The organism is Micrococcus sp. Mcc89 (genome assembly GCF_024519795.1).
Classification (GTDB): domain Bacteria; phylum Actinomycetota; class Actinomycetes; order Actinomycetales; family Micrococcaceae; genus Micrococcus; species Micrococcus luteus.
Genome location: NZ_JALJRI010000027.1, coordinates 1 through 57,211, shown reverse-complemented (window position 1 = coordinate 57,211; position 57,211 = coordinate 1). Strand labels below are relative to the sequence as shown.

The following is a 57,211-nucleotide window of genomic DNA, read 5'->3' as shown; positions in this document are numbered from 1 at the left end:
GGCCCACGAGCGCGTTGAGGTTGGCGCCGTCGATGTACACCTGGCCGCCCGCGGCGTGCACCGTGGCGCAGACCTCCTTGACGTCGGCGTCGTAGACGCCGTGCGTGGAGGGGTAGGTGATCATGATGGCCGCGATGCGGCCCTCGTTCGCCGCGATCTTGGCGTCCAGGTCGGCGGCGTCGATCGTGCCGTCGTCGGCGGTGGCGACGACGACGACCTTCAGCCCCGCCAGCACGGCCGAGGCCGCGTTGGTGCCGTGGGCGGAGGCCGGGATCAGGCAGATGTCCCGCTCACCCTCACCGCGGGCCAGGTGGTACTGGCGGATGGCCCACAGGCCCGCGAACTCGCCCTGCGAGCCGGCGTTCGGGGCCACCGAGACGCCCGCGTAGCCGGTGATCTCGGCGAGCTTGGCCTCCAGATCCGCGATCAGGAACCGCCAGCCCTCGGTCTGGTGGTCGGGCGCGAACGGGTGGATGGAGCAGAACTCGGGCCAGGAGATGGCCTCCATCTCCGCGGTGGCATTGAGCTTCATGGTGCACGAGCCCAGCGGGATCATGGTGCGGTCCAGCGCCAGGTCGTAGCCGGAGAGGCGGCGCAGGTAGCGCAGCATCTTCGTCTCCGAGTGGTGGGTGTTGAACACCGGGTGCATCATGAACGCGGAGGAGCGGCGCAGCGACTCCGGCACGGCCGGGGTGGCCACGGCGCCCTCGTGCGCAGAGGCCGGCAGGGAGCCCGCGTCCAGGCCGAACGCCGTCAGGACGGCCACGAGGTCGGCGTCGACGGTGGTCTCATCGGCTGCGATCCGCAGGGTGTCCGCGTCCACCAGGCGCAGGTTCACGCCGTTCTCCTCGGCGGCCTGCAGGACCTGCTCGGCCCGGCCGGGCACGCGGACGGTGATCGTGTCGAAGAAGTGCTCCTCGGCGACCTCGACGCCACCGGCCCGCAGCGCCTCCGCCAGGCGGACGGCCTGGGCGTGGGCGTGGCGGGCGATGCGGGCGATGCCCTGGGGGCCGTGGTAGACGGCGTACATCGAGGCGACGATCGCGAGCAGCGCCTGGGCGGTGCAGATGTTGGAGGTGGCCTTCTCGCGCCGGATGTGCTGTTCGCGCGTCTGGAGGGCGAGGCGGTAGGCGGGCTTGCCGGCGTCGTCGTGGGAGACGCCCACGAGGCGGCCCGGCATGCTGCGCTGCAGGCCCTCCTTCACGGCCATGTAGGCGGCGTGGGGGCCGCCGAAGAACAGGGGCACGCCGAAGCGCTGCGTGGAGCCGACGGCGATGTCCGCGCCCTGTTCCCCGGGCGGGGTGATCAGGGCGAGGGAGAGGATGTCCGCCGCGACGGTCACGAGGGCGCCGGCCTCCTTGGCCTGCGCGATGACGGCGGCGTGGTCGTGGATGCGGCCGGAGTCGCCGGGCTGCTGCAGCACGACGCCGCACAGGCCCTTCTCCTCGACCTCGGCGCGGACGTCCTCCGGGATGCCTGCGGAGAGGTCGGCCACGCGCACGTCGATGCCCACGGCCTCGGCACGCAGGCGCACCACGGAGAGGGTCTGCGGGAAGAGGTCCGCGTCGAGGAGGGTGACGCCGTCGGTCCTGCGACGGTTGGCGCGGTGCATGAGGAGCACGGCCTCGGCGGCGGCGGAGGCCTCGTCCAGCAGAGAGGCGTTGGCGATGTCCAGGCCGGTGAGGTCCTGGACCATCGTCTGGTAGTTCAGGAGGGCTTCGAGGCGGCCCTGGGAGATCTCCGGCTGGTACGGCGTGTAGGCCGTGTACCAGGCCGGGTTCTCCAGCACCTTGCGGAGGATGACGCCCGGGGTGACGGTGTCCGAGAAGCCCTGCCCGATCATCTGGGTCTTCATGACGTTGCGGCCGGCGATCTCGCGCAGCTGCTCCAGGACCGCGGACTCGGTCAGCGGGGCGGGCAGCTCGAGGGGCTTCGGCTGGCGGATGCCGGCGGGGACGGCGGTGTCCACGAGGGCCTCGAGCGAGTCGTAGCCCAGGGTCTGCAGCATGTGCTCGACGTCCGCGGGGCGCGGGCCGATGTGGCGGGCCACGAAGGGGGCCGAGGCGGTGTCCTTGGGCTCGACGCGCTCGTGGGGCAGCGCGGTCGTGCTCTCGGTGGTCTGGGGGCTGGTCACGGGGTACCTCCGGGGGGATCCTGCCGTGGTCACGGCGTGGCTCTGCTCCTCCCCGCTCTGTCATGGACCTGAGAGTTTCCGACGCCCGGGTGGGCGGCTTGCACCGTCGGTGGTCTCGGTCCGGACGCGGGCGCGGCGGAGTGAGACGCTTTCCAGAGCGCCTGACCCCACGCGGTACGGATGCCTGAGAGATTCCCGGGGAGGGTTTGCTCCTTCGGCGGCCTGCTCACGCGGCCGGCCGGGGCAGGACGCGCGCCGACGCTCTCCCGCGCGGGGCATGCGGCGTGCCGCCAGTATCCCACACGTGTACGCCGCGTCACAGGGCCGCCGGGAGGGGCCGGACGGGGCGTGTCGAAGGCTTTCGTTGATGAAACGGCGGCGTGTCGAAGCGCTTTCGTTCAGGAAACGGGTGACGGGAGGAATGGCTCAGTCGCATGCCGTCGGCTCACGACAGTCGGTAAGGGACGTCATTCGGCGGCGCGCCTCATCGCCGGGCCTCAATCCCACAGCCCGGCAAGCCCGCCCAGCTGGTAAACCGCGAGCCCGATGACGACAAGACAGACAAGCCCTCCCAGGGCGTTGGCCAGTGGGCCGTTCCGATGCGAACCCATCAGCCGACGACTGTTCATCACGACCATCAGGAATACGGCCACGATGGGCAAGAGAAGCCCGTTCGCCGCCTGTGCGATGACGATGACCTCCGTGGGATTCGTGCCCGTCAGGGCAATGACGGCGCCGATCGCAAGGACTGCGCCCCACACGATGCGAGCAGGGACGCTGCGCAGATCGGTGTCCTGGCCCAGTGTACCGGCAATCGCGTACGCCGCGCCGAGCGGGCCGGCTACGGCGGACGTGAACCCGGCCGCGAACATGCCCGCCGCGAAGACCCAGCCAGCCGCGTCCCCGAGGAGGGGCTCCAGGGCGGACGCGAGGTCCCGACCGGTCTCGGCCTGCATGCCCTTGACGTACATCCCGCCGAACGCCGTCGCCATCACGGCCAGAGTGATTACACCTCCGACGGAGATCGACACCGCCGTGTCCGTCCTCGCCGCTCGGAGAGATTCCCGCGAATCCAGACCCGGCCCCCATTTCTCCTGCACCAAACTCGCGTGCAGGAAGAGGTTGTAAGGGACCACGGTGGTCCCGATCAGTGCGACCGCCAGCAACGCCGTGCCTGGTGGTAGCCGGGGAATGAACATGCCCATCAAGAGGTCGCCGATCGGAGGCTGAACTAGGACAGCTGTGACGATGAACAGCAGCCCCAATAACCCGACCATGACGGTCAGCACCCGCTCGATCAGTTTGTAGCTGCCCGTCCAGAGCAGAACGCCGATCGTGAGGACGATCCCGATGACGACCACGGGCTGGCTGAGTCCGGTCACACTAGTCAAGGCGAGGGCGGTGCCGACTGTGTCACCGCCGGCGTAGGACGCCCCTCCGATGCCGATCGCCGCGACGACGAGGATCGCCATGACAAGTCGTGCCGGCACCGAGGAGAACACCTCGCGCAGAGCGTGTCCCAGACTCATGCGGGTCGCGAGGCCCAGCCGTCCCGACATCTCCTGCAAGACGATGGTGGCCAAAATTGAGAAGACGACAGCCCAGGCCAGGACGAATCCCTGCTCGGCACCGGTAACGATGGAGGTTGTGATGGTCCCCGGCCCGATGAAGGACGCGGCGATGATTAGCCCCGGACCGAAACGACTAGGCCTCTCGTCTTGGGGCAACACCTCATTGGAGAACCGGCCATCCCTCGCCTGCGTTGCCATCGCGTCTCCTCCATCTCCGGGCCGCATGGGTCAAGATGAAGCGTATACCAGGTGTGATACACATCATAGTGGACCTGGACTATTTCATCCCATATGAGCCCTCACGTGTTGCCCCTCACAGTCTGAGACGGGCATCCTACGATGGAGCCAGGGCTACGGCCCCTTGCCCGACCCACAGAGCTCGCCGAAAGGAACGCCATGTACACCCGCAGCCGGAACGACGTCGAGAAGGTCGAGTGGGGCGGAGGCACCTCCGAACGCCTCATCACCGCGAAGGACGAGATGGGTTTCGCCGTCGCCCACACGATCGTGCGCGCCGGATCGTCCTCGAAGCTCCAGTACCGCAACCACCAGGAGGCCTGTTACTGCATCGCGGGCAACGGCTCCGTGGTGGAGCCGGACGGCACCGTCCACGAGATCACGCCGGGTGTCATCTACGTCCTGCCGGACCACGAGCCGCACGACCTGCGCGGCGGCACCGAGGACATGCACCTGATCTCGGTGTTCAACCCCGCCATCACCGGCGACGAGAAGCACACCCTGTCGGAGGACGGCTACTCCAGCTACTGAGCCCGGGCACGGTGACGGGAGGCGTCGACGACGGCGCCTCCCGCGTCGGCGCCGACGGCGGCGTCCGGTCGTAGGGTGGCGGGGTGCTCAACCTGTGCGCCCCCGAGCGCACCGTGCGCCGCAGCACCCACCTGGCGCTGGTGCTGACCGCGATCGCGGGGATCCTCAACTCCGTGGGCTTCGTCGCCGTGGCCACGTACACGTCCCACATGACGGGGATCGTGGCGTCCATGGCGGACGCGGCGGTCCTCCACGCCCCGGGTCTGGTCGGCACGGGCCTGCTCGCGCTGGCCATGTTCATCCTGGGCGCGGTCGTCTGCGCGCTGGTGTTCAACTGGGGCCGGGTCAACGGCCTCCGGTCGCGGTACGCCAACATCCTCCTGCTCGAGGGCGTCGGCATGCTGGTGTTCGGCCTGCTCGCCGAGCACGTCCGCGATGCGCACCGGCCGCTGGTCGTGGTGGCCGTGCTGTGCTTCACCATGGGCCTGCAGAACGCCTTGATCACCCGCATCGGGGCGTGGCCGATCCGCACGACGCACGTGACGGGCATGGTCACGGACATCGGCGTCGAGCTCGGCAAGATCCTGTACCGCAACGGCCCCGGGGCCGCGGCCCCCGTCGTCGGGGAACCGCGGCGCGTGGGACTGCTGGCGCTGCTCGTGGCCCTGTTCTTCCTGGGCGGGGTGGCGGGCGCGGCCGGCTACCTCTGGCTGGGCTTCGAGGTGGTCATCCCGGTGGCCGGCGTGCTGCTGCTCATCGCCCACCGCCCGCTGATCCAGGACCTGCAGGACGCGTGGCTCACACGAAGGCCGAGACGCCCGTGAGGGCACGCCCCACGATCAGGGTGTTCATGCCGTAGGAGCCCTCGTAGGAGTAGATGGCCTCCACGTCCCCCATGATCTTGGCGATCTCGTGCTCCGTGAGCAGGCCGTTGCCGCCAAGGGCGTCGCGGGCGAGCGCCGCCGAGGACCGGGCCAGCCGGGTCGAGGTGGCCTTGGCCATCGCCGCGTGCATCATCTCCATCCGCCCCTCCTGCCGCAGGGTGTCCACCTGGAGCATCATCCCGGCGGAGGCGGCCAGGTTGCCGGCGACCTCGGCGATCTGGGCCTGGATGAGCTGGAACGCGGCCAGTGGGCGGCCGAACTGCTCCCGCCGCAGCGCGTAGGAGCGCAGCACGTCCAGCACGCCCATCTGCGCGCCGACGCCCTGCCAGCCGACCCACATGCGCGAGTCGCGCAGCAGGGCGCGGGTGGCGGCGAAGGTGGTGGCGCCGGGCAGGATCGCGTCCGTGGGCAGGCGCACGTCCAGGGTGATGTCCGCGTTCTGCATGATCCGCAGGCCCATCTTCCCGCTGATTTTGGTGGCCTCGTAGCCGGGGGTGTCGGTGGGCACCACGAAGCCCTTGATCTCGCCGTCGGCGGTGTCGCGCGCCCAGACGAGCGCGACGTCGGCGATCGTGCCGGCCCCGATCCAGCGCTTGGCACCGCGGATGACCCACTCGTCGCCGTCGCGGGTGGCGGTGGTGGCGAGGCCGCCGGCGATGTCCGAGCCGTGGTCCGGCTCGGTGAGGCAGAACGCGCCCAGGGCGTCGAAGGATTCGAGGCGCCCCTGCCACGTGGCCTTCTGCCGCTCCGAGCCCAGGCCGGCGATCATGCCGAGGTTGAGCTCGTTGTGGATGCCCACGAGGGCGGACAGGGACAGGTCCACGCGGGCGATCTCCGCGTGCACGAGCTGCTGGAACAGCGAGGACGAGCCGTCCAGGACGAGGCGCCCCAGACCCAGCTCGGCCAGGCCCGGCAGCAGGTCGAACGCGAACTCCTCGGCGTCCCAGTACCGGGTCAGGTGCGGCCGCACGCGGGTCTGGAGGTGGTCCTCGATCGCGTCGAGCCGGGCACGCTCGGCCGGCTCGAGGCGGTCCCGCAGGCGCAGCAGGTCCACGTGGGGCAGGCCGGGGGTGACGGCGGGCGCGCCGGAGGCGGGGACGGGGCGGTCGGCGATGGCGGTCATGGCTCTCCTTCGGGGGCGGTCCGACGACGGCGGGCGGTTTCGCCGCGAATCCGACTGTAGGACTTCCAACTATCCAGGTCTGCCAGTAGTGTTCCAGATCACAGGCCCCCGGCCAAGGATCCGTTCAGCAGCCATCCCGAGGAGGGACCCATGACCGTCCAGGACCCCACCGCCGTCGCCGCCCCGTCACCGACGGAGGTGTTCCGCGCGGCCCGCGACCTGCTGGTCGAGTGCCAGACCGACTATGAGCGCGCCCGCGCCGAGTTCGAGTGGCCCCGCTTCGAGCACTTCAACTTCGGCTTCGACTGGTTCGACCGCCTGGCCCAGGACCCGGCCCGCGCGGACGTGCCGGCGCTGATCATCGCCGAGGACGACGGGCGCAGCACCGAGCGCACCTTCGCCGAGCTCTCCGCGGCCTCCAGCCGGGTGGCGAACTGGCTCTCCGCGCAGGGCCTGCGCCGCGGCGACCGCCTCATCCTGATGCTGAACAACCAGGTGGAGCTGTGGGAGTTCATGCTCGCCTGCATCAAGCTGCGGGTGGTCATGGTGCCCACCACCACGCAGATGACCTCCGGGGACCTCGAGGACCGCGTGACGCGCGCCGGCGCCGCGTGGGCCGTGGCCGGCGCCGAGGACCTGGCCAAGTTCGCCGGCGTCGGCGAGGGCCTGCGCCTGGTGCACGTGCCGGGCGTCTTCGCGGAGGGCCCGGCGCGCCGCGCCCCCGAGGTCGCCGGCCACACCGTGCTCTCCTACGACGACGCCGCCGACGCCGCCACCGAGCTGGCCCCGGCCGAGCCGACCCCCGCGGACGAGACACTGCTCTTCTACTTCACCTCGGGCACCACCTCGAAGCCGAAGCTCGTGGAGCACACCCACACCTCGTACCCGGTCGGCCACCTCACGACGCTCTACTGGATCGGTCTGGAGCCGGGCGACGTGCACCTCAACGTGGCCTCCCCCGGCTGGGCCAAGCACGCGTGGTCCAACTTCTTCGCCCCGTGGATCGCGGAGGCCACGATCTTCGTGCACAACGCCCGCAAGTTCGACCCCGTAGCCCTGATGGCCAACATGGAGCGCTACGGCGTCACGAGCTTCTGCGCCCCGCCCACCGTGTGGCGCATGCTCATCAAGGCGGACCTGGCGCAGCTGACGACCCCACCGACCAAGACCATCTCCGCGGGCGAGCCGCTCAACGCCGAGGTGATCGACCAGGTGCACCAGGCGTGGGGCACCACGATCCGCGACGGCTTCGGCATGACCGAGACCACCCTGCAGGTCGCCAACACCCCCGGCCAGAAGGTCGTCATCGGCTCGATGGGCCGCCCGCTGCCCGGCATGGACGTCACCCTGATCGACCCGCTCACGGGCCAGGAGGCCGAGGAGGGCGAGATCTGCCTGCGCCTCGACCCGCGTCCGGCGGGCCTGCTGAAGTCCTACTACGGCAACCAGGAGAAGACGGACGAGGTGTTCCGCGACGGCGTCTTCCACACCGGCGACATCGCCCGCCGCGACGAGAACGGCGTGCTGACCTATGTGGGCCGCGCGGACGACGTCTTCAAGTCCTCGGACTACAAGGTGTCCCCGTTCGAGCTGGAGTCGGTGCTGGTCAAGCACCCGGCCGTGATGGAGGGCGCGATCGTCCCCACCCCGGACGAGCTGCGCCTGGCCGTGCCGAAGGCCTTCGTCACCCTCGCCCCGGGCCACGAGCCCACCGCGGAGACCGCCCGGGCGATCCTGCAGTTCACGCTCACCCAGCTGCCCCCGTACAAGCGCATCCGCCGCATCGAGTTCCTCGAGCTGCCGAAGACCATCTCGGGCAAGATCCGCCGCGTGGAGCTGCGCAAGGCCGAGGTCGAGCGCGCCCAGACGGGCGCCGCCCCGGACGGCTACGGCACCGAGTTCCGCGAGGAGGACCTGGAGCTGCAGCGCTGACCGGCCGTTCCCCGCCACCGCCCCGTCCGTGGCCGGCGGTGGCGGGGGACCCCCGGTGCGCCGCTAGTCTGGAGCGCCATGAAGAAGCCACCCCTCGCCCAGGACCCCATCCGGGAGGCCGCCCGGAACTGGGAGCGTCACGGATGGGGTGACGTCGCCCGCCCGATGGCCGCCATCACCTCGATCATGCGGGCCCAGCAGATCCTGCTGGGTCGGGCGCAGGCCGCGCTCAAGCCCTACGGGCTCACCTTCGCGCGGTACGAGATGCTGGCGCTGCTGAACTTCTCGCGCGAGAAGCGGATGCGGATGTCCAAGGCGTCCGCGCTCCTGCAGGTCCACCCCACCTCGGTGACCAATGCGGTGGACCGGCTCGAGGCCGCCGGGCTGGTGGAGCGCACACCCCACGAGTCGGACCGCCGCGCGCTCGTGCTCGCCCTCACGGACGAGGGCCGGCGCGTCGCCGTCGCCGCCACGGAGACGCTCAACGCCGAGGTCTTCGGCCGCTCCGGCTTCGACCCGGCGGACGTGGACACCCTCATCGACGTCCTCGGCCGGTTCCGCGCCGAGGCCGGCGACTTCGAGGCCGACGGCCTCGACGCCTGAGCGCCCCGACGGCGGAGCACACCTCCGCCTGCCCCGCTCCCCGGCCTCCGGACCGTCCGGCTCAGCGGGGCTCGAGGCGCACGGCGCCGTCGAGCCGGATGACCTCGCCGTTCAGGAACGGGTTGGACACGATCTGCTCGACGAGCAGCGCGTAGTCCTCGGGCCGGCCGAGGCGGGCCGGATGCGGGGTCTTGGTGGACAGCGCCTCGCGGGCAGCCTCGGGCAGGCCGGCCATCATGGGCGTCTCCATCAGGCCGGGGGCGATCGTGACCACGCGGATCTGCGAGGAGGCGAGCTCGCGGGCCGCGGGCAGGGTCAGCGCGACCACGGCGCCCTTGGAGGCGGAGTACGCGATCTGGCCGATCTGCCCGTCGTAGGCCGCCACGGACGCGGTGTTGACGATGACGCCGCGGTCCTCGCCGAGCGGCTCCTGCGCCTTCATCACGGCGGCGGCCTGGGCCATCATCGCCACGGTGCCGACCGCGTTGATCGCCAGGACCCGGCTCAGCACCTCGGCGGACAGCGGCCCGTCGCGACCCACGAGCTTGCCCGGCGTCGCCACGCCGGCGCAGTTGACCAGCACCCGCAGCGGCCCGGCCTCCAGCGCGGCGGCCACGGCCTCCCGGGCGGTGTCCTCGGCGGTGACGTCGCCCGTCACGAAGCGCGCATGGGGGCCGAGGGCGGCCACGGCGTCCGCACGGACGGTCTCGCCCTCGCGGTCCGGCAGGTCCACCACCACGACGGCGGCGCCCGCGTCCGCCAGGCGGCGGGCGGTGGCGTGGCCGAGGCCCGAGGCCCCGCCGGTGACGATCGCGCTCTGGTTCGACAGGTCCATGGACGGACCCTCCCTTCCTCCTCGGGATACCCCCCGAGTTCGATAGTTGCATGTCCTACGTTCTCATCCTAGATTAGCGGATGAGTAACCCAGATCACATGCACGGCCGGGCCCGCCACGCCCGTCGTGGGCGGCGCCGAACGACGTCCGCCCTTCCGCCTGGACCCGCGAGGAGCCCCCATGTCCGAGAAGACCGCGCCCACCGAGACCGCCCCCGTGATCCCCCACTTCGTGCACGGCGAGCGGCGCGAGGGCGCCTCCGGCCGGCACAGCGACGTCTACCACCCGGCCACGGGCAGCGTGGCGGGCCGCGTGCCGCTGGCCTCCGCCGAGGAGATCGACGCCGCCCTGGCCTCCGCCGAGGAGGGCTTCGCCGCGTGGTCGACGCTGAATCCGCAGCGCCGCGGCCGCATCCTGCTGCGCTGGGTCGACCTGATCAACGAGAACATGGACGAGCTGGCCACCGTGCTCGCCCAGGAGCACGGCAAGACCGTCCCGGACGCCAAGGGCGACATCCAGCGCGGCATCGAGGTCGTGGAGTTCGCCGCGGGCGCCCCGCACCTGCTCAAGGGTGAGTTCACCGCCGACGCGGGCACCGGCATCGACGTGCACTCCATCCGCCAGCCGCTCGGCGTGGCCGTGGGCATCACGCCCTTCAACTTCCCGGCGATGATCCCGCTGTGGAAGGCCGGCATCGCCCTGGCGGCGGGCAACGCCTTCGTCCTCAAGCCCTCCGAGCGCGACCCCTCCGTGCCGGTGCGCCTGGCCGAGCTGGCCCTGGAGGCAGGCATGCCCGCCGGCGCCCTCAACGTGGTGCACGGCGACAAGACCGCCGTGGACGCGCTCATCGAGGACCCGCGCGTCAAGGCCGTCGGGTTCGTCGGCTCCACCCCGATCGCGCAGTCCATCTACGCGCACGCCGCCCGCATGGGCAAGCGCGCCCAGTGCTTCGGCGGGGCCAAGAACCACGCCGTGATCATGCCGGACGCGGACCTCGAGATGGCCGCCGACGCCCTGGTCGGCGCCGCCTTCGGCTCCGCCGGCGAGCGCTGCATGGCGATCTCCGTGGCCGTCCCGGTCGGCGAGGAGACCGCCGACCGCCTGATCGCGCTGCTCCGCGAGCGCATGGAGGACCTCACGGTCGGCCCGTCGCTCGAGGCGTCCTCGGACTTCGGCCCCGTCGTCTCGAGGGACGCGAAGGAGCGCATCGAGGGCTACATCGCGGCCGGCGTCGAGGCGGGCGCCGACCTGGTCGAGGACGGCCGGGGCGTCGTCGTCGAGGGCCACGAGGACGGCTTCTACGTGGGCGCCACCCTGTTCGACCGCGTGACCCCGGAGATGAGCATCTACCGCGAGGAGATCTTCGGCCCGGTGCTCTCCGTGGTCCGCGCGAAGGACTACGAGGAGGCGCTCACGCTCGTGAACGAGCACGAGTTCGGCAACGGCGTGGCCATCTTCACCCGCGACGGCGACGCGGCCCGCGACTTCTCCACCCGCGTGGACACCGGCATGGTCGGCGTGAACGTGCCGATCCCCGTGCCGATCGCCTACTACACCTTCGGCGGCTGGAAGGCCTCCGGCTTCGGCGACCTGAACCAGCACGGCACGGACGGGCTGAAGTTCTACACCAAGACGAAGACCGTCACCACGCGCTGGCCCTCCGGCGTGCGCGAGGGCGCCAGCTTCGTGATGCCGGCCGGCTCGTGACCGCCCCGCAGCCCGTCCCGACCAGGAGGACCCCATGACCACCGTTCTGTTCCTCGGCCTCGGCCACATGGGCGGCCCCATGGCCGCCAACCTCGCCGCCGCGGGCCACCGCGTGCTCGGCTTCGACCTCGTCCCCGAGGCCCTCGAGAAGGCCCGTGCGGCCGGCGTCGAGACCGTCACGGACACGGCCGCGGCGGCCGCGGAGGCCGACGTCGTGCTGACCATGCTCCCCCACGGACGCCTGGTGCTGGACGTCTACCGGGGGGAGGACGGCGACGGCGGCCTGCTCGCCGCCGCCCGCCCCGGCACCGTGTTCCTGGACTGCTCGACCATCGACGTCGCCGAGGCCCGCGAGGCGGCCGCGGCGGCGGAGGCGGCGGGCATGCGGGCGGCCGACGCGCCGGTCTCGGGCGGCCAGGTGGGCGCCGAGGCCGGCACCCTCGCCTTCATGGTGGGCGCCTCGGACGAGGTGTACGCCGAGGTGCTGCCGCTGCTCGAGGTCATGGGCGCCCGGATCGTGCACTGCGGGGCCGCCGGCCTGGGCCAGGCCGCGAAGATCTGCAACAACATGGTGCTGGGGGTCACGCAGATCGCCGTCGCCGAGGCCTTCGTCCTGGGCGAGCGCCTGGGCCTGCGGCACCAGGCCCTGTACGACGTGATGAGCAAGGCCTCCGGGCAGTGCTGGTCCCTGACCACCAACTGCCCGGTGCCCGGCCCCGTCCCCGGCTCCCCCGCGAACCGGGACTTCCAGCCCGGCTTCGCCGGCGCCCTGATGGCCAAGGACCTCGGGCTCGCGCTCGCGGCCCTGGACGAGCAGGGCGTGGCGGCCGACCTGGGCCGCCTCGCGCAGGCCAAGTACGCCGAGTACGCCGCCGGAGAAGGCGCCGCCCGCGACTTTTCCGGCATCATCGAGGACATCCGAGCATCACACACGGACAGGAGCGAGGCATGAGCGAGCAGACCACCCCGGACGGCGCCGAGTCGCCGATCGTCGTCGAGCGGCAGGGCCGGGTCGGCCACATCCGCCTGAACCGGCCGAAGGCCCTGAACGCGCTGAACGAGGCGACGATGCGCGCCGTCGTCGCGGCGGTGCAGGAGCTGGACACCGACCCGGAGATCGGGGCGATCCTGCTCTCCGGCTCCCCCAAGGCGTTCGCCGCCGGTGCGGACATCAAGGAGATGGCCACCAAGGAGTTCTCCGAGATGTACGCGGCCGACTGGTTCGCCGGCTGGGACGGGCTCACCCGTGCCCGCACCCCCATCGTCGCGTGCGTGACCGGCTACGCCCTCGGGGGCGGCTGCGAGCTGGCCATGATGGCCGATGTGCTCGTGGCCGGCGAGGGCGCGAAGTTCGGCCAGCCCGAGATCAACCTCGGCGTCATCCCCGGCATGGGCGGCTCCCAGCGCCTGACCCGCGCCGTGGGCAAGGCGAAGGCCATGGACATGATCCTCACCGGCCGCATGATCGGAGCCGAGGAGGCCGAGCGCATCGGACTCGTCTCCCGCGTGGTGGCCGACGAGAGGGCCCTCGAGGAGGCGCTGGAGGTGGCCGCGACCATCGCGTCCAAGTCCAAGCCGGCCTCCTGGATGGCCAAGGAGGCCGTCAACGCCGCGTTCGAGACCACGCTCGCCCAGGGCATCGCCTTCGAGCGCCGCGTGTTCCACGCCGCGTTCGCCACGGCGGACCAGAAGGAGGGCATGGACGCGTTCACGGCCAAGCGCGAGGCGGGGTGGCAGCACCGATGAGCGACGCGCAGACCACCGCGACGACGGCCCCCGCGGCCGCACGGGACGGCGCGGCGGGTGAGGTGCTCCTCGAGGTCCGCGACGGCCTCGGCCGCATCACGCTGAACCGTCCGCGCGCCCTGAACGCGCTGACGCAGGACATGGTCCGGGCGATCGACGCGGCCCTGACCGACTGGGCCGCGGACCCCGCCGTGCGCGGCGTGCTGATCCGCGGCGCCGGGGAGAAGGGGCTGTGCGCGGGCGGCGACGTCGTCTCCCTGCGCGCCTCCCTCCTGGCGGGGCGGTTCGCGGAGGCCGAGGAGTTCTTCCGCGACGAGTACGCGATGAACGAGCGCATCGCCGCCTACCCCAAGCCGTACGTGGCCTTCATGGACGGCGTCGTCCTGGGCGGCGGCATGGGCGTGTCCGCGCACGGCTCGCACCGCGTGGCCACCGAGCGGACGCGCGCCGGCATGCCCGAGACGGCGATCGGGTTCACCCCCGACGTCGGCGGCTCCTTCCACCTCGCCCGCGCACCCTTCCAGGCGGGCCGGCACCTGGCCGCGACCTCGGCGCACGCCTCCGGTTCCGACGCGGTGGCCCTGGGCCTGGCGGACGTCTTCGTGGAGTCCGCCCGGTTGGACGAGCTCGAGCAGGCCCTCGCCGCGGCGTTCGGCGCCCTCGGCCCGGCCGCGGACGCGGGCGCGCGCGACGAGGCCGCCTTCGCCGCCGCCGACGAGGCGCTGGCCCGGTTCGCGGTGGCCGAGGACGCACGGCCCGCCTCCGCGCTGGTGGCCGGCCGGGAGTGGATCGAGGACGCCTACGACCGGGAGACGGCCGCCGAGGTCCTCGCCGCCCTGGACGAGCGCGCCGCCGCTGGCGGGGAGCACGCCGAGGCCGCGGGGCAGGCCGCCGAGGCCATCCGCACCAAGTCCCCAACCGCCGTCGCCGTGGCCCACGAGGCCCAGCGCCGGCTGGCCGCGCGCGGGGCGGACCTGACCGTGGCCGACGCGCTGCGCCAGGAGTTCACGATCGCCACCCACCTGATGCGCGAGCCGGACATGGCCGAGGGCATCCGCGCGCTGCTCGTGGACAAGGACAAGGATCCGACGTGGAGCCCGGCCCGGCTCGAGGACGTCTCGGCCGAGGACGTGGCCGGGCACTTCGAGCCCGTGCCCGGGGTGGACCCGCTGCAGCTCGGCTGAGCCCGCCCCGACGGACGGCGCCCCGTGGTCACGAGTGGTGACCGCGGGGCGCCGTGCTGTGTGGGGCGACCGGGCGGGGCCCCCGACGTCAGCCGATCAGGCCGCGGCCCACGATCATGCGCATGATCTCGTTGGAGCCCTCGAGGATCCGGTGCACGCGCAGGTCCCGGACGAGCTTCTCCACGCCGTACTCGTGCAGGTAGCCGTAGCCGCCGTGCAGCTGCAGGGCGGTGTCGGCGGCCTCGTAGCCGTGTTCGGTGGCCACGAGCTTGGCCATGGCGCACAGGCGCACGGTGTCCGGGTCGTTGCGGTCCAGGGCGTCCGCGGCGCGCATGAGCATCGTGTGGGCGGTCTCCAGCTTCACGGACATGTCCGCGAGCTCGAACACGAGGGCCTGCTTGGTGGTGAGCGGCTCGCCGAACGCGCTGCGCTCCTTGAGGTAGCGGGTGGCCTTGTCCAGGGCGGCCAGGCCGCCGCCGATCGAGCAAGCGCCGATGTTCAGGCGGCCGCCGTTGAGGCCCTTCATGGCGATGCGGAAGCCGTCGCCCTCCTCGCCGAGGCGGTCGGCCACGGGCACGCGGACGTCCTCAAAGATCACCTGGCGCGTGGGCTGGGTGTGCCAGCCCATCTTCTTCTCGTTGGGGCCGAAGGACAGGCCGGGGGTGTCCTTGTGGACCACGACGGCGGAGATCCCCCGGGCGCCCGTGTCCGCGGTGCGGCACATCACCACGTAGCAGTCGGACGCGCCGGCGCCGGAGATGAACTGCTTGACGCCGCTGAGGACGTAGTGGTCGCCGTCGCGGACGGCGCGGGTCTTCAGCGCGGCCGCGTCCGAGCCGGCGCCGGGCTCGGTGAGGCAGTAGCTGGCCAGGTGCTCCATGCCCACGAGGTCGGGGATCCAGCGGGCGCGCTGCTCGTCGCTGCCGAAGGAGTCGATCATCCAGGCGACCATGTTGTGGATGGAGATGTAGGCGGCGAAGGCCGGGTCCGCCTTGGCGAGCTCCTCGAAGATCAGGATCGCGTCCGTGCGCTCCAGGCCGGTGCCGCCGTGCTCCTCCCCCACGTAGAGGCCGCCCAGGCCGAGCTCGCCGGCCTCGGCGAGGACGTCCACCGGGAAGTGCTTCTCGGCGTCCCAGTCGAGGGCGTGCGGGGCGACGCGCTGCTCGGTGAAGTCGCGGACGGCGTCGACCAGGGCCTTCTGGTCGTCGGTGATGGGGAACATGGGTTCGTCCTCCTGGGACTCGGGCCGGCCGGGCGGGCGGTCCACGACGGGGTGGTGCGGGGGTGACACCGCGGGCGGCGACAGGGTGTGACTGTCGTCACCATGATAATAGGACATCCAATGATCAGCCGTGTCGCCGCCGGGCCGTGGGCTAGCGTGCTCCCCGTGCAGACCACCACCAGCCCCACCGCGGACTCGCCCACCGGCCCCCGCTCCCACCCCTCCGGCCGCACGGAACAGCTGTTCGGCATCCGCCGCCACGCGCTGATGACCGAGCGGGACGGCGCCCTCAACCCGGCCGCGTTCGAGGTCGGCCCGTGGTGCCTCGACCTGGACGGCCGGCCCACCGGCGCGGCGGCCACCGTGATCATGGACAACGCCACCGCGGTGGCCGTGCACCACGCGGCCCGAGACATCGAGACCGTGGTCACCACCGAGCTGCAGGTCAACGTGCTCGGCCCGCTGCCCGCCTTCGACGCGGCGGTCGCGGCCGGGGACGAGGACGGCCCGCTGCTGGAGTGCTGGACCCGCCCGCTGGCCTGGGATGCTGCCGGCGGCGTGGCCCGCGCGTGGCTCGAGGACGCGGACGGGCGTCGCGTGGTCGAGGCGACCGGCTGGTTCCAGTCGGTGCCGGCCGGAGCGCCGGAGCGGATGGCCGAGTTCGTCTGGGCCGGACGGCTGCCCCGCGGGGCCGAGACCCGCGTGCCCATGCCGGGGCTGCTGGCCGCCCGCCCCGAGTCGTTGCCGACGGCTGATCCGGACGTGCGCCCCGCCGTCGACGCCGCGGCGACCGCGGGCGCCCGCTTCGCCCCGAAGCCGGAGCTGGCCAACCCGTCGGGCGCGGTCCACGGCGGGGCCATGACGCTGCGGGCGGTCACCGCCGCGCAGGCGGCCATGCCGGACCGCGAGCGCTACGACGTCCAGGCTGTGCGCGTGGTGTTCGTGCGCCCGGGGCATGGCGAGATGGTCGCCCTCACACGGGTGCGACACGCCGGCCGGTCCCTGCGCCTCGTGGAGGTGGACCTCGTGCCGGCCGGCGCCGACGGCGTCCCCGTGGCCGACAAGCCGATGGTCCAGGTGCAGGTCACCTTCCGCGCCGCCCGGAGCTGACGCCCCGCACGCCCGAGCACCCGAGCGCTTTCGAACGTGAGAAAGGGCCTATCCCACGTTCGAAAGCGCTCATTCCCCCGAGATCACGTTCGAAAGTCCCGGTGGGAGGAGGAGGGGCCGTCGTCGTGCGGCCGGCTCAGCGGCCCACGGTGCCGAACCGGGAGGCCACGGGGGCCGTGAAGGCGGGCTTCAGGAAGAACCACGCGGCGGCGGTGACCGCCACGCTCACGAGGAACACCACGAGGCCCCACGCGTCGGTGGCCCCGCCGCGCGAGGTGTACATGTGGTTCAGGTTCGTCAGCAGGCCCGTGAAGGCCACGAGGAACACATGCACCACGATGAACGCCACGAAGAAGACCATCACCGGGAAGTGCACCTTGCGGGCCACCTCCATGGGGAACGCCTTGTTCAGTCCCTTGGCCTCCGTGGGGAACCACGAGGACATGCGCCAGCCCGTGAGGGCGGCGAGCGGGGCGGCCACGAACACCACCAGCGCGTAGGAGAGCATCTGCAGCGCGTTGTAATGCACCCAGCCGTTCTCCGTGGGCCAGTCCAGGGACAGGTACTGGATGCCGGCGGACAGGGCGTGCTGGAACACGTGCGGGTCCGTGGGCACGATCCGCGCCCAGTGGCCGGTGACGATCAGCAGCACCACGAAGATCACGCCGTTGAGCAGCCACAGCGCGTCGAGGGCCTGGTGCGTCCAGATGGTGAGCGAGAACTTCTTCGGGGTGTTGCCCCGCGCGGAGAACAGGCCGTCCTTCGTCGGAGTGAAGTTGGCCGGCGGCCGCGTCTCGTGACGGATCTGCAGGCCCGTCCGGATGATCAGCACCATCAGGAACATGTTCAGGAAGTGCTGCCAGCCCATCCACCAGGGCATCCCCTCGGGGGTGCCCTCGGGCAGGACCGGGTGCCCGTCGTAGGTCGCGATGAAGTCCGCCACCGGGTCGAGGCTCCGCAGCCAGCGTCCGGCCAGCACTGCGAGCAGCGCCAGCACGACGACGCCGGCCACCGCCGGCAGCGCCTTGCGCAGGCGGGACGGGGCGGCGGATTCGGCGGCGTCCGTCTCCGCGGCCCGAGCGGGCGTGCCGGTGGCGGCCCCGGGGGCGGCCCGGGGCGGCTGCGCGGTGGAGGCCGGCGGGGCCGAACGGGTGTCCGGCGCGGTGGGAGCCGGCTCCGCAGCCGGCGCCGCGGCCACGGGGGCGGCGACGGCCGGTTCCGCATCGGCCGGCTCCGCGGCGGCGGGCTCGGCGGTGGCCGGCTCGGCGACGACCTCCTGCGCCACCATCTCCGGCGCGGTGGGGCCGCCCACGGCGGCGAGCTCGGTGAACCACTCCCCCTCCCGGGCGAACGGCACGTACCCGGCCATGCGTCGCCGCTTCGCGAGCGGCACGAGGTCGGACTCCACGGGAGCGCCCACCCCGGCCGCGGCCGGCGCACCGGTCGCGGAGGCGACGACGGCCGCCACGTCCGGCACGACGGGCTCGGTCTCCGCGGGTGCGGGGGCCCGCGTCGGGGACGCCGAGGCGGCGATCGGCTCGGGCGCGACGGACCGCGCCGGGGCGGCGGCCGGGATCGATCCCGCGGCCGGGGCGGGGGCGCCGCCGAGCCACTCGGCCTCGCGGGCGAACGGGACGTACCCGGCCATGCGGCGTCGCGCGGACAGGGGCGTGAGGCCCGACGTCGGCGCGGTCGGCGCCACCGGGACGGCGGCCGCGGCCGAGGCGGGGGGCGCCGTCGTGGTGTCCTGCGCCGGGGCGGGGGCGGGCTCGGTCTCGGCCGGGGCGCCCTTCAGGGGGACGTAGCCGGCCATTCGCTGCTTGGGCATGCTTCTCCTCGTCCGAGGGGCGCGGTCCGCAGCGGACCGCGCCCGCACCGGTTCAGCCGCGGCGGGTGCGCAGCTGCTCGATGACCTGCGGGACCACCTGGAAGATGTCCCCGACCACGCCGAAGTCGGCGTGCTCGAAGATCTCGGCGTCCTCGTTCTTGTCGATCGCCACGATGGTCTTGGCGGTCTTCATGCCGGCCAGGTGCTGGATGGCGCCGGAGATGCCGAGGGCGATGTACAGGTTCGGGGACACGATCACGCCGGTCTGGCCCACCTGGCGCTCGGCCGCGGTGTAGCCGGAGTCGACGGCGGCACGCGAGGCGCCCACGGCGGCGCCGAGCTCGTCGGCGAGCTGCTCGACGATCGCGAAGCCCTCCTCGGAGCCCACGCCGCGACCGCCGGCGACGACGGTCTTCGCGCCGCGCAGGGGCGGACGGGCGGAGTTCTGCGTGCGGGCGTTCACCTCGAGCACCCGGGCGCCGGCGGTCACCGGGCCGAGCTCGGCGGCGGCCAGCTCCACGACCTCGGGCGCCTCGACGGCCGGGGCCCGGTCCGCGACGGCGCCGGGGCGCACGGTGATGATCCGGGGGCCGCCCTCGCCGGTGGACTCGCTGAGGTAGTCGCCGCCGAACACGGAGTGGCGGGCGATGACCTCGTCGTCGGCCCAGCGCAGCCCCACGGCATCCGCGCAGACGGGGCCGCGGGCGCGGACGGACAGGCGGCCGGCCACCGCGCGGGACTCGGGGCTGCCGGAGAGCAGCACGGCCACGGGCGCGGTGCGGGCGGTCGCGGCGGCGAGGGCCTGCACGGCGGCGTCGCCCAGGGTGGTGGCGGCGTCGTCGGCCACGAGGACGTGGACGCGCGTGGCGCCGTACTCCCCCAGACGGGCGACGGCGGCGTCCCTGCCCTCCGCGCCGGTCACGAGGACGGCCTCGGGCACGCCCACGGTGGCGGCGGCGCCGAGGAGCTCGGCCACGATCGGGCGGAGCGCTCCGTCCGCGCCGATCTCGGCGTGCACCAGCACGGTCTGGCCGCTGTTCGCGGCGTCGGTCTGCGTCGTCATCTCGGTCTCCTCCACGTTCGCGCTCACACGAGCCCCCGACCCGCGAGGAACTCCACCAGCCGCTCGGCGGCGGTGCCGTCGTCGGTGACCTTCTCGCCCGCGGCACGCTCGGGACGCGTGTCCGCCGAGACCATCACGGAGCGGTAGGCGGCCTCGGCCGGGCCCGCGGCGATGCCGAGGTCGGCCAGGGACAGCACGGTGAGCGGCTTCTTCTTGGCCGCCATGATGTTCTTGAAGTTCGGGAACCGCGGCTCCGCGGTCTTCTCCGTCAGGCCCGCCACGGCGGGCAGGGCGACGGCGGCGCGCACGTCCGCGTCCGAGGTCGCCACGGTGCCGGTCAGCTCGCCGTCGGCCAGCTCGGGGGCCTCGGCGTGCGGCAGGTAGGGCCGCTCCAGGAGCTCGGCGACCATGGCGGGCACCACGCCGGTGCCTCCGTCCGTGGACAGCGTGCCGGCGAGCACGAGGTCGGCGCCCTCCTTCTCGACGGCCGCGGCGATCACGCGAGCCGTCTGCACGGCGTCCGAGCCGACGAGTGCGTCGTCGGTGATCTGCACGGCGGAGTCCGCGCCCATGGCCAGCATCTTGCGCAGGGTCTTCGAGGAGTCCTCGGGGCCCACCGTCAGGGCCACGACCTCGATGTCCGCGCCGGCGTCCCGCCAGCCCAGGGCGACCTCCATGACGCGCTCGCTGATCTCGTCCGGCACGGGCTCGGCCGCGCCGTCGCGCACCACCCAGCCGGTCTCCAGGCTCAGCTCACGCTCCTGCCACGTGTCCGGCACCTGCTTGGCCAGCACCAGGATCTTCACGGCCTCTCCTCCTTGGGTCGCGGTCTCGCCCCGGGGCCTCCGCCCCGAGCGCGGCGACTTACGCTACAGACTACGGGTCCGCGCACATCCGGGCCGCATGACCCCCGCGCGGGAGCGGCCGGGGCCGCCGTCGTCGGCCCGCGCGTCCGGACCATGATCGCCCGAACCGAGGAGGCACCGTGAGCCCCGCCGCCCCGCCCGCCGAGCCGTCGGCCGCCGAGGACCGGCCCCGGGTCCCGGCGGTGCCCGCCTCCTCCCTCGTGCTGGTCAGACCCGGGGCCGGCGGCGAGATCTCGGTGTTCACCGTCCGCCGCGCCGGGACCATGGCCTTCAGCGCCCACGCCACGGCCTTCCCCGGCGGCCGCGTGGACCCCGCGGACGACCTGCCGGACCGGCTGTGGGAGGGCACGGATCTGGCCGAGTGGGGCCGGCGCCTGGGGCTGCCGCACGAGCCCGTGGACGCCCACGGCACCCTCACGGAGCTCGACCCCGCCGAGGGCGCCGGTCGCGTGCTGGCCGCCGCCGTCCGCGAGACGTTCGAGGAGACCGGAGTGCTCCTGGCCCGGGACGCCGTCACCGGCACTCCCGTGGACCCGGCCCGGGTGGCCGCGTTCCCCGACGAGCTGCGCGACGCCGTCGAGCGCCACGAGGTGGACTTCGGGGAGCTGCTCGACCGCGAGGGGCTGCGCCCCGACGCCGGCGCGCTCGTGCCGTGGTCCCGGTGGATCACCCCGCACGGGGGCCCGCGCCGCTACGACACGTTCTTCTTCGCCGTCCACCTGCCGCAGGGTCAGTCCCCCGAGCGGATGTCCTCCGAGGCGGCCAGCCACGGCTGGGCGTCCCCCGCCGAGCTGCTGCGCCGCTTCCGGGCCGGCAAGGTCAACCTGATGGCCCCCACATGGTGGCAGCTGCGCACCCTGGTCGACGCCGGCGAGGACATCCACGCGGGCCGCTCCCGGTTCGAGCCCCTCGAGGGGGTCATGCTCGTGGCCGGGCAGGGGCCCGTGTTCCCCCACGCGGACGAGTATCTGCGTGACCTGACGGCGTTCCGCGCGGCCGCGCAGGTGGAGGAGTCCAAGGACAACATCCTCTGAGCGCTCCCGGCTCCGGGCCGTGCGGTGGGTGACGGGCCGGAGAGCAGCGCGGACCGCGAGCCGCGACCCCATGGCCTGCAGGGCCCCGTGCCCCTAGTCTGGTCTGCACTGGATCTCCCGGCTCCGCGCGTCCGGCCCCCACCCCCGGCCACCGCGCGTCCCGCTCGCACCCTAGGAGCACTGCATGGCGCTCAGCGTCCTCGACCTGTTCTCGATCGGCATCGGCCCGTCCTCGTCCCACACCGTGGGACCCATGCGCGCCGCCCGCCGCTTCACGGACAGCATGGGCCAGCACGGCGTCCTCGAGCGCACGGCCCGCGTGCACGCCGAGCTGTTCGGCTCGCTGGCGGCCACCGGCGTGGGCCACGGCTCGGACACCGCGGTGCTGCTCGGCCTGGCCGGCCAGGACCCTGAGACCATCGACCCGGACGCCTGCACCGGGCTCGTGGAGGAGATCGTCACGGGCGGCCGGCTGCCCCTGGACGGGCGCCACGAGATCGCCTTCGACCGGCAGGGCGACCTGACGCTGCACATGCGCGAGTCCCTGCCCGGGCATCCGAACGGCATGCGTCTGACCGCCTACGACGACGCCGGCGAACAGCTTCACACCCGCGACTACTACTCGGTGGGCGGCGGCTTCGTGGTCACCTCGGACGAGCTCGAGGCCGAGCTGGACGCCACCAAGGACGTCAACCGCACCGACGACGGCGACACCGGCGAACCGTACCCCTTCTCCACGGGCGCCGAGCTCGCCGCCCGCTGCCACGAGGCGGGCCTGAGCATCGCGGAGCTCATGCTCGCCAACGAGGCCACCCGGCACGACCTCGACGAGCTGCGCACCCGGCTGCTGGCCATCTGGGCCGTCATGGAGGAATGCGTCCACAACGGCGTGACCCGCACCGAGCCGATCCTGCCCGGCGGACTGCAGGTCCGCCGTCGGGCCCCCGCGCTGCGGGAGCACCTGCTGCAGACCACCGACCGCACCGACCCCATGTGGGCCATGGAGTGGGTCAACCTCTTCGCGCTCGCGGTGAACGAGGAGAACGCCTCGGGCGGGCGCATCGTCACCGCGCCCACGAACGGCGCCGCGGGCATCATCCCGGCCGTCATGCTCTACTACATGCGCTTCGTGCTCCCCAAGGGCGCCACGCAGCAGGAGCGGGACGACAAGGTGGTCGAGTTCCTGCTCACCGCGGCGGCGATCGGCATCCTGTACAAGCGCAACGCCTCCATCTCCGGCGCCGAGGTCGGCTGCCAGGGCGAGGTCGGCTCGGCCTGCTCCATGGCGGCGGGCGCGCTGTGCGCCGTGCTCGGCGGCACCGTGGACCAGGTGGAGAACGCGGCCGAGATCGGGATCGAGCACAACCTCGGGCTGACGTGCGACCCCGTGGGCGGCCTGGTCCAGGTGCCGTGCATCGAACGCAACGCGATCGCGTCGGTGAAGGCCATCAACGCGGCCCGGCTGGCGCTGCTCGGGGACGGCTCGCACCGGGTGACCCTGGACCAGGCCATCAAGACCATGCGCGACACCGGCGCGGACATGAAGTCCAAGTACAAGGAGACCTCGCGCGGCGGCCTGGCCGTGAACGTCATCGAGTGCTGATCGCCCGGGTCCGCGGCCCAGCGCCGCTCCGGTCGGGACGGACGGGGCACCCGTCCGCTAGCGTGGGGCCCGATCCGCACCCTGCCCCCCGAGCGCGAGAGGACCGACGTGGCCATTCATCCTGTGGACGCGACCCTGGAGGCCGCGAAGATCGATCCCGACCAGCGTGCCGAGCGGCTCAAGGGGGTGAAGCTCGACGGCGCCGGCTGGAAGTACGCGCTCACGCGCGCGCTCAAGGAGTTCGGCAACGACGGCGGCACCGACCTGGCCGCGAAGCTCACCTACTACCTGGTGCTCTCGCTGGCCCCCTCGCTGCTGGCCGTGTTCTCCATCCTGTCCCTCGTGCTCGCCTCCAACCGCGGAGCCATCGACGATCTGCTGGGGCAGCTGACCGGTCTGGTCCCGAGCGACTACCAGGCGCTCGTCACGAACCTGGTGACCACCATGAGCGACTCGGCCGCCTCAGGCGGCGGGATCATCGCCCTCGTCATCGGCATCGCGACCGCCCTGTGGTCCGCCTCCGCGTACGTGAAGGCGTTCAATCGCTCGGCCAACACGGTGTACGGCTACGAGGAGGGCCGCGGCCTGGTGAAGCTGACGCTGACCAACCTGCTCACCACGCTCATCCTGATCGTGGGCATCGTGGTCGTGCTGATCTCGCTGGCGCTGAACCGCTCACTCGTGGACGGCTTCCTCCAGCCGATCGCCGGGCCGCTCGGCATGACCGGCGTGGTGAACTTCCTCTCGGACACGTTCCTGCCGGTGTGGGCGTGGGTGAAGTGGCCCGTCGTCGTCCTGATCCTGCTGGTGCTGATCGCGACCCTGTACTACACCACCCCGAACGTCCAGAAGCCGCGCTTCCACCTCTTCGGCCCCGGCAACATCGTGGCGCTGGTGGGCATGGTGCTGGCCGCGGTGGCCCTGTCCGTGTACTTCACGCAGTTCGCCGGCTACTCGGCGTACGGCGCGATCGGCACGATCATGGCGCTGCTGTTCGCCCTGTGGATCTTCAACATCGTGCTGCTGCTCGGCCTGGAGGTCGACGCCGAGGTGGAGCGTGCCCGCCAGCTCGAAGCCGGCCTGCCCGCCGAGGCTCGGGTGCAGCTGCCCCCGAAGGACGTGGCCGGGGTGGAGAAGCGCGCCGAGAAGCAGACGGCCGTGGAGGAGCGCGGCTACGAGCTGCGGGCGGTCCACGAGGGCCGCTGACCGCACCCGATGCGGCGCCCTCAGCGCCGGGCCGCCCGGTAGCCGTCCGCCTGGGCCGCGGCGGCGGAGGCGTAGCAGTTGCGCGCGTTGGTCTTGCCGTAGTGCTGCTGACCGGGCATGTGGTAGATGCCCGAGTTGTCGTTGGCCTTGACCGGGTGGGAGTCCGGGCACACGGAGTCGGCTCCGCGCACCGGCCCCGCGTCGCCGGCCGCGGGGGCCGCCTCCGGGGCGGGGGCCGGGGCCGCCTCCGGGATGGGCTCGGCCGCGGTGCCGCACTCCCCGGAGAACCTGCCGACGCCGTTCGCCCGGGCCTGCTCCCACGCCGCCTCGACCTCGGGCAGGAAACGGTCGTTGCCGTCGAAGACCGCCGGCTCGCCATAGCCCAGGCGGGCCATCTCGGCGTTGACCAGGACGCCGTCGGCGTACACGCCGGCGAGGAGGCGGTCATAGCGGTCGTAGAGCCGGCGGTCGTACCGCAGCACCACCGTGTCGCCGGGGCTGATCATCGACTTCAGCGCCGCCGTCGCCTCCGGGCCCATGCACTCGACCGGCTTCGAGGGGTGACGGGTCTCGGGGGTGTCGATGTTGAGCAGGCGCACCCGCGTGGACACCTCGCCGAGGGTCACGCGGAGCGTGTCGCCGTCCGAGATCGACTCGACCGTGACCACGTCTCCCTCGACGTCGGCCGGGGCGGCGGGCGCCGCCGGCTCGGCACTGCGGGAGCCTTCAGCAGTACGCGACTCCTCCGCGGCACGTGCGGCACGCGACTCGGCGGCCCCGCTCGAGGACGACGCTGCGGCGCGCGAGCTCTGCGCGGCGGAGGATGAGGCGGCCAGCGACGACGCAGCGGCGCGACTCGTCGCGGCCGCGTCGACGGACGGGGTGGGCGTCGTCGGCATCGTGCTGACCGACGCGGAGGTGTCGGCGGCGCTCTCCGGGGTGACGCCGTCGTCGGTGGCGGTGCAGCCGGTGAGCAGGAGCAGAGACAGTGCGGCCGCGGGGAGCGCCGCGCGCAGACGGGCAAGGGGCACGAGGATCCTGGAGGGGAAGGGACGGGGACATGACGAAGGCCCCGCCGTGAGGCGGGGCCTTCGGATCACCACATCATCGCATGTGGGAGGCACAGGGGTTGCTGCACGTCACAACAGCCTCGTCCCCCGTTCCGTCAACGACGACGGGGGTCAGCGGCGGCCGTCGATGGGGTCGCCGCCGCCGTCGAGGGCGTCGAGGACGAGGTCGCGGGCCTCGCCCGTCGCGGACCGGCGGGAGAGCAGCAGCGCGGCCAGCCAGCACAGCAGGACGATCGCCGCGCCGCCCCACGCCAGGAGGGCGAGGCTGCCCGAGAGCAGCCCCGTGCCGTCCGCGCGGCCGACGCCGATCCACACCAGACCCCACGCGAGCGCGAACGCCGGAGCCGGGCGGCCGCCGTTGTACACGGCCGTGAACGCACCGATCAGCACGGCCACCACGAGCATCACCTTCGCCCAGAGGGACGACTGCCCCGGATCGCCGACGACGCCGGTCGAGGCCAGCCACGCGGCCAGGTTCGCCACGGCGGCGATCGAGACCCAGCCCAGATGCAGGCCCTGCACCCCGTCCAGGAGGATCCGCTCACCCCAGCTGTGCGCGCGGACGGATTCGAGGAGCACCAGGATCCACGCCAGGCACGCCAGCAGCAGCGCGATCACCACGACGCTCAGCCCCAGCAGCCCGGCCTGCACCGTCCAGATCCACGCGGCGTTGAGCAGCACCGAGACCAGGATCCACGGTCGCAGGCGGTCGTGACGGGCGGACTGGGCCGAGGCGAGGAACTGCCACACGGCGTACGCCAGCAGCCCCGCGTAGATCACGGACCAGATGCCGAACGCGGGGGTCGCCGGGGACACCCAGGTGGCGTCCGGGCCGAGCCAGCCGCCCGCGGCCTCGGCCACGGGGGTCAGGCCGCCGACGACGCCGGAGCCCAGGAACGCGGCCACGACCGCGAGGATCACGACCACGAGCATGGCCACCCGGCCGCCCGTCGAGGACAGCCCCGTCCCCGAGCTGGGGACGCGCGCCGCGGCGTCGGGGCCGAAGGGGCTGCGGGACGGGCCGAGGTCGGTGGCGGTGCTCATGGGTGCTCCCGTGGGGTGATCGTCGGGGGTGTGCCCCGGGCGGGGCGGGTCTCAGGGTCAGCGTAGCCGCCGGGCCCATCGCGGGCACGGGCCACCGCGGCCTAGGGTGGGGGCATGCGCACTTCCTCCCCGATAGGACTCCTGCTGGACGTGGACGCCCCCGTGGCCTCCACCGAGACCCGGACCGTGCCGGAGGGGATCATCGACGTGCTCGTCCGCCTCGCGAGGCGCGGGGTGCCGGTCGGCTTCAACACGGGCCGCTCCACGGACTTCCTCCTGCACAACCTGATCGCCCCGCTGCGCGACGCGGGCCTCCCGGACGACGCTCCCTTCCACGCGATCTGCGAGAAGGGCGCCGTGTGGTTCCCGTTCTCCGCGGTGCCCTCCGGGGACCTGCCCGACGTCACCGTGGACGGCACCGCCCCGGACTGGCTCCGCACCGACCCGGACATGGCCATCGACGCGGACACCCGTGATGCAATCTGGGCCCTCAACGATGAGCGCGCCGGGGACCTGCAGTTCACGGACCACACCAAGCTGGCCATGGTCTCCCTCGAGAAGACAGTGGGCGCGGACCAGACGGAGTACGAGCGGGTGCGCGACGACGTCGCCGCGCGCGTCGAGGATCTGCTCGCCGAGCGCGGACTCGCCGAGGAGGTGCGCGTGGCCCCCTCGGTGATCTCGGTGGACGTCGAGCACCGCTCCTCCGGCAAGGACCTGGGCGTCGAGCGCTGCTTCGACCTGCTGGCGGAGGCGGGCACCCCGGTGCCCGAACGCTGGCTCACCGCGGGCGACTCGCGCAGCGACTACGCCATGGCCGACCGGCTGCACGAGCGCGGACTCGCCGTGGAGCACATGGACGTGCGGCCCGCCGACGGCGTCCCCGAGAAGCCCTACGGCGTGGTGACGGCGGCGATCCTCGCCGAACGCGGCATCGGCGACGCCGACGACGTCCACGAGCGGGCGGGCGAGTCCCTGCTGCGCTGGGTGGAGCGCGACCTGTTGCGCTGACCAGGCCGGACGCCCCCTCTGCGGGCGGCCGACCCTCCCCGGGCCTGGACCTCGACCCCTAGCGTGGAAGGGAATGCCGCGCCCCTGCCGAACCGGCCCGGGCGCCTCCCGACCAGAGAGAGGTTCCACCGTGGCCACCGTCGCCCAGAACATCGTCGAGACCCTCCACGCCTCGGGCGTGCGCCGCATGTACGGCGTGCCCGGGGACTCCCTCAACGGGCTGACCGAGGCCCTGCGCTCCCACGGCGGCATCCAGTGGGTGCACACCCGGCACGAGGAGACCGCGGCCTTCGCCGCCTCCGCCGAGTCCCAGCTCACGGACGAGCTCGCGGTCTGCGTGGGCTCGTGCGGTCCGGGCAACCTCCACCTGATCAACGGCCTGTTCGACGCGCAGCGCTCGCGCACTCCGGTGCTCGCGATCGCCGCGCACATCCCCTCGGAGGAGATCGGCTCGGGCTACTTCCAGGAGACCCACCCGCAGGACCTGTTCCGCGAGTGCTCCGTCTACGTGGAGCACGTCTCCTCGGCGGACCAGATGCCCCGCATGCTGCGCACCGCGATGCGGGCCGCCGTCGAGCAGCGGGGCGTGGCCGTGCTCGTGATCCCGGGCGACGTGGCCCTCACCGAGCTCTCCGCGAAGCCCGAGGTGATCCGTCACACGCCGTCCCGCGTCATCCCGGCGGACTCCGTGCTGCGCGAGGCCGCCGAGGCCCTGGACTCGTCCAAGCGGATCACCATCCTGGCCGGCGCGGGTGCGGCCGGCGCCCACGACGAGGTCGTGGCCCTGGCGGAGCGCCTGCAGGCCCCGATCGTCCACGCGCTGCGCGGCAAGGACCGGATCGAGTACGACAACCCGTATGACGTCGGCTTGACCGGCCTGCTCGGCTTCGCCTCCGGCTACCACGCGCTCAAGGAGGCCGAGACGCTGCTGATCCTCGGCTCCTCCCTGCCGTACCGGCAGTTCTACCCCGAGGACGCCACGGTCATCCAGGTGGACGTGCGCGGCGAGCAGATCGGCCGACGGGTGGCCGTGGACGTGCCGCTCGTGGGCGGCGTGAAGGAGACGGCCCAGGCCCTGCTGCCGCTGCTGCGCGGGAACTCGTCGTCGGCGTTCCTGGACAAGGCGCTCAAGCACTACGCCAAGACCCGCAAGGACCTCGACCAGCTGGCCTCCCCGGGACGCGGACGCGTGCATCCGCAGTACGTGGCCCGCCTCCTCGACGAGCTGGCCGACGACGACGTGGTGTTCCTGCCCGACGTCGGCTCCCCCGTGATCTGGGCTTCCCGGTACCTGACGATGAACGGGCGCCGCCGGATCATCGGCTCCCTGTCCCACGGCTCCATGGCCAACGCGGTCACCCAGGCGGTCGGCGCCCAGGCGGTCGACCCCACCCGCCAGGTGGTGGCGATGGCCGGCGACGGCGGGCTGGCCATGATGCTCGGCGAGCTGATGTCGTTCGTGCAGAACGGCCTGCCCGTGAAGACGCTCGTGTTCGACAACGACTCGCTGAACTTCGTGGAGCTCGAGATGATGGCCGCCGGGTTCGTCCCCTACGGGACGAGCCTGGAGAACCCGGACTTCGCGGCGATCGCGGAGGCGATCGGCATCAAGGGCTTCCGCGCGGACCACACGACGGACCTGCCCGCGGTGATGCGCGAGTTCCTCGCCCACGACGGGCCGGCGCTGCTGGTCGTCAAGACCGAGCGTCAGGAGCTGACGATCCCGCCGAGCATCGAGTTCGAGCAAGCCAAGGGCTTCGCGCTCTACGCCATGCGCACCGTCCTGGACGGCAAGGGCACCAAGCTGCTCGACCTCGCGAAGGCGAACCTGCGCCAGCTCTTCTGACCTGCCGCGCACGACGACGCCCCGGACGCTGGCGGCGTCCGGGCCGTCGTCGTGGTGGGGCGGGGAGAGCCCAGCCCCGCCGGTAGGTCAGGCGCGGTGGGCGCCGCCCTCGGCGACGATCGGGTGCTCGGCCGTGCCGGCGACGCCCTGGGTGATCAGGCCGTCGGCGCGGTGCTCCCAGAAGTCCGCGTTGCGGATGCCGAGCGGGCGCGGGTCGAACTGCGGGTCGAGACCCTGGCGCTTCTGTGCGCGGTAGTCCTTGAGGGCCTGGAGGGCCGGGCCCTGCAGCACCAGGATGCCGAGGATGTTCAGCCAGGCCATGGAGCCCACGCCGATGTCGCCGAGGCCCCAGGCCGCACCCGTGGTGGCGACGGCGCCGTAGGCCACCGACACGAGGATCAGGGCCTGCAGGAAGCGCAGCGCGACGCGGCGGACCATGCCGTTGCGCAGGTTGCGCGTGAGGAACACGATGTTGACCTCGGCCATGTAGTAGTACGCCACGATCGTGGTGAAGGCGAAGAACGCCAGCGCCACGGCCACGAACGTGGGGCCGAAGCCGGAGAACATGGCGTCGAAGCCGGTCTGGACGAAGGCCGGGCCCTCGGAGGCCGTCGGCGAGACGATGCCCTCGAACAGCAGGCCGGAGCCGGACCCGTCCGAGTACACCCGGTAGGCGCCCGTGGAGATGATGATGAACGCGGTGGCCGAGCAGACGAAGAGCGTGTCGATGTACACGGCGAACGCCTGCACGAAGCCCTGCTTTGCCGGGTGCGAGACCTCGGCGGCCGCGGCGGCGTGCGGGCCCGTGCCCTGGCCGGCCTCGTTGGAGTAGACGCCGCGCTTCACGCCCCACTGGATGGCGAGGCCGAGGATCGCGCCGAACACGGCGTGCACGCCGAACGCGCTGGCGAAGATGGAGCCGAAGACCTCGGGGATCTGGTCGAAGTTCAGGAACAGCACGATCAGCGCGAGGATGATGTACAGCACGGCCATCACGGGCACCACGTAGACGGCGAACGTCGCGATGCGCTTCACGCCGCCCAGGACGATGAAGGCCAGCAGGATGACCATGGCCAGGGCCACGACCCAGGCGGGCACGGCCCACGCCTCGCCCACGGCCGCGGCCACGCCGTTGGCCTGCACGCCCGGCAGGAAGTAGCTGGTGGCGAAGACGGTGACGACGGCGAACAGGATGGCGTACACCTTGAACGCGGGGGCGGCGGCCGTGTGCTTGTAGGCCTTCTCGAAGTAGTACGCCGGGCCGCCGCGGTACTCGCCGGTGTCCGGGTCGCGCTCCTTGTAGATCTGGCCGAGCGTGGACTCGATGAAGGACGTGGCGGCGCCGAGCAGGGCCATGACCCACATCCAGAACACGGCACCGGGGCCGCCGAACGCGATGGCTGTGGCGACGCCGCCGATGTTGCCCATGCCGACGCGGCCGGCGAGCGACATCATGAGGGACTGGAGGGACGAGGTGCCGTCCGCGGAGTCCTGGCCCTCGCGGAGCTGCTTCACCATGTCCGGGATGTTCACGAACTGCAGGAACATGGTCCGGATGGTGAAGTAGAGGCCGACGATCAGGCAGAGCCAGATCAGGGCCGGGGACCAGATGACGTCGTTCACGGCGGTGATGAGATCTGCGAAGGACATGGGGTCTCCAGATCGGGTGGGGATGGCCGGTGCGGTGCGAGCTCCGAGCGGCGGCCGCCGGCGGTCCCGGACGACTGGGGAGAAGGATACGCGCAAATGTGACCCGCGTCTCGCATCCAGCGGGGCGGATGAGGAGTCCGGGCGCGCCCTCCCCCGTCGACGGCGGTCCCCGACATGCGAAAAGCCCCGGAACCACTGGGGTCCCGGGGCTTGCCCGCGGAGGATGGGGGATTTGAACCCCCGAGGGCTGTTAACCCAACACGCGTTCCAGGCGTGCGCCATAGGCCGCTAGGCGAATCCTCCTTGGTGCGCCCTCATGCGGCGGACCGCGCGAGGGCAGGCTCCATCATAACCAGATCGTCCTGGGCCGCGCCAATCCCCCGCGGGAGGCGAGGGCCCGGTCCGGGTCTCACCGTGGCCCGAATCGCCCCGCCCACCGCCACCCTGGTAGAGTCGTGGGCGGCCCCTCACGTGGTGTCATCTCGCTGAACTCCCCCAGGACCGGAAGGTAGCAAGGGTAGGTGGGCTCTGGCAGGTGCGTGAGGGGTCTTCACTTTCCCCAGGAGATCCCATGCCCGCCGGACGCTACGCCCCCTCCCCCACGGGAGCCCTGCACCTGGGCAACCTGCGCACTGCGCTCGTCGCGTGGCTCGCCGCGCGCGCCACGGACCGCGCCTTCCTGCTGCGGGTCGAGGACCTGGACCGCGTCCGCTCCGGGGCCGAGGCCGGGCAGCGGGCGGACCTGGCCGCCGTCGGGCTGGATTGGGACGCCGAGCCGGTGCGCCAGTCCGAGCGCACCGCCCTGTACGACGCCGCCGTGGCCGCCCTGCGCGCCGCGCACGGCACGGACGCGGTCTACGAGTGCTTCTGCTCGCGCAAGGACATCGCCGAGGCGACGTCGGCCCCGCACCCCAGACCCGACGACGGCGCCCCCGCCTCCGGCGGCGCCGTGCCGCTGCGTCCGCCCGGCTTCTATCCGGGCACCTGCCGTGGCCTGACCGAGGCCGAGCGGGCCGAGCGACGGCGGGTGCGCCCCGCCGCCCTGCGGATCGACGCGGCGAAGGTCGCTGGCCTGCCGGCGGGCGAGATCCCCCGCGCCACCGCCGTGGACGTGCTGCACGGCGAGGTCACGGGCCTGGTCGACGACCTGGTGCTGCGACGGAACGACGGGGCGTACGCGTACAACCTGGCCGTCGTCGTGGACGACCTGGCGCAGGGCGTGGACCAGGTGGTCCGCGGGGACGACCTGCTCGACTCGGCCCCGCGCCAGCGCTGGCTGGCCGGGGCGCTGTGTGCCGCGCGCGGGGAGCCGACGCCTGCGGTGGAGTACCTGCACGTGCCGCTCGTGCTGAACGCGGAGGGGCGGCGGCTGGCCAAGCGGGACGGCGCCGTGACCCTCGAGGACCTCGCCGCGCAGGACCCGGCGTGGACCCCCGAGCGGGTGCGGGACCGGCTGCTGGAGTCCCTCGGCCTGCCCGCGGGACCGCTGGCGGCCGCCGTGCCCGCGTTCGACCCGGCCGCCCTGCCGCGTGATCCGTGGGTGTTCACCGGGCTCTGAGCGGGCCGGCGCCCTGGTCCGCCGCAGGCCCGGCCCCGGTCAGAGGACCTGGGCGGCCTGGTCGAAGTCGAGGCGGCCCTGGCGGGGCTGCTGCGCCTTCTCGTCGTCTGCGGCGGCGTGGCCCACGTTGATCACCAGGAGGGACTTCCACGCACGGTCCGCATGGAACTCGGCGTCCACGGCGGCAGCGTCGAACCCGGCCATGGGGCCGACCTCGAGCCCGTGCGCGCGCAGGGCCACGAGCAGGTAGCCCACCTGGATGAGCGCGTTCGTACGGCCCATCCCCTCGCGCATGCCCGGCTTGCCCTCGGCATCCTCCTCGAAGCCCTCCCGGAACGGGGCGAGGTGGCCCATGTGGCGGTGCCAGTCGAGGTCGTAGGAGGCGATCAGCGTGAGCGGGGCGCGCTCCGTCTTCTCCCGGTTGAACTCGATCATCAGCGGAGCCAGGCGGGCGCGGGCCTCGGGGCTGTCCACGACGTCGAGCCGCAGCGGCTGGTTGTTCATGGCGGTCGGCGCCCAGCGGAGGTCCGCGTAGGCCCGCTCGATCAGCGCGAGGTCGACGGGCTCGTCCGAGAAGAGCTGCGTCGTGTGGCGGTCCGCGAAGAGGCGGTCGATCTCGGCCTGACTCAGCGGTCCCGCGTCCGGGGCCGGCTGCGTGGGGTGGATCGTGTCCTCGGCGTCGGTGTGCATGTGCGTGGTGGTCATGGGCCAGGGAACGGGCCGGTGGGTGGGCGCATTCCCCGGCTCCCTTAGCCCGTCCGCCCGCCGGATAGGCTTTCGAGGGTGAGCACCGCCCTGTACCGCCGCTACCGCCCGGACCGTTTCGAGGACGTGATCGGGCAGGACCATGTCACGGTCCCGCTGCGCACCGCACTGGCGAAGGACCGCGTGAACCACGCCTACCTCTTCTCCGGCCCGCGCGGCTGCGGCAAGACCACGTCCGCCCGCATCCTCGCGCGCTGCCTGAACTGCGCCCAAGGCCCCACGCCCACGCCGTGCGGCGAGTGCGACTCGTGCCGGGACCTGGCCACCGGCGGGCCGGGCTCGCTGGACGTGCTGGAGATCGACGCGGCCTCGCACGGCGGTGTGGAGGACGCCCGCGGCCTGCGCGAGCGGGCCACGTTCGCCCCGGTCCGGGACCGCTACAAGATCCTCATCATCGACGAGGCGCACATGGTCACCGCGGCGGGCTTCAACGCGCTGCTCAAGATCGTGGAGGAGCCGCCGGAGCACCTGAAGTTCATCTTCGCCACCACGGAGCCGGAGAAGGTCATCGGGACCATCCGCTCCCGCACCCACCACTACCCGTTCCGGCTCGTGCCGCCGGAGCCGCTCATCGCCTACCTCGAGCAGCTGTGCGCGGAGGAGGGCGTGTCCGTGGAGAAGGGCGTGCTGCCGCTCGTGGTGCGCGCCGGCACGGGCTCGGTGCGTGACACGCTCTCCGTGCTGGACCAGCTGATCGCGGGTGCCCAGGAGGGCCAGGTCTCCTACGAGCTCGCGGTGAGCCTGCTCGGCTTCACCCCGGAAGCCCTGCTGGACGACGTGATCGACGCCGTCGCCGCGGACGACACCCCCACCGTATTCCGCGTGGTGGACCGCGTGGTGCAGTCCGGCCAGGACCCGCGCCGCTTCGTCGAGGACCTGCTGGACCGCTTCCGCGACCTCGTGATCGCCCGTGCCCTGCCGGAGGAGGCCGGGGCGATCCTGCACGGCATGCCGGAGGACCAGGTGCGGCGTCTGTCGGCGCAGGCCGCGCAGCTCTCCCGCGCGGAGCTCTCCCGCCTCGCGGACGTCACCAACCTCGCGCTGACGGACATGGTGGGGGCCACCAGTCCCCGCCTGCACCTCGAGCTGCTCATGGCGCGCCTGCTGCTGCCTGCCTCGGACGAGACGCACCGCGGCCTGGCCGCCCGCCTCGAGGCCCTCGAACGGCGCCTGGAGCTCGGTGGCGCCGCGCCCGTCGAGGACGGCGCCCCGGAGGGCACGACGACGCCGGCCCGGTCCGGCACGCCCGCCGCGGACGGCGGCGGATCGGCCGAGAACGCGGAGGGCTCCGGCACTCTGACCGGTGCCGCGCTCGCCCGGGCCGCCATGCGGCGGCCGGAGGAGCCCGCGCCGACCGCGTCCACCGCCCCGCCGGAGCGCTGGACGCCGCCTGCCCCGCAGTCCGCGGCAGAGGCGCCGGAGGGGGACGCCGCCGCCGGGGCCACGGGGTCCGAGCGTCCGCAGCAGCCGCCGCAGCCCAAGCGGCCCGAACCGGCTGAGGTCGGGGCCCGTTCCGGGGACACGCGCCGCCCGGAGGCCGGGAGCCGCGCCGAGCCTGAGGGCCGGCCCGAGCCCGAGGGCCGGTCCCAGGCCCAGGAGCGCACCGGTGCCGCGCCGGCCCCCGCCCACGGGCCGGAGGAGACGGCCGCGCCGTCGAGCCCCACGCCCGCCCCGGCGGCGAGCCAGGTGGAGATGATCCGCCGGGCCTGGCCGGACATCCTCACGGCCCTCGAGGACGCCTCACGCCTGGTGTGGATGCTGGTGAAGGACAACGCGAGCGTCGCGGGCTACGACGGCTCGTTGCTGACGATCGGCTTCCAGCAGGACGGGCCCCGCCAGTCGCTGCTCGGCCGGGGCGGTGACCGCGTGCTCGGCGAGGCCGTCCACCAGGTGCTCGGCATCCGCCCGCGGCTCGATCTGATCCTCGGTGGGGACGCGCCGACCGGGGACGCCCGCGCACAGTCCGGCGCTCGCCCGGCCGGCCCGGCGCGGACGGACCGGCCTGAGCGTCCGGCCCCGCAGCAGGGCCGGCCCGACCGACCGACGGCGCAGCCGAACCGGCCCGCTCCGGCACCGGGGCAGGCCCCACGCGAGCCGGAGTCCTCCCGCCCCACCCCGCCGCGCTCCGCCGCACCCTCCACCGCGGAGGACGATCCGGCGCCGCCGGCCGCTCCGCCCCGGGCCACGCAGCAGCGTCAGACGCCGGAGCCGTCCCCCGCCTGGACGCCCGCGGCTCCCGCCACCTCCTGGGGGCCGGCGCCGACGTCGTCGACGACGCCCGCCCCCGCCCCGCCGGCGGACGGCTGGGGCGGCCCGGACGAGGAGCCGCCCGCCTGGGACGACGCTCCCCCGCCCGAGGAGGACCCGTGGGACTCGCTGCCCGCGTTCGACCCGGACGCGGAGCAGGACGACTCGGACGGCCCCGAGGGCTGGACCCCGCCGGCCCGGGACGCCGAGGAGCGGCCCGTCGGCGCCGCCGGCTGGGACGGCCCCGTGCCGTCGGTCGAGGACTGGGGCGCGCCGCCGCAGGCCGCACCGGCCCCCGGCGGCGCCGCGCCGGACGCCGGCCAGGACTCCCCGGTCCAGCCCGACGCCCCGACCCCCGGCGAGAGCGAGCCGAGCGCCGAGGAGGTCCGTCGGGCCTACGACCCGGGGCCGCTGGTCCGCGAGGAGGAGCACTCGATCCCCGTGTTCGCCCGTCCGGAGGCGGAGCTGCGCGCCGAGTTCGCGAAGCGCTTCGGCGCGACCCGTCCCGCCGGCTTCGACGACGGCGCGGGCGCGGCCGCGGACGGTGACTCCGCCCGGCCTGCCACGCCGTCGCCCGCCCCGGACGACGACGCAGCGGCCACGGAGCGACGCGATCTCCACCCGGCCGCCTCGGGCGCCGGCCCGTCCTCGGACGAGGAGCGGCGCCCCACGGGCTCGCCCACGGCCGACGCGACCCCTGACCCGGGCGTGCCCGCCGACGACGCAGACGCCGCGCCGCGCGCGGCTGCCGGCCCGACCGGTTCGGACTTCCCGGGTTCGGGCCATCCGGCGAGCATGTACCCGCGGCTCATGGAGCGGCTGCGGGCCGGTGGGCCCCTCGAGCCTCCGGTAAACGCGGGCTCGAGCGGCGGCGGCGGGACGGGCGGCGGCCCCGGCGCTCCCGGTGGCCCCGACCCGGACGCCTCGCCGGGCTCCCCCGCCGGGGGCCGGCCGAGCGCGGCCTCGCTCGGGGCGCGCCCCGCCGACGTCGAGCCCGCCGGGGGAGCCTCGGCGCTGCCGTCGTTGGACGCGCGGGCCGCGGCCATCCGCGCCGCCCGCGAGGCCGCCCAGGGCCGCGGCCCGACCCGGCCCGCCGACACCGGCCCCGCCGCCCCGGCGACGTCCGGGGTGGGGTGGGAGGACGAGGTCGCCAGCGACGACGACGTCCCACTCGAGGACTCGGGCCTCGTGGGCCGGGCCGTCGTCGAACGGGTGCTCGGCGGCCGCCTGCTCGAGGAACGCCCCAACGACGCCTGAGGCGAACGCGCCCGTACGCCGTCCGGGGCCGCGGGCATGATGGACGCGGCGCCGGACCACGGCGCCGCGTCGGGGCGCACGCCCCACGAGACGCACCATCGGACGAGGGAGACGGATGTACCAGGGCGCGGTGCAGGACCTGATCGACGAGCTCGGCCGCCTGCCGGGCATCGGGCCGAAGTCCGCCCAGCGCATCGCCTTCCACATGCTGGAGGCGGACCGGGAGGACATGCTGCGGCTCGCGGACGCCATCCGCACGGTCAAGGACAGGGTGCGGCTGTGCTCGGTCTGCTTCAACGTCTCCGAGGACGAGGTGTGCTCGCTCTGCCGGGATGAACGCCGGGACCGCTCCCAGATCTGCGTCGTCGAGGAGTCGCAGGACGTCATGGCCATGGAGCGCACCCGCGCCTTCCAGGGCCGCTACCACGTGCTCGGCGGGGCCATCAACCCGATCGCCGGCATCGGCCCCGAGCAGCTGCACGTCCGCGAGCTGCTCACCCGGCTGCAGGACGAGGCCGTGCAGGAGGTCATCCTCGCCACGGATCCCAACCTCGAGGGCGAGGCCACGGCCACCTACCTCGGCCGGCTCCTCGGCGCCACGGGCATCCGCGTCACGCGTCTGGCCTCCGGTCTGCCCGTCGGCGGGGATCTCGAGTACGCGGACGAGGTCACCCTCGGCCGCGCCTTCGAGGGCCGCCGCCTGATCAGCGGCTGACACGGGCCGGCGTCGAGCAGGCCCCGCCCGACGCCGGCCCGGCTCAGGCCACGCGCGTGCCGGCGGGCAGCCGCCCGGCCGGGGTGTCCAGGCGACGGTGGCCCCACCAGCCCAGCCCGGCCACCAGCACACCCTGCATCGCCAGGCCGAGCGGCCACACCGGCCAGGTGCCCTGCCGGTCCGGCACGCCGCTCTGGTCGAGACCGCGCAGCTCGCCGTCGAGGCACTCGACGTCCCGGACGGGGTCACGCTGGGTCCAGCGCAGGCCCACGGACAGCAGGTTGAGCGGCCCGGGCTCCGCCCAGGTCCCGTCCTCGACGAGCCCGCCCTCCCAGGGGGACGCATCCGCGAGGACGGCGTAGGGGTTCGCCGCGAGCAGCCATCCGCTGCGCCGCGGGTCGGGGATCGTCCGGGTGGTCACCGGGCCGACGCACCGGTCGGCGATCCCGTCGAACAGCTCCGGGTGCGCCGCCTCCCACTCGGCCCAGGCCTGCTCCGCCTCCTCCGGGGTCATCTTCTCGAGCTCCGCCTCGGTGAACGGCTCCGCCGTCATGGAGCCGAACTCGGCGTCGTTGGCCCGCACCTCGGTCTGCAGGAACTGCAGGGACAGCCCGAAGGCCACCAGGGTGCCGATCGTCAGCGCCGCCACGATCAGGTACGTCACCACGACGGCGAACAGCGTGCGCCCGGCGATCGCCGAGACGGCCACGCCGATCCCCGCGATCATGCCGAACTCCACGAGGATCATCACGAGCCCCACCAGCACGGCCCACGGGGACACGCGCCCCACCACGGCCGCGACCGCCAGCCACGGCAGCGCCGCCGCGAGGAACGCGGCGGAGGCGATCCACGCGGCCAGCCACTTGCCCGCCATCAGGTGCCCGGTCCGCAGCAGCGTGACCTGGGTGATGGCCAGCGTGCCGCCGGCACGGTCGCCCGAGATCGCGTTGGCCGCCAGGGCGGGCGAGACCAGCAGCGAGAGGGTGAGAACGAAGAGCAGGACGCCGTCGAAGAGCGTCCGCCCCAGGGCGCGCATCTGCTGCTCCGCCAGCTCCGGCTCCAGGCCGGACGCCTCCATCTCCGTCACGCCCAGGCTTCGCAGCCCGAGGGCGCCGAGGGTCACCGCCCCCACCACCACGAAGAAGACGCCCAACAGCACGTACCAGCCGCGCGAGCGCAGCCGCTGACGCAGTTCCATGCCCACCACGGTGGCCACGGCCTGGGCCGCACCGAGGCGTCCCCCTGGCTGCGGCTGCGGCGGGCGGCGGTCGTGGATCGAGGTCGCGACGGCGGTGCTCACGGCCGGTCTCCTTCGGTGCGGGGGCCCTCCAGATGGAGGCCCAGGTAGGCGTTCTCGAGGCGGGAGCCCTCCGGGGCGAAGTGGCTGACGAGCACACCCTCGCGCACGAGGTCCGCGAGCAGCGCGGCCGCGGCGGCCTCACCCCGCAGCTGCACCACGACGCCGTCCCGGCGCTGGCCCGCGCCGGCGCCGGTGGCCGCGGTGACGGTCAGGCCGCGGGTCTCGAGGGCGCGGACGAGGGTGTCCCGGGCCGTCGGGTCGGGCCCGGCGATCCGGTAGGGGCGGGCGAGGCCGTCGGCGGCGCGGAACTCCTGGGTGGCCACCGTGGCGCCCTCACGGAGGAACACGGCGCGATCGGACATCTCCTCGAGCTCGGCGAGCACGTGGGAGGAGACGAGCACGGCGGTGCCGGCTGCGGCCATGGCGCGCAGGTCGTCCCGCAACCGGATGCGGGCGGCCGGGTCGAGGCCGTTGGCGGGTTCGTCCAGGAGCAGGACGGAGGGCCGATGCACGGTGGCCCGAGCCAGGGACAGGCGCTGCTGCTGGCCGCGGGAGAGCACGCGGGCGGGCCGGTGGGCGAACTCCGTGAGCTCGACCCACGCGAGCTGCTCGTCCGCGCGCGCCGACGCCTCCGCCTTCCCCATGCCGTAGAGCCGGCCCAGGCTGGCGAGGATGTCGTGGCAGGTCAGCTCCTCCCACACGCCCAGGGTGTCGGGCATCCAGCCGAGCCGCCGCCGGGCCTCGACGGGCTCGCGCACCGCGTCCACCCCGGCCACGGACACGGCGCCGGCGTCCGGGCGCAGCAGGGTGGCCAAGATGAGCAGGAGCGTGGTCTTGCCCGAGCCGTTCGGGCCGACGAGGGCCGTCACGGAGCCGGCGGGCACGGTGAGGGAGACGTCCCGCACCGCATGGACGGCGCCGAACGAGCGGGCGAGGCCGTGGGCCACGATCCCGTCGTGGGCGGCCGCCCCCAGGACGGGTGAGGCGGGCGGGGGTGCTGGAGCGGTCATGGCCCCATCCTTGCCGGGCCGTGCTCGGACGCGGATCCACCCGGGGGATGATCCCGGCGCCGATCCGAGCCCGACCGGGGCCGCAGGCGGGGCCGCGGGCGCCGTCGTCCTGACCGGCCGCGGGCGCCGGGTCCAGCATCCGGAACAGGGGTTCACCTGGCGGACCCGCGCGAGAGTGCGCCCCTAGACTTGGCCCGAACCGACCCTCGACCCCGTCCGGAGCGACCCATGAGTCTCATCGTCCAGAAGTTCGGCGGCTCCTCCGTGGCCGACGCCGCCGGCATCCAGCGCGTGGCCCGCCGCATCGCGGACACGGTGCGCGCCGGGAACCGCGTGTGCGTGGTCGTCTCGGCCATGGGCGACACCACGGACGAGCTGCTCGACCTCGCCGCCGAGCTCACGCAGGACGCGCCCGCACGCGAGATGGACATCCTGCTCTCGGCCGGCGAGCGCATCTCCATGTCCCTGCTGGCGATGGCGATCCACGCCGAGGGCCTCGAGGCCCGCTCCTACACCGGCTCGCAGGCCGGCATGCTGACGGACACCTCGTACGGCCGGGCCCGGATCGTCAAGGTCAACCCCCACCGCGTGCAGGAGGCCCTCGACGCCGGCCGCGTGGCCATCGTGGCCGGGTTCCAGGGCATGAGCCCCGAGTCCAAGGACATCACCACCATGGGCCGCGGCGGTTCGGACACCACCGCCGTCGCCCTCGCCGCCGCGCTCGGCGCGGACGTGTGCGAGATCTACACGGACGTGGACGGCGTCTACTCGGCCGACCCGCGCGTCGTGCCGACCGCCCGCAAGCTCACCGAGCTCTCCTCCGAGGAGACCCTCGAGATGGCGGCCTCCGGATCCAAGGTGCTGCACCTGCGCTCCGTGGAGTACGCGCGCCGCTTCGGCGTACCGCTGCACGTGCGCTCCTCCTTCTCCGACCACGAGGGCACCTGGATCATGCCCGACCCGAACGACACCATCACCCTTCAGGAAGGCGCTCCCATGGAACAGCCCATCGTCTCCGGCGTCGCCCACGACCGCTCCGAGGGCAAGGTCACGATCGTCGGCGTCCCCGACGTGCCCGGCAAGGCCGCCGAGATCTTCCGCGTGATCGCCGTGTCCAACGTGAACATCGACATGATCGTGCAGAACATCTCCCGCGAGGGCTCGGGTCGCACGGACATCTCCTTCACCCTGCCGATCGTGGAGGGCAAGGACGCCATGGCCGCCCTGCGCGCCGCCCAGGACCGGATCGGCTTCCAGGACATCGTCTCGGACCCGGAGATCGGCAAGCTCTCGCTGATCGGCGCGGGCATGCGCTCCAACCCGGGCGTCTCCGCCACCTTCTTCAAGGCCCTCGCCGACGCCGGCGTGAACGTGGACCTCATCTCCACCTCGGAGATCCGCATCTCCGTGGTCACCGCCGAGAGCAAGCTCGACGACGCCGTCCGCGCCGTGCACGCCGCCTTCGGCCTCGACGCCGAGGAGGAGGCCACGGTCTACGGCGGCACCGGCCGCTGACGCCGCACCCGCCGCTGCCCCACCGCCCGGGCGACTTTCGAACGTGAAATGGGGCGAATGGACGCTTTCGAACGTGAGATAGGGCCTATCCCACGTTCGAAAGCGAGGGGGCGGGGCGCTTCCACCCTCCCCCGCCCACCACGACGCCGGCCCCGCACCTTCAGCGTGAAGGTGCGGGGCCGGCGTCGTGCGGGCGGTTCCTCCCGTTCCGTCAGCGAGGACGGAGGGGGTGGGCGGTCACGGGACCTGGACGGTCACGTCGGTCGTGATGCCCGCGTCCCAGGTGACGAGGCCCTTCCAGGTGCCCGAGGTCAGGCCGGACCAGGAGAGGGTCGCCTCGGTGGCCTTGCCCGAGGTCACGGGGACCGGGTTCGGGGAGACGGTGAGGTTGCCCGCGTCCTCGCGCAGCTTGAGCGTCTCGAGGGTGCCGGTGTCCTTGCCGCCGTTGGCCGCGTACAGGTGGCCCACCACGGTGTAGGCACCCGGGGTGGGGTTGGCGATCGTCAGCGTCTCGGACTCGTCCGCGGTCGCCCGGGAGAGCTGCTTGCCCTCGGGGGTGATCACGTACAGGTCCCAGTCGGCGCCGGCGGCGCCCGCGCTGATCGAGGCCACCAGGGACTGGGTGCCCTCCTCCACGGTCACCGTGGACACGGCCAGTGCGCTGGACACGAGCGAGTTGCTCGCGGTGGCGGCGGCCACGGTGGAGTCCACCCTGCCCAGGCCCAGGACCTGCGGGGTCAGCTCACCGGTCACGCCGGGGGTGATCTCCACATTGGCGGAGCCGGTGGCGCCCGAGCCCTCGACGGCGGAGGTGACGGCCGCGGACTTCGCCTTGACGGTGACCGGGGAGGTCACCGCCGGGACGGCCTTGCCCTTGGCGGTGGTCCAAGACATGGAGCCGTGGGTCCAGGTGTTCACCGCGGCGTCGGTGCGGGTGACGGTCAGCTCGACGTCGGCGGACTGGCCGGCCTTCAGGTCCAGCACGGCCGGGGAGGCGGTCACCTCGAAGCCGGGCACGTTCGCGGAGAACCGCCAGCGGCCGTTCTCCAGGGCGGTCACGGTGCGGGTCACGGTGGCCGAGCCGACGACGTCGGGGATCGCCAGGGACGGGACGTTCACGTCACGACCGGCGATGTCGCCGCGCAGCAGCGCGTCCCACTGCTCCTTGCCGGAGTCGTAGACCAGGCCCGGGCGGGCGGCGGCGGCCGGATCGGCGGAGCCGGCGCCCGTGGCGAAGTTGTCCGTGTTCACGGTGCCGTCGGCGTTGTACACGTCGCCGGCGGTGGTCATGAGGGCGGACTTCACGGCCATCGGGGACCAGGCCGGGTACTTGCCGATCAGCAGCGTGGCCATGCCGGCCAGGTTCGGCGAGGCCATGGACGTGCCGGACATGAGGCCGAACGTGTTGCCGTGGTAGTCGGGGTCCAGCGGGGAGACACCGGCGATCACGTTCACGCCGGGGGCGGCGAGGTCGGGCTTCAGGAGCTCCTGGTTCACGGCGTTGGCCGGGCCGCGGGAGGAGAAGCCGGCGATCTGGGGCAGCGGGTCCTCCGGCAGGCCGGTGGTGTCGCCCGGGACGATCGTGGCGGTGAGGTCGGAGGACTTCACCTTCTCGATCACGCCGTTGTCGTTCATGTGCACGGTCGGCACCGCGTGGATGTCCGCGTCCAGCGAGCCGGACGGGGTGTTCACGAGGATCATGCCGACGCCGCCGGCCTCCTCCACCACCTGCGACTTCTCGGTGCGGGCGTTCCCGCCGCGCTCGCAGAGCACGATCTTGCCGGCGGCCTCCTCGGTGAGCCCGCCGGGCAGGCAGAGACGCGCGGCCTCGGCGTCGCCGGCGGCGGCCTCGGACGCGTGGATGACCTCGGCCGGGCCCACGCCGGTGCGGGCCGAGGAGGCGCCGCGGAGCTGCGTGCCGTCGGAGAACTGCACGGTGGCGGTGAGCTCGTTGGAGAACGTCTCCGCGGCCACGGTGGTCAGCCACGGGGAGCCGTGGTTCACGGTGTTCGGGCCGGGGCCGGAGTTGCCGCCGGAGGCGGCCACGAAGATGCCGGCCTCGGCGGCGGACTTGAAGGCCATGGCCACCGGGTCCACGATCGAGGTGTTGGAGCCGGAGATCGAGTAGTTCAGCACGTCCACGTTGTTCTCGATGGCCTGCTCGATGGCGGCCACGGAGGCGGAGGTGTAGCAGCCGCCGGTGTTCGGGTCGGTGTCCTCCCAGCAGATCTTGTAGGAGATCAGGTGAGCGGCCGGGGCCACGCCCGCGCCCTCGCCGAAGGAGTCGCCGTCGATGGTCTGCTCCACCCCGGTGTTGCCGAGGATGGTGGTGGCCACGTGGGTGCCGTGGGAGAACACGCCCAGCGGGGAGATGCGCTCCTCCGGGGCCCGCTCGTCCACCGGGACGAAGCGCTCGAAGTCGTCGGAGAAGGCGTAGGCGCCGATCAGCTTGGAGTCGCACGACGACGCCGGGAAGTCCGGGCCGGTCTCGCACTCGGCCGTGGCGGTGGTGCCGTCCGCCTTGAGCACGGCGATCTGGCCGTCCGCGGTGCGGTACGGCACGCCGACCTTGGCCTTGCCCTTGAGCGGCTGGACGGGCTGACCGTCGATGAACGGGTTGTCCGGGTGGATGCCGGAGTCGATGACGCCGACCACCACGCCCTTGCCCGCGTTCTCGGCCTTGCCGTACACGGACTTCCAGGTGCCCTTCTTGCCGGGCAGGCCGAGGAATTCGGTGGAGCTGTAGTCCGGGGCCACCTGCTCGTCCGGTGCGACGCCGAGCACGGCCGGGTCCTTCGCGATCGCCTGGGCCTCCTCGGCGGTCAGCTCGGCGACGAACGCGTTCACGGCGCGCTGGAAGGAGATCTCGGCCTTGGCGCCGTGGGTCTTCGCGACCTTCGCCTGCTGGCGCTGGAGCTTGGCCTCGTAGTTCTTCACGCGCGGGTGCGAGGGGTCGAACTTCGCCTTCGGGGCGGCGCCCGGAACGGCGCCGGCCTCGGGGGCGGTCACCGACGGCTGGTCCTTCAGGACCACGAAGTAGCGGCCGTCCTCGAACTGCTGCTGCACCTGCACCTCGCCCTGCGGGCTGGAGACGGTGCTGCCGTCGGGCAGTTCGACGGCGGTGGCCGACACCGCGAGCGCGGGAGCGGCCACGAGGCTCGCGCCGGCGACGGCCGCGGCCAGGGCCCGACGGCGCCGGGCAGGGGTGGGGTTCTGAGGCATTGCCTCCGCCTTTCTCATCAAGGTCCGCCCAGCTCTCACCCGTGGCACGCCGGCGGGGATGACGCCGGGGGACGGGGAGATCGGCACCCATGTGATGGGCACCACAGCGAGACACGTGCAATCTACCGTCCGGTAGGGCGTTTGACCAGATCTTTGTCAGGCAACGTCCAGGACCGTCGAATTGGGGCCGCCGGAGTGCGCTCCCCGCGTCGGCATCACGTGGGCCCGCTCGCTCCCGAGGGGCGCCACGGGGGAGGATGGTGGGGCCATGCCCGAGCCACGCACCGCCTCCGCGTCCCCGCCGACCGCCGTCGTCGTCCTGCCCGCCGACGTGTGGCGGGCCCATGCGCGGGCGCACCGCGAGCGCATCGCCCGACGCACGGACCCGCTGGTGGCCCTGCGGATGCGCGGTGAGAAGCACCCGGTGCAGGACTTCCTCTTCGGCTACTACACGCACTCCCCCGCCGCGCTGCAGCGCTGGCACCCCGGGCCGGGGGTCCTCCTCGCGGACGACGACGGCGCCGCGGCCCGTGCCGAGGCGGCCGAGCTGGGCACGACCCCCCGGGGCGAGTGGAAGCACTACCGGCGCGTCGAGGCCGGCGAGGTGGCGGGCGCCGTCGTCGACGGCCGCCCGGTGGGCGGCTGGCTGGTGGACGTGGCGGCGGTGCTGGCCGACCGCGCGTCGGGGGTGGCGTTCACGCGGGACCTGCTCGCGCGCACGGTGGAGCGGACGCCGCGCCTGGGCTGCTTCGGGCTGCACGAGTGGGCGATGGCATACCGCTCGGACGTGCACGGGGTGCGGCACTCCCAGCTGCCGCTGCGGCTCGGGGCCGAGGGGACGGACGCGGTGGTGGAGGGCTCGCGGATCCGGTGCACGCACTTCGACGCGTTCCGGTTCTTCGCGCCCGAGGCCCGCGACCGCAACGAGGGCGACGACGGCGTCCTGCCCACGCGCGCCGGGATGCGGGAGATGGAACAGCCCGGCTGCCTGCACGCGGGGATGGACCTGTACAAGTGGGCGTACAAGCTGGTGCCGGTGGTCGCCTCGGGCCTGCTCGCGGACTGCTTCGACCTCGCGTGGGACATCCGCCGGCTGGACATGGAGGCCTCGCCGTACGACCTGACCGGGGTGGACGACCTCTCCGACGGGTGCGGCGGCTACGCGGCCGTGCGGATCGAGGAGCCGACCGGGCGTGCCGAGTACGCGCGGCGGCAGCGCGAGTTCGCCGAGCGGGGGCAGGCGCTGCGGGTGCGGCTGCTGGCGGTGCTGGACGAGGCCGTGGGGGCGGCCCCTGGGACCGGGCCGGACGCCGAGTGGACTTCCAGCGCACGTCCATGATTAGGATGGCCGCTCTACAGGCTGTGAGGCGCATCACTCGCGTCATCCGGTGACCGCCCCGGCCCTCTCCGCACCGAACGACTCGAGGACCTGACGTGACCAGAACCGTTCCAGCTCGCCGCCGCACCACGCTCGCCGCCGCCGTCGCGGCCGTCTCGCTCGCCGTCACGGCCGCCGCCCCCGCGCTCTCCGCGCCCGGCAACGGCAACGGCAACGGCAACGGGTCCGCATCGCAGGGTCAGGCCCGCTCCAACGACCTCTCCGCCACGCGCGGCAACAAGGTCAACGACGCCGCCGCGCTCGCGCCGCACCTCGTGGGCCAGACGCTGGACTGGGATGCCTGCGACTTCGGCAGCGAGCGCCTCAACGCCCGGTTCAACGCGATCCCCGGCACCGCGTGCGCCGACGTCACGGTGCCCCGCGACTGGAAGAACCCCGAGGACGGCCACACCATCACCCTGCGCGTGGCCAAGACCGAGACCTCGAAGGGCAACCCGGAGCGCCAGGGCATCGCACTGGTGAACCCCGGCGGCCCGGGCGGCTCCGGCCTGCCCTGGGGCCCCGCCATGGCCGAGCGCGCCCCGGAGCTCGCCGAGCAGTACGACTTCATCGGCTTCGACCCCCGCGGCGTGGGCCAGTCCACCGCCCTGGAGTGCACCTACACGCCGAACCCCGAGCACGACGTGTGGCAGGACACGAAGGCCCAGGTCGACGCGTGCCTCGAGAACGAGCTCACCCCCTACATCACCACCGAGCAGACCGTGTACGACATGGACTTCATCCGCGCCGTCCTGGGCGAGGAGAAGACCTCCTACATCGGCTACTCGTACGGCACCTGGCTGGGCAGCTGGTACCAGCGCGTCTTCCCCCAGCACGCGCACCGGTTCCTGCTGGACTCCGCCGTCGACATCTCCCGCGACAGGCTCCAGACCACCTGGGACCTGCAGCCGCGCTCCCGCGACCGCCAGTTCCAGGACGCGATGCTCCCCTACGTGGCCCGGCACGACGAGATCTTCGGCCTCGGGGACGACCCGATGCAGATCCGGCAGCGCTGGGAGGACGGGGGCGGCACCCGCACCCAGCTCGGCATGATCGTCGCCGGTTCGTTCCTGCTGCCTGCCATGTACGACACGTCCCAGTACCTCGACGCCGGGTCCGTCATCGCCGCCTACATCCGCATCATGGAGTCCGAGGCCGCGGCCACGGACCCCGCGGGGCAGCGCACCCAGATCGAGCGCATCCTGGCCGAGGCCCGTGCGTCGCTGCCGGCCGAGGAGCGCGACTCCTTCGACCGCTTCGCCGCCCGCGGCCTGGAGACCGTGGGCGAGCGCGAGCAGCTCGTCGCCGCCACCCAGGCCGGTGACGCCGTCACCTTCGAGGGCGCGTTCTCGGCGATCCGCTGCCAGGACGGCCAGTGGAACACCTCGCAGGGATACTGGACCTCGTGGGTGGACGACCTCGGTCGCAAGGCCCCGTGGATCGGTGTGCTGATGGGCCCGTCGGAGTGCATGTACTGGCCCGCCCAGACCTCCATGCCCTCCCAGCCCGGCGGCAAGGGTGCCCCGAACACCGTGATCGTGCAGTCCGAGCTGGACGCGGCGACCCCGTACGAGGGCGGCCACCGCGCCGCCGGCGTGCTGCGCAACACGTCCCTGATCTCCGTGGACAACGAGGGCACCCACGGCCTGTTCCCGTACGGCACCGAGTGCGTGGACACGCCCATCCGTGACTACTTCCTGACCGGCGCCCAGCCGGCCGAGAAGTCGCTGTGCGACGCCGTCCCGCTCCCGCTCGAGACCCAGCCGGTCCAGGTGGCCGGGACCCCGACGCACAAGGGCGACATCAAGATCTCGATGCGCACCGACGCCGTGCGCGAGGCCAACCGGATCACCCACGACGCGATTGAGCGTCAGCTGATCGACTCCCGCGCGGTGACCCCGGACGTCGAGGCCTTCCTGGAGGACTGACGGCCCGGGCACCCCGGCACCCGGCTCGCCCCCGACGGCCCGGCGACTCCCCCGCGGAGACGCCGGGCCGTCGTCACGCCCCGGGGCGGCCCTGCAACGCTGGTTGAGTTGTCGCGGGTGCCGCCGCCGCGCACCCCCGATAACTCAACCCGCGATGGGCAGCCGGAGGGGTGGCGTCGACGCCGAGGCCGATAGCCTCGCGCCATGATCCTGCACATCACCCTCCCGGAGGACTGGGCCGCCGCGCGTCGCACCGGCCGCTACACGGCGTCGACGCGCGGCGCCTCGATCGACGACGTCGGCTTCCTCCACGCCTCCGACGACGCCGCCCAGGTGGGAATGGTCGGCGCGGCGATCTACCCAGACCGGCCCGACGCGTTCGTCGTCGGCCTGGACGAGGACGAACTGGCGGGGGCCGGCCTGCGGGTGCGGCGCGAGCCGGGACACCCCTCCGATCCCCACTCGGCCGAGTTCCCGCACGTCTATCCGGGCGGGGCCGCCTCCGGGCACATCCCGTGCTCGATGCTCACCCCCGTGACCGACCCACGGGCGGAAGCCCGCGTGCACCGCGAAGACTCGGCCGAGGCCGCTGCGCTGCTCGACGCCGGGTGGAGCGTGCGCTCCCGCTCCTGGGGCGCGCGCCTCCACCTCGACGACGACGCCGACCTGGCGCCCTACCGTGGCCACGTCGCGGTGGCCGAAGCGCGGGGAATCGAGGTCCGGAGACTGACCGCCGTCGACCTGCCTGCCCTGCGCGCCCTCGACGAGGAAGCGGCTCCCCGATTCCCGCACACCGACGGCTCCCGTCACGAGCCGCTGCCGGACGACCTCGAGGCCCGACTGTCCACCCCAGAGGGGCTCGCCGTGGGGGCCTTCCAGGGAGGCGTGCTCATCGGATTCACCCTGACGTTCCGCTCCCCTGACCGGTGGGAGGTCGACCGCACCGCGGTCGCGTCCGAGCACGAGAACCGTGGCGTGGCGAAGGCCGTCAAGGCGGCGACTGTCCTGGCGACCCATGCCCGCGGTGGGCGCGAGTGGGGAACCGGCGGCGCCGAGTCCAACGCGGCGTCCCTGCGGATGAACGCGGCCCTCGGGTTCCGTCTCGAGCCTGCCTGGCTCGGGCTGACCCCGCCCACGACGTGGGAGGAGTTCGCGCGGGCCCCGGCGTCAAGCTCCCTTGACGACAAGGTCACTTGACTGTCAAGCTTGCTTCACAACGTCCGGTCGGACGGCCCCCACAGAGCCTCCGAGGCGGGCCGGGCCACCGGCCCAGGGCATCGACCACAGGAGGGCCCCATGACCACGAACCACTCCCGCCACACCACCGCCGCCGCGGACGGCCCGGGCACCCGGTACCCGGTCCGCCCCGACGGCCCGGCGACTCCCCCGCGGAGACGCCGGGCCGTCGTGGGGTCGGCTCAGCCGTCGAGGATGCAGAACTCGTTGCCCTCGGGGTCGGCGAGGACGGCCCAGCCGAGGTCGACGCGGCGGTCGTCGACCATCGCGGCACCGAGGGCGAGCGCCCGCTCGATCTCGGCGTCGCGCGTCGAGCCGGCGGCCGCGCGCAGGTCCATGTGGGCGCGGTTCTTCACGCGCTTGGCGTCCGGGACGCGGAAGAAGAGGACGACCTGCCCGTCAGGGCCGACGAGTGAGCACTCGTCCGACCCCGGGCGGTAGAGGTGAGGCTCGTCGACCTCCCAGCCGAGCAGCGCGCGCCAGAACTCGGCGATGGCGTGGGGGTCCAGCGCGTCCCACGTGGTGTGAGAGAGACGGAGGGACATGGCGGCTCCTCAGGAACGGGCCGGGGCGGGCGGGGACGACTCCACGCGAGCCAAGGGCGCGGCACCCCGGGCAAGGCGGGTTGACTTGTCACGGGTATTCACCGCCCAGACCCGCGACAAGTCAACCCGCGTTGGCCGGACGGGCGGACGGACGGCGGAGGGCCGGGTCACCCGCGGATGTGTCGCATCACGAGCCGCGGGATCGCGCTGCGCGGGCTGATGCTGCACCACGCGACGGGCTCGCCGTCCGAGTACCGACGACGCCGGGCGCAGGCTCCCCCGCAGCGAGCGCCCGCATGGTGTCCTCGCGGGGGTCGCCGGGCGCGTGCCTCTGCGGCGCTGAGAGCCGGGGGGACAGGCACCAGCAGTGCGTGGCGCGGCGGTTCGGGTTGACGACGTGCGCGAAGTCGTCGAAGCGGTCGGCGGTGAGCGGGTGCACCTCGAAGGCCATGCGGCCAGCATCGTGGGCGGCGGTGGAGGCGTCCATGGCGAGGCCCAGCTCCGCCGCCGCCCTGTCGGGCCACCGTCAAGCAGACTTGACGTCAAACTCTCTTTACTGTCAAGCTTGCTTCACACGACGGGGACAAACCCCGGCCCCGCCCCGGAGGGACCGCCATGGCCACCACGCCGCACACCACCACCGACCTCGCCCGCGACCGCCGCCCCCGCTGGGGCCGCTCCGCCCGTCTGGGCGGCGGGTCCGGGCGACTGATCCTCGTCAGCCTCGTGGCCGGCGTCGTCATCGCCCTGCTGATCGGGGCCGCGTCCTACGGTCTGGCCTCGAGCCAGGGCGACGCCGGTCCCCGCTTCCCGGCGGTCACGGGCGCGGTCATGGCGGCGTCGGCGCTCCCGGTCGGCGCAGCCCTCGCCTGGCTGTTCCTCGTGGACCGCACCACCCTGCGCGGCGCCGTCCGGGACACCGAGGAGACCATCGAAGGCCGGTGGCTCGAGAAGGCGCAGTCCGGCGCGTTCGGCGACCTGCTCGTGGTGCTGGGCCTGGGCACGTTCGTCGTCGCCCTGGCGGGGTGGCAGCCCAGCCTCCCCCTCGTGGGCGCCGGGCTGCTCCTCTTCGCGGGCGCCTCGGTGGCCGTCCGCTACGCGCTCCAGAAGCGCCGGGGCTGAGCCGTGGAGAACACCATCCCCGACGAGCGTGCCCGCCTCGGCTGGTCGCAGCAGCGGCTCGCCGACGAGCTCGGCGTCTCCCGGCAGACCGTCATCTCCCTCGAGAAGGGCCGCTACGACCCCTCGCTCCCGCTCGCCTTCCGCCTCGCGGCCGTGTTCGGGCGGCGGATCGAGGACCTGTTCACCCCGGACGGCAACGCGGGTTGAGTTGTCGCGGGTCCAGGCGCCCAGCACCCGTGACAAGTCAACCCGCGTTGGGCCCGGGGCGGCGTGGGGCATGAGAGGCTGGGGCCATGGATCGAGAGCTGCGCACCCCTCCGGAGCTGGAGGGCGTGGACTGGCACGACGACGCCCCGCGTCGCCCCCGCCCGATCGTCACCCTGGTGGCGTGGATCGCCATCCTGGGTCTGGTCCTCAGCGTGGGCGCCGGGATCTTCTCCGCCTTCTGACGCGGCAGCGCCGGCCGCCGTCCGACGCGCCGCCCCGGCCTCAGCGCACGTCGCCGTCCACGTAGCGCCAGACCCCGTCCTCACGGCGGAACCGGCTGACCTCATGGAGTCGGAACCGCCCCTCGGCCCCCGTGCCGACGGCCACGAACTCCACGGTCCCGGCGTCCTGGAACGGCCCGCCGTCCCGCACGTCCAGCACCGCCAGGCGGGTGAACCGCGGCGCCTGTTCCCCCGCGGCCGGCAGCAGCTCGGCCGCGGTGGGCCGGTGCTCGGGAACCCAGGTCGCGGCGAGGTAGTCGGCCATCGCCTGCGCCTCTGCCGGCCCGGCCTCGCCCAGCCGCGCGAACGCCGTGTACCGGGAGCGCATGAGCGCCTCGGCGGTGGGCGCGGTCAGGGCGCCGTCCCGGGCGAAACGCGCGTGCAGGCGACCGCAGCACGCCGCGAGCCCGGCTCCGGACCCGCAGGGGCAGGGCTCGGGGCGGGTCACCGGCGCGGGCGTCCGGTCGCGCGACGCCGGGCGGAGCGGGCCTTGATGCGGCGCACTCCCGTCAGCACGACGCCGGCCGCCGCGGCGAGCAGCGCGGGGCCGAGCGGGCTGATCGGCCGGCGTCGGCCGAGCGGGGACACACGGGTCTGCTGAGGTCTCATGCCGCCAGGCTACGCCGGGCCGGCTGCCGCGTGCCGCCCCCATCACACCCACGATCCCGCGTCCGGGCGGCCGAGTAGACTGGGCGGGCAAGCACGCGGAGCGCCCAGGGCCGGGCGTGAGACGGCATCTACACCGTCCTGCTCCGCGGCATCGTCCCGCACCCAGGAGCGTGTTCATGCCCATCATCGTCGTCGACGTCATGCCCAAGCCCGAGATCCTCGATCCGCAGGGCAAGGCGATCAACGGGGCCCTGCCCCGCCTCGGCTTCACCGAGTTCAGCCAGGTCCGCCAGGGCAAGCGCTTCGAGCTCACCGTGGAGGGCGAGGTCACCGACGAGATCCTCGCCCAGGCGCGCACGGCCGCCGAGGAGATGCTGTCCAACCCCGTCATCGAGGACGTCGTGAACGTGGCCGTCCTGGACGAGGCCGAGGGCGCCCGATGACCGAGCTCCCCCTCATCGGCGACTACTCGACGCCGACGACGCCGCTCAGCGGCGCGCGCATCGGCGTCATCACCTTTCCCGGCACCCTGGACGACGTGGACGCGCTGCGCGCCGTCCGCCTCGCCGGCGCCGAGCCCGTCTCCCTGTGGCACGCCGACGCGGACCCGCAGCGGACGCTCGCCGGCGTGGACGCCGTCGTGATCCCGGGCGGCTTCTCCTACGGCGACTACCTGCGCGCCGGCGCGATCGCGCGCTTCGCCCCCATGATGGACGCGGTGGCGACGGCGGCCGGCGGCCCCGAGGGCGAGGCGGACGGCCTGCCGGTGCTCGGCATCTGCAACGGCTTCCAGATCCTCACCGAGTCACACCTGCTGCCGGGCTCGATGATCAAGAACGACCACCTGCACTTCATCTGCCGCGACCAGGAGCTGGTCGTGGAGAGCGCGGACACCGTGTGGACCCGCGACTTCGAGCAGGGCCAGACCATCACCGTGCCCCTGAAGAACCAGGACGGCCAGTACGTGGCGGACGAGACGACCCTCGACGCCCTCGAGGCCGAGGGCCGCGTGGTGTTCCGCTATCAGGGCTGGAACCCGAACGGCTCGCGCCGGGACATCGCGGGCATCGCGAACCCGGCCGGCAACGTCGTCGGTCTGATGCCGCACCCGGAGCACGCCGTGGAGACGGGCTTCGGCCCGGACACCGCCGCCGGCCCCCGCTCCGGCGTGGACGGCCTCGGCTTCTTCACCTCCGTCCTGACCACCCTCGCCAGCCGTGGAGGCCATGCATGAGCCAGCAGTTCAACATCGAGACGGTCGCGGACGCCCAGGCGACGCCGGACGTCGAGCAGCCCTGGGCCGAGCTGGGCCTGAAGGAGAACGAGTACGCCGAGATCAAGAAGATCCTCGGCCGCCGCCCCACCGCGGCCGAGCTGGCCATGTACTCGGTCATGTGGTCCGAGCACTGCTCGTACAAGTCCTCTAAGGTGCACCTGCGCCAGTTCGGCGAGAAGCTCACCGACGAGATGAAGCAGCACATGATGGTGGGCATCGGCGAGAACGCCGGCGTGACCGACCTCGGTGACGGCTGGGCCGTGACGTTCAAGGTCGAGTCCCACAACTCGCCCTCCTACGTGGAGCCCTACCAGGGCGCGGCCACGGGCATCGGCGGCATCGTGCGCGACATCATCTCCATGGGTGCCCGCCCGGTGGCCGTGATGGACCCGCTGCGCTTCGGCGCGATCGACCACCCGGACACCGCCCGCGTGTTCCACGGCGTGGTGGCCGGCATCGGCGGCTACGGCAACTCCCTGGGCCTGCCGAACATCGGCGGCGAGACCCGCTTCGACCCGATCTACCAGGGCAACCCGCTCGTCAACGCCCTCGCCGTGGGCGTGCTCAAGCACGAGGACCTGCGTCTGGCCAACGCCTCCGGCGTGGGCAACAAGGTAGTTCTGTTCGGCGCCCGCACCGGCGGTGACGGGATCGGCGGCGCCTCCGTGCTGGCCTCCGAGTCCTTCGACGGCGACGGCAAGCCCGCCAAGCGCCCCTCGGTGCAGGTCGGCGACCCCTTCTCCGAGAAGGTGCTCATCGAGTGCTGCCTCGAGCTGTTCCGCGACTCCCTCGTCGAGGGCATCCAGGACCTCGGCGCCGCCGGCATCTCCTGCGCCACCTCCGAGCTCGCCTCCAACGGCGAGGGCGGCATGCGCGTGGAGCTGACCGACGTGCTGCTGCGCGACTCCACGCTGACCCCGGGCGAGATCCTCATGTCCGAGTCGCAGGAGCGCATGATGGCCGTGGTGACGCCGGAGAACGTCGCCGCGTTCGAGGCCGTCATGGCAAAGTGGGACGTCGAGTACTCCTGGCTGGGCGAGGTCACCGGCGACGGCCGCCTGATCATCACCTGGGACGGCGAGGTCATCGTCGACGTGGACCCGCGCACCGTGGCCCACGACGGCCCGGTCTACGAGCGCCCGTACGCGCGTCCGGCCTGGCAGGACGAGCTCCAGGCGGACACGTTCCGCTCCTCCGAGGCCGGTCAGGACCTGCCCGCCACGGGCGAGGAGCTGCGCGCCGCCGTCGTGGAGCTGATGAGCTCCCCGAACCTGGCGGACACCTCTTGGATCACCCGCCAGTACGACCGCTACGTCCGCGGCAACACCGCCCTGGCGGCCCCGGACGACGCGGGTGTGGTGCGCGTGGACGAGGAGACCGGCATGGGCGTGGCCCTGGCCACGGACTGCAACGACCGGTTCACCTACCTGGACCCGTACACGGGCGCGCAGGCCTCCCTGGCCGAGGCGTACCGCAACGTCACCACCGCCGGGGCCGTGCCCCTGGCCGTCTCCGACTGCCTGAACTTCGGCTCCCCCGAGGACCCGGACGTGATGTGGCAGTTCGCGGAGGCCGTGCGCGGCCTGGCGGACGGCTGCCAGACCCTCGGCATCCCGGTGACCGGCGGCAACGTGTCCCTGTACAACCAGACGGGCAGCACCCCGATCCACCCCACCCCCACGGTGGCGGTGCTCGGCCAGCTCGACGACGTCCTGCGCCGCACCCCGTCCGGCTTCGCCCCGGACGCGGACGGCCAGGCGATCTACCTGCTGGGCGAGACCGCGGACGAGCTGGACGGCTCCGAGTTCGCGCGCCTGCGCGGCCACCTCGGCGGCCTGCCCCCGAAGGTCGACCTGAAGAAGGAGCGCCTGCTCGGCGAGCTGCTGGTCAACATGTCCCGGGACGGCATGATCGACGCCGCCCACGACGTCTCCGGCGGCGGCCTCGCGGCCACCCTGTCCGAGATGGTGCTGCGCTTCGGCGTGGGCGCCCGCGTGGTGCTGGACGAGGTGCTGCGCCGCGCCGGCGTGGACCTGTTCACCGCACTGTTCTCCGAGACGCAGGCGCGCGCCGTCGTGGCCGTGCCCCGCACCGAGGAGGTCCGGTTCACGGACATGACCACGGCCCGCGGCTACGCGGCCGTGCGCATCGGCGTGGTGGACGCCGACTCCGCGGCCCTCGAGGTCCAGGACGCCTTCACCCTGCCGATCGCGGAGCTGCGCGAGGCCTGGGAGGCCACCCTGCCGAAGCACTTCGGCTGACCCCGTGGGCCCACGGGCCCCGGCACGACGACGGCCGCTCACCTCCGGGGTGGGCGGCCGTCGTCGTGGGGCGGGACGGCGGGGACGAACGCCGCCGACCCTCGCACGGCCGTGCGCCTCAACCGTTGACGCGGCGGGCTCCGGTGACCAGAGTGATCCCAGGACAGCGCGCCAGCGCGCCGCCCGGCCCGTCCAAGAGGGTCGGCGCGGTCCCGACACATGAAGGAGACCACCCATGCGCCTCATCACCCTGGGCCTCGGCGCCGCACTCGGCTACCTGCTCGGCTCCGCCGAGGGCCGCAAGAACCTCGAGAAGATGACCCAGAACGCCCAGAAGCTCTGGAACGACCCCAAGACCCAGGAGAAGGTCGGCCAGGTCCAGGAGTCCGCCCAGCAGAAGTTCGCTGAGGTGAAGAAGTCCGATCCGGTGCAGAAGGCCACGACGAAGGTGGAGGATGCCATGCAGGGCAACGACAAGAAGAACGACGTCCGCGACGACCGCGTGACCGAGTCCAACAACGACAACATCACCTCGGCGGCCCGCCACGGTGCCGAGCCGGACACCATCTCGGACCCGTCCACCCCGCTGGGTGACGAGGGTCCGCTGACGCGCTGACCCGCGCAGACACGGCGGCCCGCCTCCCCGAGGGGAGGCGGGCCGCCGTCGCCGTGGGCCGGGTCAGCCGTCCTGCTTCAGGACCTCGTCGGCCGGCGGGGCCTGCACCGGATCCACCCCGCCCATCTCGGAGAGGGTCACCACCGCCTTCGTGCCGGCGGACTCGGTCTCCACGGTGAGCAGGCGGCCGTCCTCCTTGGACACCGTGAACGCGGTCAGCTCCACGCCCTCCTGCGGGCCCGAGACGGGCTCGTCCAGCACGTAGCGGATCGCATCCTGACCGCTGCGGCGGATGCCGTCCGCGTCCGCCTCGACGTCGTCCAGGCCGCCCGACTCCGGCAGGGAGCCCAGCAGCGAGCTCACCATCGCGCCCATGCCGGTGGCGCTGGGATCGCTCTCGTACGGGGTGGCGGTCCAGCGCTCCACATAGGCGGGGCGGTCCTCACCGCTCGTGCCGGCGCGCTCCACCGTGAACCGGGAGTACGCGGTGCCGTCCACGATCCGGGACTCGTCTCGGGTGATCAGGCCGTCGTCCTGGTACACGGACACGTACCGCATGGACGAGCCGTCCACGGGACCGGAGATGTCCACCGAGTCCGGGACCGCGCGCCCGTTGCTCGGGGCCTCGGACCGCAGCTCGGTGACCATGCGGACGGAGTCGGCCTCCTCGAGCTGGGTGCGGGCACGGTCCCAGGCGCCGGGGGCGTCATCGCCCGAGGCGCAGCCGGTCAGCAGCAGGGCGGCCGCCCCGAGGGCGGCGAGGGACAGGCCGCGTCGGGTGCGGCGGGTCTGGGTCTGGCGCTGCCTCACTCGGCCACCTCCTCCGGCGCCTCGGCCGGCTCGATCTGGTTCCAGTCGCTCAGGGCGTACTGCTGGGTGGCCCGGCCGTCGTCGACGGTGAGCGCGACCAGCTCGCCGTCGTCGTCCACCGTGAAGGAGTGCACCCGGGTGGCGTCGCCCTCGGCCATCGCCGCGTCGGCGACCTCCTCGGGCACGGCATAGCGGTAGGCCGTGCCGCCGTCCCAGTCGACCTCCTCGGCGCGCACCTCGGCGCCATCGAGGGCGTCCGCCGCGGGGAAGCCCACCTGGTCGAGGAGGGACTTCAGGGGCGGCTCCTGCCCCT

At 73.2% G+C, this 57,211-nt stretch carries 48 protein-coding genes, 1 tRNA gene, 1 other RNA gene, 1 pseudogene and 1 riboswitch (1 of these 52 cut by a window edge); of the genes and pseudogenes, 29 read left to right on the top strand and 22 right to left on the bottom strand.

The window, feature by feature from the left end; all coding sequences use genetic code 11:
* Both gcvP and NR072_RS03530 read right to left on the bottom strand, forming a co-directional pair.
* Positions 1-2,134 carry the 5' portion of an aminomethyl-transferring glycine dehydrogenase gene (gene gcvP / locus NR072_RS03535; protein WP_002856690.1) on the bottom strand. It extends 803 nt beyond the left edge of the window, so only the first 2,134 of its 2,937 coding nucleotides appear in the window; the start codon lies at positions 2,132-2,134; its stop codon lies beyond the left edge, outside the window.
* A gap of 162 nt (positions 2,135-2,296) precedes the next feature.
* A riboswitch (glycine riboswitch) is annotated at positions 2,297-2,413 on the bottom strand.
* Between the two features lie 218 nt (positions 2,414-2,631).
* The gene (locus tag NR072_RS03530) at positions 2,632-3,903 is read right to left on the bottom strand and encodes an Nramp family divalent metal transporter (RefSeq protein ID WP_095695290.1); all 1,272 of its coding nucleotides are present in this window, start codon (positions 3,901-3,903) and stop codon (positions 2,632-2,634) included.
* A gap of 198 nt (positions 3,904-4,101) precedes the next feature.
* Between NR072_RS03530 and NR072_RS03525 the strand changes: the two genes are divergently transcribed.
* Positions 4,102-4,473: an ectoine synthase gene (locus tag NR072_RS03525; RefSeq protein WP_020624813.1), complete on the top strand. Its 372-nt coding sequence runs from the start codon at positions 4,102-4,104 to the stop codon at positions 4,471-4,473.
* An 83-nt stretch (positions 4,474-4,556) separates the two neighbouring features.
* Positions 4,557-5,297 carry a YoaK family protein gene (locus tag NR072_RS03520; RefSeq protein ID WP_256836150.1) on the top strand — a complete coding sequence of 247 codons (741 nt, stop codon included), beginning with the start codon at positions 4,557-4,559 and terminating at the stop codon, positions 5,295-5,297.
* On the opposite strand, the gene NR072_RS03515 is transcribed toward NR072_RS03520, so the two are convergent.
* Complete coding sequence (locus NR072_RS03515) at positions 5,272-6,480, bottom strand: acyl-CoA dehydrogenase family protein (protein ID WP_256836148.1); 1,209 nt, start codon at positions 6,478-6,480, stop codon at positions 5,272-5,274. The genes NR072_RS03520 and NR072_RS03515 overlap by 26 nt on opposite strands.
* 150 nt (positions 6,481-6,630) lie before the next feature.
* Here NR072_RS03515 and NR072_RS03510 point away from each other — a divergent pair, with 150 nt between their 5' ends.
* Together NR072_RS03510 and NR072_RS03505 are read left to right on the top strand one after the other, a co-directional pair.
* Positions 6,631-8,412, top strand: a complete 1,782-nt coding sequence (locus tag NR072_RS03510) for an AMP-binding protein (protein WP_256836147.1) — start codon at positions 6,631-6,633, stop codon at positions 8,410-8,412.
* A 78-nt stretch (positions 8,413-8,490) separates the two neighbouring features.
* Positions 8,491-9,015, top strand: a complete 525-nt coding sequence (locus NR072_RS03505) for a MarR family winged helix-turn-helix transcriptional regulator (protein ID WP_256836145.1) — start codon at positions 8,491-8,493, stop codon at positions 9,013-9,015.
* 61 nt (positions 9,016-9,076) lie between these two features.
* Here NR072_RS03505 and NR072_RS03500 read toward each other — a convergent pair whose 3' ends face one another.
* The gene (locus NR072_RS03500; RefSeq protein ID WP_256836143.1) at positions 9,077-9,850 is read right to left on the bottom strand and encodes an SDR family NAD(P)-dependent oxidoreductase; all 774 of its coding nucleotides are present in this window, start codon (positions 9,848-9,850) and stop codon (positions 9,077-9,079) included.
* Between the two features lie 180 nt (positions 9,851-10,030).
* On the opposite strand from NR072_RS03500, the gene NR072_RS03495 reads away from it, so the two are divergent.
* From NR072_RS03495 to NR072_RS03480, 4 genes are read left to right on the top strand one after another with little or no spacing between them, the layout of a single operon-like run.
* Positions 10,031-11,557 (top strand): CoA-acylating methylmalonate-semialdehyde dehydrogenase, encoded by a 1,527-nt coding sequence (locus tag NR072_RS03495; RefSeq protein ID WP_256836141.1) that lies wholly within the window; start codon positions 10,031-10,033, stop codon positions 11,555-11,557.
* 34 nt (positions 11,558-11,591) lie between these two features.
* Positions 11,592-12,509 (top strand): 3-hydroxyisobutyrate dehydrogenase, encoded by a 918-nt coding sequence (gene mmsB, locus NR072_RS03490; RefSeq protein WP_049161272.1) that lies wholly within the window; start codon positions 11,592-11,594, stop codon positions 12,507-12,509.
* Positions 12,506-13,303, top strand: coding sequence for an enoyl-CoA hydratase (locus NR072_RS03485; protein ID WP_256836140.1), 798 nt, complete (start codon positions 12,506-12,508; stop codon positions 13,301-13,303). The genes mmsB and NR072_RS03485 overlap by 4 nt, the downstream gene beginning before the upstream one ends.
* Complete coding sequence (locus NR072_RS03480; RefSeq protein ID WP_115165448.1) at positions 13,300-14,487, top strand: enoyl-CoA hydratase/isomerase family protein; 1,188 nt, start codon at positions 13,300-13,302, stop codon at positions 14,485-14,487. The genes NR072_RS03485 and NR072_RS03480 overlap by 4 nt, the downstream gene beginning before the upstream one ends.
* Before the next feature lie 88 nt (positions 14,488-14,575).
* On the opposite strand, the gene NR072_RS03475 is transcribed toward NR072_RS03480, so the two are convergent.
* Positions 14,576-15,709 (bottom strand): acyl-CoA dehydrogenase family protein, encoded by a 1,134-nt coding sequence (locus NR072_RS03475; protein WP_256836135.1) that lies wholly within the window; start codon positions 15,707-15,709, stop codon positions 14,576-14,578.
* A 165-nt stretch (positions 15,710-15,874) separates the two neighbouring features.
* On the opposite strand from NR072_RS03475, the gene NR072_RS03470 reads away from it, so the two are divergent.
* On the top strand, positions 15,875-16,819 hold the full coding sequence (locus NR072_RS03470; protein ID WP_170079762.1) for a PaaI family thioesterase: 945 nt from the start codon (positions 15,875-15,877) through the stop codon (positions 16,817-16,819).
* Between the two features lie 136 nt (positions 16,820-16,955).
* On the opposite strand, the gene NR072_RS03465 is transcribed toward NR072_RS03470, so the two are convergent.
* The 3 genes from NR072_RS03465 to NR072_RS03455 are packed head-to-tail and all read right to left on the bottom strand — an operon-like array spanning position 16,956 to position 20,516.
* Positions 16,956-18,647 carry a cytochrome b/b6 domain-containing protein gene (locus NR072_RS03465; RefSeq protein WP_256836132.1) on the bottom strand — a complete coding sequence of 564 codons (1,692 nt, stop codon included), beginning with the start codon at positions 18,645-18,647 and terminating at the stop codon, positions 16,956-16,958.
* A 52-nt stretch (positions 18,648-18,699) separates the two neighbouring features.
* The gene (locus NR072_RS03460) at positions 18,700-19,737 is read right to left on the bottom strand and encodes an electron transfer flavoprotein subunit alpha/FixB family protein (protein ID WP_063189078.1); all 1,038 of its coding nucleotides are present in this window, start codon (positions 19,735-19,737) and stop codon (positions 18,700-18,702) included.
* The gene (locus NR072_RS03455; protein ID WP_063189076.1) at positions 19,734-20,516 is read right to left on the bottom strand and encodes an electron transfer flavoprotein subunit beta/FixA family protein; all 783 of its coding nucleotides are present in this window, start codon (positions 20,514-20,516) and stop codon (positions 19,734-19,736) included. The genes NR072_RS03460 and NR072_RS03455 overlap by 4 nt, the downstream gene beginning before the upstream one ends.
* A 179-nt stretch (positions 20,517-20,695) precedes the next feature.
* Between NR072_RS03455 and NR072_RS03450 the strand changes: the two genes are divergently transcribed.
* The 3 genes from NR072_RS03450 to NR072_RS03440 all read left to right on the top strand — a co-directional run bounded on the left by NR072_RS03450 (position 20,696) and on the right by NR072_RS03440 (position 24,419).
* Positions 20,696-21,610: an NUDIX hydrolase gene (locus tag NR072_RS03450; protein ID WP_063189073.1), complete on the top strand. Its 915-nt coding sequence runs from the start codon at positions 20,696-20,698 to the stop codon at positions 21,608-21,610.
* Positions 21,611-21,794: 184 nt separating this feature from the next.
* Positions 21,795-23,213 (top strand): L-serine ammonia-lyase, encoded by a 1,419-nt coding sequence (locus NR072_RS03445; protein WP_141843803.1) that lies wholly within the window; start codon positions 21,795-21,797, stop codon positions 23,211-23,213.
* A gap of 108 nt (positions 23,214-23,321) precedes the next feature.
* Positions 23,322-24,419, top strand: coding sequence for a YihY/virulence factor BrkB family protein (locus tag NR072_RS03440; RefSeq protein ID WP_225348892.1), 1,098 nt, complete (start codon positions 23,322-23,324; stop codon positions 24,417-24,419).
* Between the two features lie 20 nt (positions 24,420-24,439).
* Here NR072_RS03440 and NR072_RS03435 read toward each other — a convergent pair whose 3' ends face one another.
* Both NR072_RS03435 and NR072_RS03430 read right to left on the bottom strand, forming a co-directional pair.
* A complete protein-coding gene (locus NR072_RS03435) occupies positions 24,440-25,450 on the bottom strand; it encodes a thermonuclease family protein (protein ID WP_170079760.1) in 1,011 nt (336 codons plus the stop codon).
* A gap of 150 nt (positions 25,451-25,600) precedes the next feature.
* Entirely contained in the window at positions 25,601-26,533 is a 933-nt protein-coding gene (locus NR072_RS03430; protein WP_060974368.1) for a TspO/MBR family protein, read from the bottom strand.
* 114 nt (positions 26,534-26,647) lie between these two features.
* Between NR072_RS03430 and NR072_RS03425 the strand changes: the two genes are divergently transcribed.
* Positions 26,648-27,544, top strand: coding sequence for a haloacid dehalogenase (locus NR072_RS03425; protein WP_101965625.1), 897 nt, complete (start codon positions 26,648-26,650; stop codon positions 27,542-27,544).
* Between the two features lie 130 nt (positions 27,545-27,674).
* A complete protein-coding gene (poxB, locus tag NR072_RS03420; RefSeq protein WP_078025394.1) occupies positions 27,675-29,390 on the top strand; it encodes a ubiquinone-dependent pyruvate dehydrogenase in 1,716 nt (571 codons plus the stop codon).
* Positions 29,391-29,477: 87 nt separating this feature from the next.
* On the opposite strand, the gene NR072_RS03415 is transcribed toward poxB, so the two are convergent.
* Both NR072_RS03415 and NR072_RS03410 read right to left on the bottom strand, forming a co-directional pair.
* A complete protein-coding gene (locus NR072_RS03415) occupies positions 29,478-31,040 on the bottom strand; it encodes a sodium:alanine symporter family protein (protein ID WP_225348891.1) in 1,563 nt (520 codons plus the stop codon).
* A gap of 217 nt (positions 31,041-31,257) precedes the next feature.
* Positions 31,258-31,343, bottom strand: a tRNA-Ser gene (locus tag NR072_RS03410).
* Positions 31,344-31,498: 155 nt separating this feature from the next.
* Between NR072_RS03410 and ffs the strand changes: the two genes are divergently transcribed.
* Together ffs and gluQRS are read left to right on the top strand one after the other, a co-directional pair.
* An RNA gene (ffs, locus tag NR072_RS03405) (signal recognition particle sRNA small type) lies at positions 31,499-31,595 on the top strand.
* Between the two features lie 16 nt (positions 31,596-31,611).
* Positions 31,612-32,598, top strand: a complete 987-nt coding sequence (gluQRS, locus tag NR072_RS03400; protein WP_135101697.1) for a tRNA glutamyl-Q(34) synthetase GluQRS — start codon at positions 31,612-31,614, stop codon at positions 32,596-32,598.
* Positions 32,599-32,637: 39 nt separating this feature from the next.
* Here the strand turns inward: gluQRS and NR072_RS03395 are convergent, their stop codons facing one another.
* Positions 32,638-33,303 (bottom strand): malonic semialdehyde reductase, encoded by a 666-nt coding sequence (locus NR072_RS03395; protein ID WP_049146682.1) that lies wholly within the window; start codon positions 33,301-33,303, stop codon positions 32,638-32,640.
* 78 nt (positions 33,304-33,381) lie between these two features.
* Between NR072_RS03395 and NR072_RS03390 the strand changes: the two genes are divergently transcribed.
* Together NR072_RS03390 and recR are read left to right on the top strand one after the other, a co-directional pair.
* Positions 33,382-36,867, top strand: a complete 3,486-nt coding sequence (locus NR072_RS03390; protein ID WP_225348890.1) for a DNA polymerase III subunit gamma and tau — start codon at positions 33,382-33,384, stop codon at positions 36,865-36,867.
* A gap of 115 nt (positions 36,868-36,982) precedes the next feature.
* A complete protein-coding gene (recR, locus tag NR072_RS03385) occupies positions 36,983-37,582 on the top strand; it encodes a recombination mediator RecR (protein WP_002856659.1) in 600 nt (199 codons plus the stop codon).
* 43 nt (positions 37,583-37,625) lie between these two features.
* Here the strand turns inward: recR and NR072_RS03380 are convergent, their stop codons facing one another.
* Together NR072_RS03380 and NR072_RS03375 are read right to left on the bottom strand one after the other, a co-directional pair.
* Entirely contained in the window at positions 37,626-38,882 is a 1,257-nt protein-coding gene (locus NR072_RS03380; protein ID WP_049147235.1) for an ABC transporter permease, read from the bottom strand.
* Positions 38,879-39,892 (bottom strand): ABC transporter ATP-binding protein, encoded by a 1,014-nt coding sequence (locus NR072_RS03375; protein ID WP_049147236.1) that lies wholly within the window; start codon positions 39,890-39,892, stop codon positions 38,879-38,881. The genes NR072_RS03380 and NR072_RS03375 overlap by 4 nt, the downstream gene beginning before the upstream one ends.
* 228 nt (positions 39,893-40,120) lie before the next feature.
* On the opposite strand from NR072_RS03375, the gene NR072_RS03370 reads away from it, so the two are divergent.
* A complete protein-coding gene (locus tag NR072_RS03370; protein WP_225348889.1) occupies positions 40,121-41,407 on the top strand; it encodes an aspartate kinase in 1,287 nt (428 codons plus the stop codon).
* 237 nt (positions 41,408-41,644) lie between these two features.
* On the opposite strand, the gene NR072_RS03365 is transcribed toward NR072_RS03370, so the two are convergent.
* On the bottom strand, positions 41,645-44,629 hold the full coding sequence (locus NR072_RS03365) for a S8 family serine peptidase (RefSeq protein WP_101967237.1): 2,985 nt from the start codon (positions 44,627-44,629) through the stop codon (positions 41,645-41,647).
* Positions 44,630-44,897: 268 nt separating this feature from the next.
* Between NR072_RS03365 and NR072_RS03360 the strand changes: the two genes are divergently transcribed.
* The 3 genes from NR072_RS03360 to NR072_RS03350 all read left to right on the top strand — a co-directional run bounded on the left by NR072_RS03360 (position 44,898) and on the right by NR072_RS03350 (position 49,132).
* Positions 44,898-45,968 (top strand): 3-methyladenine DNA glycosylase, encoded by a 1,071-nt coding sequence (locus tag NR072_RS03360; RefSeq protein WP_225348888.1) that lies wholly within the window; start codon positions 44,898-44,900, stop codon positions 45,966-45,968.
* A gap of 95 nt (positions 45,969-46,063) precedes the next feature.
* A complete protein-coding gene (locus NR072_RS03355) occupies positions 46,064-47,935 on the top strand; it encodes an alpha/beta hydrolase (RefSeq protein WP_256836123.1) in 1,872 nt (623 codons plus the stop codon).
* Between the two features lie 204 nt (positions 47,936-48,139).
* Entirely contained in the window at positions 48,140-49,132 is a 993-nt protein-coding gene (locus NR072_RS03350; RefSeq protein WP_216886635.1) for a GNAT family N-acetyltransferase, read from the top strand.
* Positions 49,133-49,353: 221 nt separating this feature from the next.
* Here the strand turns inward: NR072_RS03350 and NR072_RS03345 are convergent, their stop codons facing one another.
* Together NR072_RS03345 and NR072_RS03340 are read right to left on the bottom strand one after the other, a co-directional pair.
* A complete protein-coding gene (locus NR072_RS03345) occupies positions 49,354-49,716 on the bottom strand; it encodes a VOC family protein (protein WP_020621445.1) in 363 nt (120 codons plus the stop codon).
* A 187-nt stretch (positions 49,717-49,903) separates the two neighbouring features.
* Positions 49,904-50,203, bottom strand: coding sequence for a hypothetical protein (locus NR072_RS03340; protein ID WP_051049981.1), 300 nt, complete (start codon positions 50,201-50,203; stop codon positions 49,904-49,906).
* Between the two features lie 128 nt (positions 50,204-50,331).
* Between NR072_RS03340 and NR072_RS03335 the strand changes: the two genes are divergently transcribed.
* From NR072_RS03335 to NR072_RS03325, 3 genes are all read left to right on the top strand, one after another.
* A complete protein-coding gene (locus NR072_RS03335) occupies positions 50,332-50,838 on the top strand; it encodes a hypothetical protein (RefSeq protein WP_020621444.1) in 507 nt (168 codons plus the stop codon).
* A gap of 3 nt (positions 50,839-50,841) precedes the next feature.
* Entirely contained in the window at positions 50,842-51,045 is a 204-nt protein-coding gene (locus NR072_RS03330; protein WP_002856639.1) for a helix-turn-helix transcriptional regulator, read from the top strand.
* 86 nt (positions 51,046-51,131) lie between these two features.
* Positions 51,132-51,287, top strand: coding sequence for a hypothetical protein (locus NR072_RS03325; protein WP_010079551.1), 156 nt, complete (start codon positions 51,132-51,134; stop codon positions 51,285-51,287).
* A gap of 40 nt (positions 51,288-51,327) precedes the next feature.
* On the opposite strand, the gene NR072_RS03320 is transcribed toward NR072_RS03325, so the two are convergent.
* Both NR072_RS03320 and NR072_RS03315 read right to left on the bottom strand, forming a co-directional pair.
* Positions 51,328-51,774: a YchJ family protein gene (locus NR072_RS03320; protein WP_020621443.1), complete on the bottom strand. Its 447-nt coding sequence runs from the start codon at positions 51,772-51,774 to the stop codon at positions 51,328-51,330.
* Positions 51,771-51,935, bottom strand: a complete 165-nt coding sequence (locus NR072_RS03315) for a hypothetical protein (RefSeq protein WP_155395521.1) — start codon at positions 51,933-51,935, stop codon at positions 51,771-51,773. The genes NR072_RS03320 and NR072_RS03315 overlap by 4 nt, the downstream gene beginning before the upstream one ends.
* 176 nt (positions 51,936-52,111) lie before the next feature.
* Here NR072_RS03315 and purS point away from each other — a divergent pair, with 176 nt between their 5' ends.
* The 4 genes from purS to NR072_RS03295 all read left to right on the top strand — a co-directional run bounded on the left by purS (position 52,112) and on the right by NR072_RS03295 (position 56,088).
* A complete protein-coding gene (gene purS / locus NR072_RS03310; RefSeq protein ID WP_002856633.1) occupies positions 52,112-52,378 on the top strand; it encodes a phosphoribosylformylglycinamidine synthase subunit PurS in 267 nt (88 codons plus the stop codon).
* A complete protein-coding gene (purQ, locus tag NR072_RS03305; protein WP_145950558.1) occupies positions 52,375-53,169 on the top strand; it encodes a phosphoribosylformylglycinamidine synthase subunit PurQ in 795 nt (264 codons plus the stop codon). The genes purS and purQ overlap by 4 nt, the downstream gene beginning before the upstream one ends.
* Positions 53,166-55,472, top strand: coding sequence for a phosphoribosylformylglycinamidine synthase subunit PurL (gene purL / locus NR072_RS03300; protein ID WP_101965634.1), 2,307 nt, complete (start codon positions 53,166-53,168; stop codon positions 55,470-55,472). The genes purQ and purL overlap by 4 nt, the downstream gene beginning before the upstream one ends.
* A gap of 235 nt (positions 55,473-55,707) precedes the next feature.
* Positions 55,708-56,088, top strand: a complete 381-nt coding sequence (locus tag NR072_RS03295; protein ID WP_049148007.1) for a YtxH domain-containing protein — start codon at positions 55,708-55,710, stop codon at positions 56,086-56,088.
* Between the two features lie 63 nt (positions 56,089-56,151).
* Here NR072_RS03295 and NR072_RS03290 read toward each other — a convergent pair whose 3' ends face one another.
* Both NR072_RS03290 and NR072_RS03285 read right to left on the bottom strand, forming a co-directional pair.
* A complete protein-coding gene (locus NR072_RS03290; RefSeq protein ID WP_049147412.1) occupies positions 56,152-56,898 on the bottom strand; it encodes a hypothetical protein in 747 nt (248 codons plus the stop codon).
* Positions 56,895-57,211: pseudogene (locus tag NR072_RS03285) on the bottom strand (Tat (twin-arginine translocation) pathway signal sequence); the annotation flags it as partial. The gene NR072_RS03290 and the pseudogene NR072_RS03285, both read right to left, overlap by 4 nt.

Coding starts and splice junctions, on each gene's coding strand:
- purL (WP_101965634.1), top strand. CDS start 53,166: ATGAGCCAGCAGTTCAACATCGAGACGGTCGCGGACGCCCAGGCGACG.
- gluQRS (WP_135101697.1), top strand. CDS start 31,612: ATGCCCGCCGGACGCTACGCCCCCTCCCCCACGGGAGCCCTGCACCTG.
- NR072_RS03315 (WP_155395521.1), bottom strand. CDS start 51,935: ATGAGACCTCAGCAGACCCGTGTGTCCCCGCTCGGCCGACGCCGGCCG.
- NR072_RS03335 (WP_020621444.1), top strand. CDS start 50,332: ATGGCCACCACGCCGCACACCACCACCGACCTCGCCCGCGACCGCCGC.
- NR072_RS03515 (WP_256836148.1), bottom strand. CDS start 6,480: ATGACCGCCATCGCCGACCGCCCCGTCCCCGCCTCCGGCGCGCCCGCC.
- NR072_RS03325 (WP_010079551.1), top strand. CDS start 51,132: ATGGATCGAGAGCTGCGCACCCCTCCGGAGCTGGAGGGCGTGGACTGG.
- NR072_RS03530 (WP_095695290.1), bottom strand. CDS start 3,903: ATGGCAACGCAGGCGAGGGATGGCCGGTTCTCCAATGAGGTGTTGCCC.
- NR072_RS03375 (WP_049147236.1), bottom strand. CDS start 39,892: ATGACCGCTCCAGCACCCCCGCCCGCCTCACCCGTCCTGGGGGCGGCC.
- purQ (WP_145950558.1), top strand. CDS start 52,375: ATGACCGAGCTCCCCCTCATCGGCGACTACTCGACGCCGACGACGCCG.
- NR072_RS03465 (WP_256836132.1), bottom strand. CDS start 18,647: ATGCCCAAGCAGCGAATGGCCGGCTACGTCCCCCTGAAGGGCGCCCCG.
- NR072_RS03525 (WP_020624813.1), top strand. CDS start 4,102: ATGTACACCCGCAGCCGGAACGACGTCGAGAAGGTCGAGTGGGGCGGA.
- NR072_RS03485 (WP_256836140.1), top strand. CDS start 12,506: ATGAGCGAGCAGACCACCCCGGACGGCGCCGAGTCGCCGATCGTCGTC.
- NR072_RS03475 (WP_256836135.1), bottom strand. CDS start 15,709: ATGTTCCCCATCACCGACGACCAGAAGGCCCTGGTCGACGCCGTCCGC.
- NR072_RS03345 (WP_020621445.1), bottom strand. CDS start 49,716: ATGTCCCTCCGTCTCTCTCACACCACGTGGGACGCGCTGGACCCCCAC.
- purS (WP_002856633.1), top strand. CDS start 52,112: ATGCCCATCATCGTCGTCGACGTCATGCCCAAGCCCGAGATCCTCGAT.
- recR (WP_002856659.1), top strand. CDS start 36,983: ATGTACCAGGGCGCGGTGCAGGACCTGATCGACGAGCTCGGCCGCCTG.
- NR072_RS03510 (WP_256836147.1), top strand. CDS start 6,631: ATGACCGTCCAGGACCCCACCGCCGTCGCCGCCCCGTCACCGACGGAG.
- NR072_RS03360 (WP_225348888.1), top strand. CDS start 44,898: ATGCCCGAGCCACGCACCGCCTCCGCGTCCCCGCCGACCGCCGTCGTC.
- mmsB (WP_049161272.1), top strand. CDS start 11,592: ATGACCACCGTTCTGTTCCTCGGCCTCGGCCACATGGGCGGCCCCATG.
- NR072_RS03480 (WP_115165448.1), top strand. CDS start 13,300: ATGAGCGACGCGCAGACCACCGCGACGACGGCCCCCGCGGCCGCACGG.
- NR072_RS03505 (WP_256836145.1), top strand. CDS start 8,491: ATGAAGAAGCCACCCCTCGCCCAGGACCCCATCCGGGAGGCCGCCCGG.
- NR072_RS03445 (WP_141843803.1), top strand. CDS start 21,795: ATGGCGCTCAGCGTCCTCGACCTGTTCTCGATCGGCATCGGCCCGTCC.
- NR072_RS03365 (WP_101967237.1), bottom strand. CDS start 44,629: ATGCCTCAGAACCCCACCCCTGCCCGGCGCCGTCGGGCCCTGGCCGCG.
- NR072_RS03495 (WP_256836141.1), top strand. CDS start 10,031: ATGTCCGAGAAGACCGCGCCCACCGAGACCGCCCCCGTGATCCCCCAC.
- NR072_RS03370 (WP_225348889.1), top strand. CDS start 40,121: ATGAGTCTCATCGTCCAGAAGTTCGGCGGCTCCTCCGTGGCCGACGCC.
- NR072_RS03425 (WP_101965625.1), top strand. CDS start 26,648: ATGCGCACTTCCTCCCCGATAGGACTCCTGCTGGACGTGGACGCCCCC.
- NR072_RS03415 (WP_225348891.1), bottom strand. CDS start 31,040: ATGTCCTTCGCAGATCTCATCACCGCCGTGAACGACGTCATCTGGTCC.
- NR072_RS03340 (WP_051049981.1), bottom strand. CDS start 50,203: ATGGACGCCTCCACCGCCGCCCACGATGCTGGCCGCATGGCCTTCGAG.
- NR072_RS03295 (WP_049148007.1), top strand. CDS start 55,708: ATGCGCCTCATCACCCTGGGCCTCGGCGCCGCACTCGGCTACCTGCTC.
- NR072_RS03350 (WP_216886635.1), top strand. CDS start 48,140: ATGATCCTGCACATCACCCTCCCGGAGGACTGGGCCGCCGCGCGTCGC.
- NR072_RS03500 (WP_256836143.1), bottom strand. CDS start 9,850: ATGGACCTGTCGAACCAGAGCGCGATCGTCACCGGCGGGGCCTCGGGC.
- NR072_RS03430 (WP_060974368.1), bottom strand. CDS start 26,533: ATGAGCACCGCCACCGACCTCGGCCCGTCCCGCAGCCCCTTCGGCCCC.
- NR072_RS03395 (WP_049146682.1), bottom strand. CDS start 33,303: ATGACCACCACGCACATGCACACCGACGCCGAGGACACGATCCACCCC.